Origin of the sequence: Candidatus Methylospira mobilis, from assembly GCF_009498235.1 — a bacterium.
GTDB lineage: Bacteria > Pseudomonadota > Gammaproteobacteria > Methylococcales > Methylococcaceae > Methylospira > Methylospira mobilis.
In genome coordinates, this window is the sequence record NZ_CP044205.1 from 3,393,075 (window position 1) to 3,450,745 (window position 57,671).

Consider the following 57,671-nt stretch of genomic DNA (forward strand, 5'->3'; position numbering starts at 1 on the left):
CCGTCCTGACGCACGGTTCTGCAGACATTTCTGAAAAAGTACTCATCCGTTTCCTTTTTTGCTTTCAGCCACGGAATATCCATGCAGCCTCCTTCGAGCGCCAGCTCGGCAAAGGCGTCACGAGTACCGGAAGTTGGCGGCGGACCCAATACTTCGATCCTGGTAGCGGGCAAACGCGGATTGATTTCGCTCCAGGTCTTGTACGGATTCTCAATCAGGCTTTCGGTTTCAGGATGAACCGGATCAGGTATGCGCTTGGCCAGAGCCAAATAAAGCTCCTTCAAACTCAAATCCAGTTTCTGCGTATTTTTCCTGGAATAAGCCAGCACGATGCCGTCGTAACCGATTTTAACGGCGACAATGTCGGTTACGCCGGCCTTGGCGCAGTCCTCCAATTCTCTTTTCTTGATCGAGCGCGAAGCGTTGGCGATATCGATATACTGCGGTCCCACTCCACTGCAAAATAGCTTGAAGCCACCGCCAGTGCCGGTTGACTCCACTTTAGGCGTTTTGAATTTGCCTGATTTACCCAGATTTTCCGCCACGGCGGTGGAAAACGGAAAAACGGTGGAAGAACCCGCGATGCTGATGCTGTCGCGAGCAACTTCGCCATTCACCGTGCCGGAAACCGCCAACAGCAGCGAGACTGCAAGCGCCATATTGGCTTTGTACTTCATATAAAACCTCTTTTTCTCAGATGACCCGGTTCACAGGTGTATAAACAAAAGCTCCCAGTTATTTAAACCGGGGGCCGCGCTATTTCAGCACCAGAGGTATATCAGGTAATACCCTGGAAGTCGAAAAGCACTTCCATCAAGCTGGCGTTGTACTACTGGTTATTGTATCAACAGCTCGTAGTCGAGCCATTAAAGCTAAAGTTGTTGTAACCGGTCGCGAACGCAACAGCGGATATTTGGAATCTGCGCCGGAAATGAGGACCAACCCGCAAAACCCTCGCTACCGGGGATGACGCGCGCTGTGTCCTTTCGGCACTATGAACCAGCAATAAATCGTAACTATTCAGTAAGTACTTTTGAGTCAAGACCCGGGATGGACGCATTAAAACTATTAATCACGAATAAATCAAATATTTCCCTTAAACCAGATTGGCTCTCTATTATGCTATCCATTTGTTTATAAATAACTTTGTAGCTTTAATACGATTACCCTGAGTCATAACCGAAGCAGTCGAGTCGAGGCAAGCCAGTCGAGTCACGCTGCAAATCCGTCCCAGGAAGCGCCATGGGCACATAAGGTCTCGCCTTACTCACCTCACTTCCTTTCCTGCGGGTTTGGTTGAATAGTTACAAGAAATCAAAGCAAAACTGTTCCGTCCATCAATCTGAATAGACGCCGCCCACCATAAACAGTAAGCTATGCGCTCATGGAGGCTCGCGGACATCCCTGCCATAGCCGGTCTCGTCAGACTACCCTGGGAACCCTTTGAATAACTGCTCATTCGGTGATGCTGAATAGCTACCATACTTAGTTACTATAAAGCGGGTAAGCCAGGCATTTATCCGGGAAAGTACAGACAGTACCGGCTTAATGACGCTTTAAATCGTTCAACCAGAATAGTTCAGGATGAAACTTGATTAACTTAGCGCTACCGCCGGCCGGAAAGAAAATCCTGCTGGGCGTAACCGGCGGAATCGCCGCCTACAAGACGGCGGAACTGACGCGTTTACTACGCGTAGAAGGGGCGGAAGTACGCGTGGCGATGACCGAAGCCGCGATGCAATTTGTAGGCGCGCTGACATTTCAAGCCTTATCAGGCAATCCGGTGCATACGCAGCTGCTCGACGCACAGACGGAAGCGGGCATGGGACATATCAGTCTGGCGCGCTGGGCCGATCTGATTCTGATTGCGCCGGCCAGCGCCGACTTTATCGCTCGGCTGCGGGCGGGGTTTGCCTCAGATCTATTATCGGCGCTGTGTCTTGCGCGAACGTGTCCGCTGGCCATTGCGCCAGCTATGAATCAAGCCATGTGGAAACATCCGGCGACGCAGGAAAACGTTGCTCGCTTAACGGATTGGGGCGTACAGATACTGGGGCCGGCGCAGGGCAGCCTGGCTTGCGGCGAGGAAGGTCCGGGGCGCATGCTGGAACCATCTGTATTATTACAACACCTTGCCGGATTATCGGGCAGCGGCGTGCTGACCGGATTATCGGTATTGATCAGCGCGGGCCCGACACGGGAACCGCTCGATCCCGTCCGATACCTCAGCAACCGCAGTTCCGGCAAAATGGGACTGGCTATCGCGCTGGCCGCCCTGCGCGCCGGCGCCAAAGTTGGACTGGTGCATGGTCCCATAGCGCTGAAACCGCCGCGCTGCCATGAACAAATACAGGTCGAAAGCGCGCAGGAGATGCATCGGGCCGTGCTGGAACGCGCCGCCGCTTACGATATTTATATAGGGGCTGCCGCAGTGGCCGATTACACGCCCATGCAGTACTCATCGCAAAAAATCAAGAAAACCGATGACAAGCTCAGCATCCCGCTCTCAAAAACCGCCGATATCCTGGCGGCGGTGGCCCAGATCGCCCCCCCTCCGTTCACAGTGGGATTCGCCGCAGAAAGCGAAGACCTGGAAAATTATGCGCGAGGCAAACTGCAAAACAAAAAACTCGACATGATTGCCGCCAACGCCATCGGCAACGATAATACCGGGTTCAACAGCGATACCAATGCGCTGAGCGTTTTCTGGCAAGACGGCTCAATTGTACTGCCGCTTGCCTCCAAAACGAGAATTGCCGAACAACTCATCAACCTGATCGCACAACGCTTCCATGCAAAAAATTCAACTCAAACTTCTTGACAAGCGCCTCGGCAACAGCATTCCGCTCCCCGCATACGCCACGCCCGGCTCCGCAGGCCTGGATTTGCGCGCATGTATTGACGAACCCTTGCGGCTGGAACAGGGAGCGACCTTTTTAATTCCGACCGGTCTCGCCATTCATATCGGGGATACCGGACTGGCAGCCGTATTGCTGCCGCGCTCCGGCCTTGGCCACAAGCATGGCATCGTGCTGGGCAACCTGACCGGTTTAATCGATTCGGACTACCAGGGCCAGGTGTTTGTGTCATGCTGGAACCGCAGCCAGGAGTCGTTTGAAATTCAGCCGGGAGACCGCATCGCGCAAATGGTGTTCGTACCGGTCGTTCAGGTAGAATTCGAACAGGTCGACGACTTCAGCGCCAGCCGGCGCGGCGAAGGCGGCTTCGGTCATAGCGGACATCAGTAAACGTAAGCAAGAATGAAACAACAGACAAGCATTATCCCTCACTCAGCCACCCAGATCGCAACCGTATTAACGGAAGCGCTGCCTTATATCCAGCGATTCAAGGGTAAAACCCTGGTCATCAAATACGGCGGCAACGCCATGACCGACGAGCAGTTGAAAAGCAGCTTCGCCAGCGACATCGTATTGCTCAAACTGGTCGGCATCAACCCCGTCATCGTGCATGGAGGAGGTCCGCAAATCGGCAGCGTGCTGCAACGCCTCGGCAAAACCAGCGAATTCATCCAGGGCATGCGCGTTACCGACAGCGAAACCATGGATGTGGTCGAAATGGTGCTGGGCGGGCTGGTCAACAAGGAAATCGTCAACCTGATCAACCGTCACGGCGGTTCCGCAGTCGGATTGACCGGCAAGGACGGCCAGCTGGTCAGAGCGCGGCGTCTGGTCGCCACACAGTTGTTCAAGGATGCTGATCAACCGGAAATCATAGACCTGGGTTATGTTGGAGAAGTGGAAAGCATCGACCCATCGCTACTGCATATGCTGATACAGAGCAATTTCATCCCGGTTATCGCGCCGATAGGCGTGGGCGCGGACGGACGTTCGTACAACATCAATGCCGATCTGGTCGCGGGCAAAATGGCCGAGGTTCTGAAGGCGGAAAAGCTGATTCTGCTTACCAACACGCCGGGGGTGCTGAACAAAAACGGGGAGCTGCTGACCGGTCTGACCCTGCCGGAAGTCGATGCGCTGATAGAAGACGGCACCATCAGCGGCGGCATGATCCCTAAAACACGTTGCGCAACCGATGCGCTTAAAGCGGGCGTCAACAGCGCTCAGGTTATTGACGGACGCACCGATCATGCCGTATTGCTGGAGCTGTTCACCGATCAGGGCATCGGCACGCTGATGCTGAGGCGTTGAGACTTGCATTGTAACGCTTCGGCCAGCGGAGCCTGTGCGGGGCGGTTGCCCTCAAACTGACCGGCGGCGTGCGAGCCTTCGGCTGAAACGGTTAGTAGGAGCGGGCTTTAGCCAGCGAATAACAGACCGCTCGCGGGCTAAAGGCCGCTCCTACAGGATATGCAGTGGCAGCTGGATAGTAAGCCTTTTAATTTAATAACCGCTACCCGGCGACGCCGGCCACAACCAATGACCGAATTTCAATGCTCCGATCAGGCTTTCACGGGCTCAAAGCTGATGCAAAAATTGCTACCCCAACACCACCAAAAGCTGTTGCAACGGCGGAGTAATCAGCATTTTCAGCACTTGCAGCGCTACAAAAGCAGCCATCGGCGACAAATCCACGCCGCCTATAGCAGGGATCAGCCCCCGGAAAAAATCCAGCACCGGATCCATCAAGCCATGCAGCAGCTTGATAGCCGGATTGTAGGTTGCCGTCGCAAACCAGCTCAACAGCGCCACAACCAGAATACCGTAGATATACAGATTGAACAGCATGTCCAAAATCTGCAGCAACGCCCAGACCGAAAGCGCCACCGGATTCAACGCCAATCCCTGCAATGTAAAAATCAGGTAGCCCGCCAGTATCTGCACGATAAAAACCAGAGCGATGGACGCGCTGTCGACCCGTCCGACGGATGGCAACACGCGTCGTAGCGGGCGTAACAGCGGGTGGGTGATTTTTACCAGAAACTGCGAAACCGGATTGTAAAAATCGGCCTCCACCAGTTGCAATAAAAAGCGCAGCAGTAAAGCGAATACGTACAGGCTGAATAGCGTGTCTATTAAGAAAAGCAGCGGTTGCCCCAGATATTCGATACCCATTATTCGACTCCTGCGCCTTGCGACAATTCAACGGCCTTTTGTTGGGCTGCGCGTATGGCCGCCTCGACGGTGGCGCGCAACCCGGATTCTTCGAAAACGCGTATCGCCTGTTCGGTTGTGCCGCCGGGCGAAGTCACTTTTTCTCTCAACTGCGCTGGCGCTTCATCGGACTCAATGGCGAGACGCGACGCGCCCAGTGCCGTTTGCTGGGTCAGTATCCGCGCAGTTTGCGGAGCCAATCCCAGCTGCACTGCCGCAGTTTCCATTGCCTCCATGAACAGGAAAAAATAAGCCGGTCCGCTTCCCGACAAAGCGGTAACGACATCCAGTAAACTTTCATTCTCCACCCATACGGTAAGACCGACCGCCCTGAGCACCGATTCGGCCTGATTGCGCTGTTCGAAGCCGACCGAAGCATGCGCATACAAACCGGTTGCGCCGCTTTTGACCAGCGCGGGCGTGTTCGGCATGCTGCGCACTATGCTGCTATAACCATCCAGCCAGCGCGTTATGTCGGCTATCGCTACCCCAGCCGCCAATGAAACAGCCAGGGGCTGGCTTTGCCGGATCGCGGCGGCAATCTCCTGCGCGGTATAACGTAAAACCTGAGGCTTCACAGCCAGCACGACAAGCCGCGCCTGATTAACCACTTCATTGTTGTCCGGAGTGGTGTGAATACCAAAACTCGCGGAAAACTGTTCGCGCTTGTCTTGATTCGGGTCGGAAACCCAAATATTCGCAGGCGCGTAACCATCGGCAATCAATCCGGCAATTAAACTGCCGGCCATGTTCCCGGCCCCAATAAAGCCCAGTTTTTGTTGTTTCATGTCGTTTCTCGAACAAATCCGGTAATTGTTTAAATTTGAATTTCCCCTTCCATGGCATAGGTATCTAAACCCAGCGCTCACCCTGCGTGCGACGTAGGCGGTTTTTCACAAGGCATGCCCGTGCCCCCCCGTAGCTGAACAGTGATGCAACACACTTCGCGGGACGCGGAGCCGGGTTGGAGTGAAGGTCTGAAGCGGTTGATTTTCTCCAACGCTATCGTAAGCTTTCCGCCTGTTTTATCCTCACCCTGCCCTTCTCCAGAGCATAGGTATCTACACAAGTTCCCTCTCCTGTGGGAGAGGGTTAGGCTGAGGGTAAAAGCGTTTGAGTTATCAAAAGCTTTGACGCAAGCGACAAGCGCTTTACACCCTCCCCCCTCCACAACAAGGAAGTTCAATTAAAAACAATGACTTGTTTACTTGTGCCGATATCCATGCCCATGGAGAGAGTGGGAGCAAATATTATTTTAACATCCCCGCTTACATTCTGACCGGACGCGCGCCAAAAATGGCGGAACCGATACGCACCAGGGTAGCGCCCTCCATGACAGCGGCTTCCAGATCGTCTGACATGCCCATGGACAATGTGTCCATGCCCGGCGCATGCAGCGCTTCCAGCGCGAGGCGCAAACGCCTGAACGGAATGCGCTGCCTGTCCATGCCTCCGCCCGGCTCAGGAATGGCCATCAAGCCGCGCAGTTTTAAACCCGGCAGCCTTACCACTTGCTCTGCCAGAGCGGGCAACTCTGCGAGGCTGACCCCCGACTTGCTGGCTTCATCGCTGATATTGACCTGCAAACATACGTTAAGCGGCGGCAGATTTTCGGGACGCTGCTCGTTCAAACGCTCGGCTATTTTAAGCCTGTCGACGCCATGCACCCACTCGAAATGCCCGGCAATCAAGCGCGTTTTATTGGATTGTATCGGCCCGATGAAATGCCAGATCAAATCCAGACCGGCAAGCTCGGCTTGTTTAGCCAGGGCCTCCTGCAGATAACTCTCTCCGAAATGGCGCTGGCCCGCGTCCCAGGCCTCCCTGATACAGGAAGTCGGCTGCGTTTTGCTCACTGCCACCAATGTCACCGACCCCGGCGTCCGCCCAGCCGACGCCTCGGCGCACAATAAGCGCTGTTTTACAAGTTGAAGGCGTTCGGCAATCGATGTCATCGGTAAATCTGAGTAGAATATCCTGCCGCCCATTCTATCTCACCACGCTGCGCATAGGCCACCGGCATAGCTATTTACGGATAGTCGAGTTTCCGAGGAAGGCTGTGCCAGTGTGGTCATGATGCGCCGGTTGATTGCCGGGAAGACCGGGTGTCCATTGGCAATTCAAACCAGAAGGTGCTGCCGCAGCCCTCGCCCGCCGATTCCACGCCTATCCTGCCGCCATGATGCTCCACTATCTTGCGGCACAAAGCCAGACCCACACCCGTGCCTTCGAAGCGCGTCCGGGCTTGCAGACGGGAGAAAACCTTGAATAAGCGTTCGGTCTGATTCGGGTCTATGCCGATGCCGCGATCGCGGACCGTCACCCGGAACAGCGCGGGGGTGGCGGCAGCATGGACTTCCACGCACGGCGGCTGGTCCGGCTCATGGTATTTGAGCGCATTGCCGATCAGATTCTGCAGCAATCGCATCAGTTCGTCGCGGCTGGCAACCAGCTCCGGCCAGTCGCCCGTCACCTCTACCGCCCCATCGCCGGCGATGATGTCCGGTTTGAGCATGGCCAGCGTATCATCCAGCACCTCACGGCTGGAGATAGGCGTTATCGGGTCGGTCTTGCGGCCCACGCGGGAGAAATCGAGCATCGCGAGTATCATCTGATCCATGCGCTTCGCACCTTCGATCGCGTAGCTGAGATATTCCCTGGTATCCTCGTCGAGCCGCCCCGCCAGCGCTTTTTCGAGCAGCGTTAAATAACTGGCGACCATCCGTAACGGCTGGCGCATGTCGTGGGAAACGGCGTAGGCGAATTGATCCAGTTCGGCATTGGAACGCTTGAGCTCCTCTTCCATCTTTTTGCGCTCTGTGATGTCGCGAGAGGAATTGAACAGTACCGGCTTACTTTCCAGTTCGAGTGGAAAGCCGCTGACCTCGACATCGAAAACGGTTCCGTCTTTACGCCGGTGGCGAGTTTCGAACTGGGAGCGGCCCTGTTGTGCGAATTGTTGATCGAGAATGCGGCCGATGTCGGCACCGACGAATTGCGCGTCCCATTGAGAGACGTGCATGCCGATTATTTCGGCGCGCCGGTAGCCCAGCATGGCGCAGAATGATTCGCTCGCCTCAATGATGTTGCCGTTGATGTTCAGGATATGAATGCCGTCGCTGGCATTGCGCAACAGTGCAAGGTTTTTTTCGCTCTCCCGTTTCAGCGCTATTTCGGTCTGTTTGCGCGCCGTAATATCATGGGCGATGCCCAGTACGCCGGTCAGGTGCTCTGACGCATCCTCTATTGGCGTGATGACGATTTCAAGTAAGGCTTTATACCGGTCATCGGCAAAGGTTACCCATTTTTCCCGGGTAATGGAATTCCCCGACGCCATGGCGCGGCGGTCATGCGACAGAAAAAAATCAGCAAGGCCGGTACCGGCGAAATCGTGGTCGGTTTTCCCAATGATTTCTGCCTCTTTTGCACCCAAAAAACGTTCGAACATCGGATTACAGGCAAGATATACGCCCTTCATATCTTTAAGCCAGATCAGATCATGCGCCGTATTGAATATCATGCGCAGACGGGCGCTGCTTTCGAAGCTTGCTTTTTTTTCCGCGGCAATTGCATCCAGCATCCGGTATAGCTGGCGCGCTAGGACGCCGATTTCATCCGCGCGCTCAATTTCAGCGCGTTGGAATGCCTGTCCATGTTCCATGTTGATGGCAACTTTCGCCAGACGGTCCAATCCACTGGTCAGGCTGCGTGCGATCCAGGCGGCAATAATGGCGATCATCAGCAACAGAAAAACGGCTATGCCAATACCGGCGAAGGCAATCTTGCGCAAATTGGCGTTCACGGTGTCCCGCGTCAGCTCAACCCGTACCCAGCCAATAGGGCGATTGCCGGCCTTGATCGGCACCGCAACGTCGATCAGGTTGGATGCATTGAGCAGGATATGCGGCTCTGGCTGCAGTGTTAACAAGCGCAGACTGATTGCGTCGCCGAGCGACTGACCAATATATTCGGATCGGGTCGAGGCGAGTACTTCGCCCTGAGGCGACAGCACGACGGCAAACTTGATGTCCTTGGTTTGCGTCGCGCCTTTTAATACTTCCTGCAAACCGGCAACATCGTCCGCCAATACCCAGGATACGCTGCTGAAGGATAACGCTTGCGCCAGGCCGATTGCGCCCTCGGTGCTCTGCGCGTATTGAAAATTGCGCTGATAACGGAAAAGAAGATAGCCGCTTCCCAGGATGAGGGTCAGCGAAACCAGTGAAAATGACCACGCGAGCTGGCGGCGAATGGATTGATGCCACACCTGACGGAGTCGTTCAAGCGAGCGTCGGATCGGATGCATGGCCATGTACGCTTCAGTACTCGACCCGGCGGATTGTTTTGGAAAAAATTGCCAGAAAATCACGTACCGGGCGATAAGTTTCATCCGTTGCCGGTTCGAAACGGGAAAGAGGCAGACGCTCGAGCAGCGCCTTGCCCTGCCCGCTTTGATTCAGATCGAACAGCAGTTGAGCAAACCGGTCGGCAACCGCCGCCGGAATATTCTTGCGCGCCACCCAGCCGTTATTGAGCAAGGGTTTGGTTTTCCATTTTACAATGAGCTGGCTCGCCAAATCGGGGTACTCCGCGGAAAAAGCCTCCCAGGGTACCGGCCAGGTAGCGCCGGCGGCTACATGACCCAGCAATACATCCATGATTACCGATTCCTGAGAGCCCACGTAACGGTTTTCGATGTCGCGATTGACGTCGATGCCGTGGGCGTGCAGATAGTACTGCGGCATCATGGTTGCCGCCACCGCAGTCTCGGCCGGGTAGGCAACTGCTTTGCCCTTGAGATCGGCCACTTCGCGGATGCCGCTATCCTTGCGTATCAGGATGATGCCGTAAAAAACCTCGTCATCGTCCATTTTGCCAAATATGCGATAGCCATGTTTGAGGGAAAGTATCGTTTGATAGGGGTTGGGCATGGCGAAGTCGAAATGCCCGGCGTAGAGTTTTTTTTCGAATTCCCCGTAGTTGCGGGACGCCTCCAATTTGAAGCGCGCTTCCGGGATATGGCTGTTCATGTAGTCCACGATCGGTCCGTATACGTCCATCAGACGCTGGGGATTATGCAGGGGATGAATACCGACCACGTACTCCGTCGCCTGCGACTGGCTCCTGGGGCTCAGGCTGGGCTGGTAAGCGCTTTCTTCCTGTTTGCCGCAAGCCGTCGCCAACAACAGCGCCGTGGCGAGCATGACCCACCCGCTTATATTCCTGTGAATGGAGTTAAACATTGCAGTCTCCGGATGAAAACGCCGTAACGGGCGACAATCCCGCATATCAATTTCCGACGGCAAGGGAGCTGAACAGTTACGATTTTTCAGCCGCAGATTTCAGCGGCAATTCAAACCAGAAAGTGCTGCCACAACCTTCGCCTGCCGATTCCACGCCTATTCTACCGCCATGATGCTCCACAATCTTGCGGCACAAAGCCAAACCGATTCCGGCGCCTTCGAAGCGCGTGCGGGCTTGCAGGCGTGAGAAAACCTTGAATAAGCGTTCGCTCTGATTCGGGTCTATGCCGATGCCGTGATCGCGGATCGTCACCCGGAACAGCGTGGGCGTGGCAGCTGCATGGACTTCCACGCGCGGCGGCTGATCCGGTTCATGATATTTGAGCGCATTGCCGATCAGGTTTTGCAGCAATCGCATCAATTCGTCGCGGCTGGCGACCAGTTCCGGCCAATCGCCCGTCACCTCTACCGTTGCAGCGCCGGAAGTGATACCCGGCTTAAGCATGGTCAGCGCCTCATCCAGTACCTCACGACTGGAAACAGGCGTTATCGGATCGGTTTTGCGGCCAATGCGGGAGTAGTCCAGCATCGCGAGGATCATCCGGTCCATGCGCGTCGCGCCGTCGATAGCGAATATCATGTACTGGCGGGTATCTTCGTCGAGCTGTTCATCCAGCGCTTTTTCTATAAGCGACATGTAACTGGTGACCATGCGTAGCGGCTGGCGCATGTCGTGGGAAACGGCATAGGCGAACTGATCCAGCTCGGCATTGGAACGCTTGAGCTCCTCTTCCACCTTTTTGCGTGTGGTGATATCGCGTGCAGCGGCGAATATACCGGCCACGTTCCCTTGTATATCGCGGTAAAGCGTCGTGTTGTAAAGCACATCGGTCAGCTTGCCTGAAGCATGGCGGATTGCAAGCGGGTAATCGGTCACGGAGCCCTGTTCGAACACCTGCCGATAACCGGCGCGCGCTTTTTCCGGCTCGGTAAAATAATCGGAAAAATCGCTGCCTATGAGCCTGCCGCGTGTTACGCCGGTGGCATTTTCGGTGGATGCATTGACATCCATGATTCTGCCGTCGGCACCTATCGTAACCAGAGGATCAAGGCTGGCTTCAATCAGGCTGCGCGCGTAAAGCGCGCTTTCGCGCAACGCCTCTTCCGTCTGCTTGCGCTCGGTGATTTCCATCGTCAACTCGGCTGTGCGCTCTTCGACACGCTGCTCCAGTTCCGCCTGGGATGCGCGCAGAGCGCGCTCCGTGTCGCATAGCCTGTCGTAGGTGCGCGCATTGGCAATAGCCACGCGCAATACGGGCATGAGCAGGAGCGCCAAATTCAGATAGGCGCGTTGCCGTTCGGCATTCAGAATTTCTTCCACCGCCACCAGGCCCATCGTTTGTTCGCCGTAGATGATGTGAAAATAGAAGCCCTGGATTGTATCCAGCACGCCATGGGGCTCGGGTCGTTGCAGGAGTCGTAACAGCATATCCGAATTCCCGCTACCCGCCGGGTGCGAGAAATATTGCCATGCGTCATTATCGCCGGAGAGCAAAAGGTGCACCGCCCGCGGCGCGCAAAGCACAGTGAACAGTTCGAGGATGTCGCCGATGATGCATTGCTCCCCCTGATAAGGCATCAGACGGCCGATGAAATCGTAGGCCATGGTAAAATCGGCCAAACGATGCTGGTTTTCCGCGATTTGCCAGGTATAGCGGGTATTGGTTTCCTGAAGCTCCCAGCGCAACAGCGTATTGGAGAGCGTCGCGCGCAGCAGATCGAGTCCGGCTGGAAGCGTCTCCAGCGGTACCCCCGTGGCGGATGCGAAGATCGCTCCCTCCGCCTCGGTCAGCGAAGCCGCCCCGAGATCGATCACCACCCAGGCTCGTACGGACTCGGTGTAATACGCGCGCAACTGCTCCGGCGTCATGTCACGGCACAGCGTAGTCTCCGGCCAGACCCGCACCATGGACGGCGTCAACAGGTGTGCGCCTCGGGCCAGCAGTTCCGTCACCGCGCCGACGCCCAGCACGAGTTCGAAACACGAAGCCAGCGTTGCCGGGCAAGCCGGTAGACCGGAACAAGCACCCATCAGGCGGAGCGTCGGCAGGGTTGGTTGCGGCGGGATTTCCTCGGTGAAGGCCGAGCAGGGGCGGTCGTCGCAAGCGCCGCGGATCGGCACGATCTCGACATCGCTCCTGCCCTCCGCCGCCAACGCCGCTTTGATTTCGTCGGCAAAGAAGGCGCAGACGGCGAGTCTCAGCCCGGGCTTCAGCGGGATGCTCGCCATGCATCCACCCAGGTAAGAGGATATTGCCCCCAGCGTCTGACGCTCTCGGCTACCGCCAACAGCACGGCATCCGGCACATCGAAAGGGATTTCGCCATGGTGATCGGTCAGAACGAAGCCGCCGCCCACGCCGGCGGCGGCAATGGCGTTCTTGACTTGACGCTCCGCTTCCGCCTCGTTCCAATGGAGCATGGCAAGGCCGTTGAGATTACCGAAAATAGACGCGCGGCGGCCGACAGCGGCCTTAACTGCGGCGAGATCGTCGTCGGCGGAAATAGCGACGCCCTGGGTTCCTGTCGCGAGCACATCGGGGAGGATGGACAGGGCGCGGCCACTGGCAAAATGGGTAACGGTCGGCCCGGCGATGCGCGCCAGGGTGCGACGGGCGATGGGTTGTCCCAGGCGGCGATAAAGTTCCGGCGTCAGAATCGTGCTGGAACTCACCGGATCGGAGTAAACCAGCGCGGTGGCGCCCGCAGCCAACTGCGCATTGGCCCAGGCAACGCAAAACGTCTCGTTGATCGACCACAGCGGTTCCAATGCCTCGGGAGCGTCCATCAGCATTTGTAAATAGGCCGGAAAACCCATCTGCATGACAGGCAGGGAGAAGGGCGACACTACCACGCCGACCACCGGCACCGCGCCTTTTGCCGCGGCGCTGAGCAGCGACTGCGCTTCCAGCAGGCGGCACAGCGCCGGGCATTCCTCTATGCGCGGGACACCAAGTCCGGCGATATCGTCCGGCGACCGCACGATGGGTTCTCCTGCATTGGGCGGTCCGCGGTCGTAAAAGCGGACTTCGCCGCCGAATGCTTCGAACTCAACGGCCGAGTAAGAGGGGCCACAGAGAAAATCGTTGCCATAGCGCTGCCGAAAGCGCAGTTGCGACTCCGCCATCAAGCGCGGCGAGCGGAAGTATTCCTGCAGCGGAACGCCCATTTCCGCAGCGCCCTGGACGGTCAGCGGTAGAAAGAGCGGCACGCGATCCGGCTCGTGCAAGCCGATTGTGGTCATAACGCGCTCCATGGAGGTCATTTCGCAGTGTGGCGTTTCAGGCGGCATGGCGGTGCTCCAGAAAATGACGGACCAGACGGATGGCATCGGTGGAGCTTGCACCCATGGCGTCGGCGCCCACCTCCCGCCACAGTTGCGGATCGAGACGAAACGCCGCCCCGCCCACATAAAGACGATGGAGGCAAACCAGGCGCCGTATTTATTCCTTACGAAATGCACGCCCAAGCCTTGCCGGTCGAGTAAAGGAACGCAGGAAGGGCTTTGCTATATTCCAATACTTCCGGGATTCAGGCCTGAAACCCCTGGTTGTCGGGCCGAACAGGCTTCGACAGACTCTGCCCGGAACAGAGCTTGTTGGTAAATGCCGCTTTTAGCGTAACGGGTAACTCGAAAACGACAGCTATGCCACCCAGAGGCGAGGTTTCAATCTCTATGTTACCCCCCATACTCTCGACTATGCGACGCGCGATGGCCAAGCCGATACCGATACCGCCTGCGGGCCTGGTCGCCAAACGCTCGAACACTTCGAACACGCGCGTCCGGTATTCTGCTGGAATACCGGGACCATTATCTTCCACCCGCAGATAGGTCACGGTTTCCCGTTGCCCGCCGCTGACACGGATCCGTGTTTGCGCCTCAGGCAGCCTGTGAGTGAGGGCATTGTCGAGCAGAACTTCCAACAGATCGATGAATCGGGGTTTATCCAACAGGACGAGCGGCAAAACTCCGGTTTCCAGCGTCGCATCGGCGGCGGCCAGACGGGGAGCGAATCGCCGCGACAGCTCGGCCAATATTGAAGCGGTATCCTGCATCGCCACCTGTCCACGAGGAACGCCGGCCGAAAGATAATGCTCTATGCCTCGCACCAAATCACGCATCAGAACACCGCTTTGCTCAATGTAAATCAGTGACTGCCGGGCCTCCTCGTCATCAAGGCGGTCGCCCAGGCGGATACGCAGGCGTTGGGCGTAGGAGACCAGCCGCCGAGCCGGCTCTTGCAAATGATGCGCGGAAATCTCGGCAAATCGCTGTAGTTCGGTCTGGCTTAACTCCAGCTCCCTTATCAGGCTGCGCGCATAAAGTTCGCTTTCGCGCAACGCATTTTCCATCTTTTTGCGCTCGGTGATATCGCGGGCGATTTTCGAAGCGCCGACGACCCGGCCTGCCTTGTCGCGGATAGGCGAGACAGTGACGGAAATGTCGATCCGGCGGCCGTCCTTACAGACGCGTTCCGTTTCATAAGGCTTGACCGATTTGCCGGACCCGATGGCGGCGAGCAATATGTCTTCCTCGTCGCGGCGCTCGGCAGGAATGAGGACAAGTGCCGATTGCCCAATGATGTCCTCCGCCGTGTAGCCGAAAACCTTTTCCGCGGCCCGGTTCCAACTGGTGACGATGCCGTCCAGCGTCTTGCCAATGATGGCATCCTCGGACGATTCGACGATGGCTGCCATCAGCGTCCGCTCTTTCTGCAACCCCTCTTCCGCCGACTCCTTCGCCAATCTCAGAGCCTCCTCGGCTCTCTTCCGCTCGGCGACCTCTGCGCGAAGATGTTCGGTGGCTCGCACCTGTTCTCCCGCCTGTCTTTCCACCTCGATTTGCATCTGGGCTCTGGCCGACTGGAGAGCCAGTCTACGAAGACGTTGAACCTGTTTTTCCAGTAGGGTATTGCGTGTTTGCTCAGCCGGCATGTCGTCAATATCCGGCGAATGGGTTAGCTCACTCTCCAGCCAGCGACGATATTCGTTTTCCATCGCCTGGAGTTTGGCCTTGGAACCCCAGCGTTCAAAGCAGATATAGGCCTGCTGCCAGTATATCTGGGCTAATCGGCCGCTGCCGCATTCTTGCCAGAAACGAGCCGCCCGCTCGTTCGCGATGCCTTCCCACTGGACAAAGCCACCTGCCCCGGCTCGGTCGATAGCCTGCTCATAGCACGCCATGGCCTCCGTGGCGCGGCGGTCGAGCCGAGCCAGTTCCGCAGCCGCCAGCTGATACTGGTGCTCGAAATTTTCCGGGCAATAATCCGTCCAGAGGCGAAGCTGGGCAATGATCCACTCCAGTTCGGCGCGCCGTTCGGCCTGTCGCCTTTCGTCCGCATCCGGCGCAAGCGCCGTGAGGATGAGCAGGCGCGCAAAGCGATGCTCCGGCCAGGGCAGCAGTCCCTGCATGCCCACCGTGTAGAGGATAGCTTCCGCCTGACCGGACATTTCCAGGGCGGCATCGTAACGGCCCAGCAGCAGCAGGGAGAAGGTCTTCAGGATCTTGTAGATACAGGTGACCTGGATGTTGCGGTGCGCCTCGACCGCCCCCAGATAGTCGACTTCCGACAAGGATTCGCATCCGGATGTATTTTCTTCAGCGTCCGAAAGAGAAGAAAATATCCGTAGCCCCCCCTCCAGAAGATCAATGGCCCATTGGTTGAAGCGTGTCCGGGTAAAAGCGAGCGAGCGTTGCGATTCTTCAATCAGATCGTCCAAGGCAACGCCCTGGTAGAAGCGGCAATACATGTTGTGCCCGAAGGCATAGGCGGTATATTGCAGGTTACCCGATTGCAGGCCGATTTCACAGGCCTCGGCATAGTCTTCGCTCCCTCTTTTGAGAGGGTGGAACCAGTGCCGTACCGAGCTGCCGAACATCAGCGCGTACACACTCCGGTCGGAAGGAGAGTGGAAAGTATGGGTCATGAGCCGCGTAGCGAGTTCACCGAACTCTCTCGCGAGGGCAAGGTCATTGGCGACCCAGCAGAGCAGCCCTGCAAAAGCGGGATGACTGTAGCCCACCTGCTCGATATTGCCGTAGCGGAGCGTCAGGTTGACCACCTTCGGCACGATCACGCCCCAGAGCCGCTGGTGCGAACGGTAACAAGGCGGCCCCATGGTGATGAGTATCTTCGCTGCCATGCGCATCTCCGGATGATTCATGACCGGCAAATCGGCGAGCGAGGCGACCGAGCGGCCCATAAGACTGCGGCGCACGAGGTCGATCTCGGTCTCGCACGCTGTCTCATAGCCTTTCTCGGGAAGGATGATCCCAAGGGCGGCCAAGGCGAGCTGGCCCGCGGCAATAGCCTCCGGGTAGCGGGCCAGCAGGGTATTCTGGACAATCAGGATATTGAGTACTCCCGCTTTCTCAATCGGTGTGCGGGCGTGGGCTGCCGCCTGCTCGACGCATTGTTCGGCCGCTGTCCGGTCTCCTTCGAGAAATTCGCTTTCCGCCCATTCCTGCAATAACGAAAGCGCCAGTTCGTGGCGGGTGCTCCAGAGATGTTCGGCAAAGGAGGGAATTGCGAGGAAATGACCCGCCGCGCGATGAAACTGGAGAGCCGCCCGGTAGGCGGTGGCGGCCCGGGCCTTGCATGCCGCAGCCACATTCAGTTCGACTGCCTGTACCTGTTCGGCGGTATCCTCTATCAGCAGTTGTCCGATGTTCAGGTGCTCGGCTACCTCAAACAATCGTTCGGCCAGTTGTTCCGGGCCAAGGCGGGCCAGAAGCAGCCGGCCGATCTCCAGACGGACCGAAGGCAGATCTTCGGAAGGGATCAATCCATAGGCGGCTTGTTGCACCCGGTCGTGGACGAACATGAATCCTGGCGGCGCGTCATCCCCAGCCGTCGGCACAACCATTTCCTGAGTGGCGAGCAGGAGGGACCGGCATTCGTCAGGACTCCGCCCGCTGATGACCGCCAGGCTGCCCAGGTCGAAATGACTGCCCAGGCACGCCGCCCGGGCGAGCAGATCCCGGCTGCCTTGATCAAGACGAAGGAGCCGAAGACGAAAGAGTTCCACCACGTCCTCGGGCAGTCCGGCAACGCCTGCTGTTTCCATCGTCCAGCGCCAGCAATCGCTGCGCTGGTCGAAAAGAATCAAGCCGAAATCGTGAAGAAATGCAAGCGAAGCCTGCGTGAAAAAAGGATTGCCTCCGGTCCGGCTGTGGATGAATTTGGCGAGCGCTTCGGGATTTTCGACCGCTGGCTGGAGCAGGTCTTTCACCCAGGCCGTCACCTCCTTCACCCCAAGGTTGCCTATCTCGATAACGCTGACCGGAATGTTCTGGCGGCGGAGCTCTTCCACGGTGACGACCAGCGGATGAGCGCGATCCACCTCGTTGTCCCGATAGGGAGCGATCATCAGCAAATAACGGAGAGTGGTTCCTATCTGCAACTGTTTGAGCAGTTCGAAAGAAGCGGTGTCCGCCCACTGCCAGTCATCGATAAACAGCACCACCGGATGTTCGGGCCGGCAGACCGCAGCAAAGAAGTTTCTAAGAACACCTGCAAAGCGATGTCTGGCCTCCAGCGGACTGATCTCCGTCACCACCGGCTGTGGGCCGAGCAGGGAATCGAATTCCGGGACCAGATCGACCAGCAGACGGCCCAGGAAACCCACCGCCTGCTGCAATGTGGATTTCCATTGCTGTCGCAATGGCTCGTCCTCGGATTGCAATTCGCGGGCGAGTCCGGCCAGGGCCTGCCTGAGCGCGAAGTACGGGATATTCTGCTGGTACTGGTTGAACTTGCCCTGAAGGAAAAAACCATTCCGGTTCCGTACCGGTCTTCGAATCTCCTGCACCAGGGCGCTCTTCCCCACCCCGGAATAACCGGGTACCAGAACTATTTCGCCCTGTCCAACGCTGATCCGGTCAAACGATTCCATGAGGGAGGCGGCAGCCTGTTCGCGGCCATACAGACGATGCGGCCTTGCAAGCCGTCTTGTCCAGTCGCCCGGGTCCATGGGACTAGCCTGGGCGTACGAGTTCATGATCAGGAAATCCGTTCATGCAAAGACTTTTCATGTGAGGGTGTCCTCGGCAATTCAAACCAGGAGGTGCTGCCGCAGCTTTCACCCGCCAATTCCACGCCTATCCTGCCGCCATGATGATGCTCCACAATTGTACGGCACAGAGCCAAGCCAATCCCGGCGTATATCCTTCCGTAAACCGCGGCTCCCATCAGGACGGAACAGAACGTTACCCAGGTAATGCCCGACCCGAGGATATAGAAAGACCCGATACGGACCAACGCGGCGACGGCAAATAGATAGGGGTTCACCTTCATTTTGAAAAGAAACAGCTTCTCCACGCTACACACTGCCGGTTTCATGAAGTGCGTTCAGTATGGCCGGATAATCGAAATTTTCCGCGAGCAGGAACAATATGCGGCTTAACTCGACATCCGTTTTACCGGCCTGCTGTATGGCCGAGCCGATGCGTTCGCTGTCCAGACTCTCCAGGGCTTCCCTGAGTTCTTCGCGCAATGCCTCCGGTAATTCGATCAGCATCGAAGACGTCAGCGTTACAGGCATACTGTATTCCGCAGCCATATCGGAATGGTAGAGGTATTTGACGCCCAGTTGACGCGCCAGGCTGTCATAGATTTCTTCGAAACGGTAAGGTTTGCGCACGAAGTCGTCCATCCCGGCATCAAGCATTTCCTGTTGTTGTTCCATGAACGCCGAAGCGGTTACCGCAACGATCTTTACCGTCTGTCCCTCGGGCAGCCGGCGAATGCATCTGGCGGCTTCCTCGCCGTTCATGACCGGCATGCGCCTGTCCATCCAGATCAGGTCGGGATGCCAATCCTGGAAGAGCTTCACGCACTGCTCGCCGTTCTCCACCACTTTCACATCAAGACCGATGGCGGTCATCAGCCTGCTGAGCAGCAACTGATTTTCATATTGATCCTCGGCGATCAGGATACGGTAGCCGGGCTGTCCCGGAGCAAGCCCCACCACATCGCCGTGTTTATTGTGCTCCGGCTTGACGGTATCGGCTATGCTGGCCGCCTCCACCGGCAATTCCACTCGGAACCGCGACCCCTTGCCCGGCATGCTTTCGACGGCGATGGTTCCTCCCATAAGCTGCACGAACTGGCGGGTGATGCTCAACCCAAGGCCTGTGCCGCGCTGCATCGCTCCCTCCGCCAGTTGCACGAAGGGTTCGAACAGGCGTTGCCGGTCTTCCGGGCTGATGCCGGGGCCGGAATCCTCGACTTCCACCACCAGGGTCGGCAAAGCACAACGTTTCACGCCCAGCCGGATGGTTACTCCGCCCTGTTCGGTAAATTTCACCGCGTTGCTGACCAGATTGACCAAAATCTGGCGCAGGCGCGCTTCGTCGCCCTTGATGTAGCGCGGAAAATCGGAATCCTGGTCGAGCAGGAGTTGCAGTCCTTTTTCCCTGGCGCGTAACTGCATCATCGTTGCGACATCCCTCACCATTCCGCCCAGGTCAAACGGGGCGATCACCAACTGCTGACGCCCTGCCTCGATTTTTGCCATCTCCAGCACATCGTTGATCAGGCTCAGCAGATGCTCCCCGCTACGATTGATGACATCGAGATTGCCGCGCTGACTTTCGGTCGCGCCCGGGTCGCGGCGCATCATGCTGGAGAAACCGAGTATCGCATTCAGCGGAGTGCGCAGCTCGTGGCTCATATTGGCCAGAAAAAGGGTTTTGGCATGATTGGCGGCCTCGGCCGCGTCGCGCGCCAGCAGTAGTTCCCCGGTACGTTGCCGGATCGTTTCCTCCAGTTGATCCTTGTAACGTATGAGCTCTTCCTCTGCCCGCTTGCGTTCGGCCTGCGAACGCAGTGCGGTGATACCGAAAGCCAGATCATTCGCCAACTCATTCAGCACCCCGGCTTCCCGGTCATCGAATGCGTTCCCCTCGCCTGCATAGACGCTTAATGCGCCATACGTCTTGTCCTCGCTGATAAGCGGCAGCGCAATGACTGCCTGATAGCCGCGCTGGAGAGCCTCGTCCTGAAAGGAAGCAAAGGACGGATCGCCTTGAATGTCGCGCACCAGGCAGGGCTTCCCGGTGCGAATCGCAATCACGGCCGGTCTTTGACCGTGCTCGCTGTCGGCCCAGCCAAGTTGGAACAAATCGATATATCCCGCATCGAACCCGGCATGAGCCATAGGTCGCAGGGTTTTGGTCTCATCCTGTTCCGCGAACGCGACCCATGCCATACGGTAGCCTCCCACTTCGATGGCGATCCTGCACACCTCGCTCAATAACGCTGTTTCCTCGGTAATGCGTATCAGGGCTTGATTAAAGTCGCTCAACATCCGCAACGCACGGTTGGCCCTGGCAAGCTCCATTTCCGCCCGCCTGCGTTCGGAAATATCCTGCGTGATGCCGACAAAGTGGCCTATTTCCCCGGTTTCTTCCCGTACCGGTGAGATGATCAGCTCCTGGTGGTAGAGACTGCCGTCCTTGCGTTTGTTTATCAGCTCGCCGCGCCAGACTTGACCGGCGAGAATACGCCGCCACATCGCTTCGTAGAAGGCGTTGTCCTGTTCGCCGGACTTCACCAGCTCTGCGGGCCGATGACCGCGGGCTTCCTCCATCGTATATCCGGTGAGCCGGCTAAAGGCCGGATTGGCCCATTCGATATGGGCGTCCCGGTCAGTAATAATGATACCGCTGGGCGCAGTGCTGATGGCGTTCATCAGCAGACGATTATGGGCTTCCATTTCCATCCGATGCAGCGCGTAGTGTATGCTGCGGGTCAGCCCCTTATGGCCGAAATCGCCCTTGACCATATAATCGGTGGCCCCGGCATCCAGCGCTTTCAGCGCGAAATCGGTATCGTCGCGGCCGGTCAATATGATGATCGGGATCGCCTTCGCCAACTGCCGGGCGGCGCGGACGGTTTCCAGACCTTCCGAATCGGGAAGCGTCAGATCCAGCAACAACACATCGAAGCGGGATACCGCCAGCTGCTGTTGGGCTTCGCTGATCGAACCGACCCAGGTGACGGCGAAACGCGCCAGGGAGGCTTGCCGCAACGCGATTTGCGTCAGCTGAGCATCGCCCGGCTCGTCTTCGACCAGCAAAACACGGATGGGTTCGGCCTGACTCATCTATCGTCGCCAGGCGGCAACTGCACCAGCGCGAACCAGTAATTACCCAATTGATTGATGGCCGATGCGAACTGCGTGAAATCCACCGGCTTGGTAATGTACCCGGCGGCGCCGAGCTGGTAGGAAGCCACCACGTCCCTATGCACATCCGAGGTGGTCAATACCACGACAGGGATGCTCTTGAGCTGTTCATCCGCCTTGACAGCCGCAAGAAACTCACGTCCGTTCATGCGCGGCATATTGAGATCCAGCAGAATCAGATCCGGGCGCGGCGCATCCGCGTAGTTTCCTTGCCGCCGCAGAAATTCCACACCCGCCAGACCATCCGGCACATGATGCAAACAGCAGAATATTTTGTTCTCACGGAGTGCGATGCGCACCAGATTTGCGTCCGCGGGTTCGTCTTCCAGCAACAGAATTTCGAAGGGAGAGGGCTGTTCAAGTGTGCTCATGATGCGTCATTGCCTGGTTGGTTGTCGATTAGGTTGGGCATATCATGCAGCCCCTTGTTGCGGGTAATTCGAAATGGCTGCCCCGCATTATGATCAGGAAACCCGTCCACGCAAAGATTTTTCATGCGCTGACGCTCTTGGCAACTCGAACCAGAAAGTGCTGCCGCAGCCCTCGCCCGCCGATTCCACGCCTATCCTGCCGCCGTGATGCTCCACTATCTTGCGGCACAAAGCCAGACCCACACCCGTGCCTTCGAAGCGCGTCCGGGCTTGCAGACGGGAGAAAACCTTGAATAAGCGTTCGGTCTGATTCGGGTCTATGCCGATGCCGCGATCGCGGACCGTCACCCGGAACAGCGCGGGGGTGGCGGCGGCATGGACTTCCACGCACGGCGGCTGGTCCGGCTCATGGTATTTGAGCGCATTGCCGATCAGATTCTGCAGCAATCGCATCAGTTCGTCGCGGCTGGCAACCAGCTCCGGCCAGTCGCCCGTCACCTCTACCGCCCCGTCGCCGGCGATGATGTCCGATTTGAGCATGGCCAGCGTATCATCCAGCACCTCACGGCTGGAGATAGGCGTTATCGGGTCGGTCTTGCGGCCCACGCGGGAGAAATCGAGCATCGCGAGTATCATCTGATCCATGCGCTTCGCACCTTCGATCGCGTAGCTGAGATATTCCCTGGTATCCTCGTCGAGCCGCCCCGCCAGCGCTTTTTCGAGCAGCGTTAAATAACTGGCGACCATCCGTAACGGCTGGCGCATGTCGTGGGAAACGGCGTAGGCGAATTGATCCAGTTCGGCATTGGAGCGCTGGAGTTCCTCTTCCATCTTTTTACGAGCTGTGATATCGCGCGCGGCGGCGAAAACACCCGCCACTTTCCCTTGCGTATCGCGGTAAAGCGTGGCGTTGTAAAGCACGTCGGTCAGCTTGCCTGAAACATGGCGGATGACGAGCGGATAATCGGTCACCGAGCCCTGTTCGAACACCTGCTGATAACCCGCACGCGCTTGTCCGGACTCGGTAAAATAATCGCAGAAATCGCTGCCTATCAAAGCGTCGCGCGCAATGCCGGTGGCTTTTTCGGTGGCTGCGCTGACATCCATGATCCTGCCGTCGGCGCCGATCGTGACCAGGGGATCGAGACTCGCCTCTATCAGGCTGCGCGTGTAAAGCGCGCTTTCGCGCAACGCCTCTTCCAACTCTTTCTGCTCGGTGATATCAATCAGAAAGCCGTGCCAGAGTATCGAGCCATCCGGCTGCAGTTGCGGCAGCGCGCTGCCAAGCAGCCAAAGCGCCGCTGCATCGTCAAACTGCAACCTGTATTCCTGATGCCACGGAGTCATGTCGCGCGCCGATATCCGAATGGAGGCCAGGTGGTTCTCGATATCGTCCGGATGAACAACGGCAAAGACGCCTGAGGCATCTTCGCGGACCTGCTCCGGACCCACCCGGTAGATAGTGCGAAGGCCTTCGCTGGCATAGGGGATACAGGAACTGCCGTCCGGACACAAGCGAAACTGGAAAACCACCCCCGGCACCAGACCGGCAATTTTGTTCAGGCGATCCAGCACTTCCTGCTGTTCCTGCTGCGCCTTTTTTCTTTCCGCTATTTCAGCTTCCAGTTGCACGCTGGTAGGTAACTGCAAGGCGCGCGGGATGATCCAAACCATCGCCACGGCGGTAACCGCCGAGAACAAGGCGGTAATCGCCTTTGCAAATCCGTCCAGCCAGTATAACGGTACCCAGATAATGATGGTGGCGAGCAGATGCGTGGTGCCACAGGCCACAATGAACAAGCCGAACATCCAAAACAGCCGGCGGTAGGGCAAATCCTTGCGCCGGCGGACAAAATAGGCAAGACAGACCGGGATGGAGTAATAGGAAAGCGCGATGATCACATCCGACAACACATGCAGACTGAGCAGGGCGGGATTCCAGCTCAGGCAGTAGCCATGCGGCATCAAGCCGTTTTCGCCGATAAATTTGATGAACTGCATGCAGTGTTCCGCCGGTTTTTTTTAAAAAAATTCCGAAACATTAAATTTTGTAACCATTCGACTCACCCAAACTTCCATGGAAGATATTCCCTCTTAATAATCGCTGACTCGTCCTTTCGGCAGGGATTGCAGGACACTATGAGCGTATCGACAAGGACTCCGACAGTTATAGCTATCTTTATTCACGCGCTCCACGCTGCCTGTGGTTCAGCCCGCTCGTCAACAACAACTCAAACTCTTCGGATGGAATGGGTTTGGAAAACAGATATCCTTGTCCATAATCGCAGCCGATATCGATCAGCAGCTTCCGTTGATCCTCCGTTTCAACGCCTTCCGCGATCACTTTCAAGCCCAGTTTGTGCGCCATCACGGTAATCGCTTCGCATAACGCCATATCATCGGAGTCGGGCGCCAGGTTGCGCACAAAGGATTGATCGATCTTGAGATAATCGATGTGGAACTTCTTGAGGTAAGCCAGCGAGCAATATCCGGTGCCGAAATCGTCCAGCGATACCTGGATACCCGCATTGCGAAGCTCCAGCAATTTATCGATGACATCTGTGCCGGCATCCATCAGCAATCCCTCGGTGATTTCCACCCCGAGGCTTTGCGTCGGCAGGCCGAGTGCTCGAACCTGATCGAGCCACTCAGTCTGGGCATCCTCCGCGTCGTTGAATTGCATAGGCGATTTGTTGATGCTGATTTGAAATTCGATGGATAAGGCACTGCGCCAGTGTCCAACCTGACGCGCCGCCTCCCGGCACACCCAATCGCCGATTTCGACGATCATGCCGGTTTCCTCGGCAACGCGGATAAATTCGTAAGGATCGATCAGCCCGCGTGTCGGATGCTGCCAGCGGATCAGCGCCTCCGCCTTGCGGATACCCCCCGTCGCCAGTTCTATGATCGGCTGGTAGTACAGGCGGAACTGGTTGTCGGCGAGCGCGCCGCGCAAATCGTTGATCAAGCGCATTCGAACCTGAGCGTTTTCCTGCAGCGAGGGCGTGAAATAGTGGTAACGGTTGCGGCCTTGTTGTTTGGCGACATACATGGCCTGATCGGCGCTTTTGATCAACGCTTCCAGGGTATCGGCATCCTTCGGATACAGGGTGATACCGATGCTGGCCGATGACTGGAACACTTCATCGCCCAACAGGAACGCCTCGGACAGGTTGTGCAGGATAGCCCGCGCAACCCGTTCCACGCCGTTCAGTTCTTCCAGGTTGCTCAGAATGATCGTGAATTCATCCCCGCCGAGACGGGCCACGGTATCGTAGTTTCGTACGCAACAGCTCAACCGTTGAGACACTTGCTTCAGAAGTTCGTCGCCCATATTATGACCGAAGGTATCGTTGACCTCCTTGAAACGATCCAGATCGAGAAATATCAACGCAAACGGCAAACCGGTGCGATCGGCTTTATTGATCTCCTGTTGCAGGCGGTCATGGAACATGCGGCGATTGGGCAACCCGGTCAGCGGATCGAAGTGGGCTTGCTGCCAGATCAGTTCTTCATCCTTTTTCTTTTGTGTGATATCCGAAAACAATGCGACCCGGCGATGGGCAACGCCATCGTCGTTATAGATAGTATTGATGAGCAGCCGTTCGGCGTAAACTTCGCCGTTCTTGCGCTGGTTCCAGATTTCGCCCCCCCAGTGGCCGGTGCTGTTCAGATCCCGCCACATGGCTTGATAAAACGCAATGTCATGCCTGCCGGATTTGAGTATGTTGGGTTTTTTGCCGATGACTTCATCCGGGCTGTAGCCCGTCAATGAAGTGAAAGCCGGGTTGACGCTGATGATGGTTGCATCCGCATCGGTAATCGTCATGCCTTCGCTGCTGCTCTGAAACACCAGCGATGCCAGACGCATTTCTTCTTCGACCCGTTTACGTTCGGTAACATCCACCGCCATGGTGATGGCCAGACGCCGTCCATCCGGCAACGTCGCCAAAGACCCGCTGCGAAAATCCCAGAAGAGATGATTACCGTTGGCGGCGCGCAGTTTTTGTTCGTCCAGCGGGTTCCAGTCGTCCTCGGCAAACTGCCGCTCGATTTCACGCTCCCGCTCTTCGAGCGTCTGCTCGCCAAAGGCTCTGACCAGCCAGTCTTTGATAGTGGCGATGTCGCGCCGGGCATAGCCGGTCAATTCCGTCCACATATGATTGAGCAGCACCACTTCGCCATCGTCGGCGTGCAGCATGATCGGAATCGGCGCGTCGGTCAATGCCAGCCGGAAACGCTTTTCGCTCTCCATGGAAGCCAGACGCATCGCTTCGCTGCGCGCCAGTTCGCGCATGGCGATCTGACGGTTGTTATAGAGATCGAGAAAAATACCTGCCTTGGATAACAGTATGATGTCATCAACCGGTTTATGGATATAGTCGACGGCGCCGGCCTCATAGCCACGCAACTGATGTTCTTGATCTTCGTAAGTCGCGGTGACGAAAATAATCGGTATGTGTCTGGTGGACGGCTCATCTTTCAAAAACCGGGCGACTTCGTAGCCATCCATGCCCGGCATATCGACATCCAGCAGGATAACAGCGAAGTCATGGTCGATGCACAAGGCCAATGCTTCGTTGCCGGAGGCGGCCTCTATCGCATCGCAATTCAAGCGATTGAGCAGCTTGCGCATCGCGACGAGATTGGCGCGAACGTCGTCAACGACCAGTATTTTAGGTTTTTCCAACATAATCAACGGGTTTTTGGGGGAACCGAACAAAGCAGGCCCAATTCCGTCGCCAACGCATCCAGCGGCAATACCTTATCGGCAGCGCCTGTGGCGATGGCGGCTTTGGGCATGGTATCGGCATAAGCGCCGCGCGGATCCTGAACCAGGGTATATCCGCCCGCCTTCTTGACGGCCTCCAGTCCCAGCGCGCCATCGCTGTTGGCTCCGGTAAGAACAATACCGGCAAGCTTCTCGCGGTAGGCGTCGGCAGCGGAGTAGAACAAAACGTCGATGGACGGCCTGACAAAACAGACGCGCTCATCCACCGAGAGCGCGAAACTGCGATCGGCTTCGATCAACAGGTGGTAGTTGGGCGGAGCCACGTAAACGTGACCGGACAAAACAGGTTCCCGTTCATACGCTACGCTCACCGGGAACCGGCAACGCCTGGCGAGCAAGGCGGGCAGAAGATGATTACCGTCGGGAGCGGTATGAGCGACGATAATCACCGCCGACGCGCATTCCGGGGGCAGGGCTTGCAGCACGACGCACAACGCGTCCAGCCCGCCCGCCGAGCAGCCGATCGCTATTGCTTCGGCAGTACGATGCGTATATTGAATCTCGGGAACATCGTTGTTATAGGTAGATAATGCCATCTATGCGTGAATACCGTTTTTTCTATAAATCATGGCCACGCGATCGACAGGAGCGAACAGGCTTTGCGCTTCCACCGTACGCAGGCTTTCGCGCGTACCCAGGCAAAGAAAACCGCTCCGCGCCAGGCTTTCGTGAAACAGCCCCAACACATGCTTTTGCAGTTCGTTGTCGAAATAGATCAGCACGTTACGGCACAATATGAGTTGAACTTCGCAGAATACGCCGTCGGAAACCAGGTTGTGGTGGGCAAAGACAATTCTGCTGCGCAAGCGCTCGTGAATACGGAAAAAACCGGCATTGGCGACGTAGTAATCGGAAAACCTCGCCCTGCCTCCGGCGTGTTGATAGTTTCTTTGGTACTCGGGTAAACTTTGCATGGAAAAAATGCCATCCTCCGCGTTATGCAGGGCTTTTTCGTTAATATCGGTCGCGTAGATTTGCGCGCGCTCCAGCAAGCCCTCTTCGTCCAGCATGATGGCCAGCGAATAGACCTCTTCGCCTGTTGCGCACCCCGCCTGCCAGACATTGAAACGCGGATGGGTTTTCAGCACCGGCAGCACGTTCTCGCGCAATGCCTTGAACACATGCGGATCACGGAACATTTCCGTGACCGGAACCGATAACTGGGCAATCACCTCGGCCAGATAATCTTCATCCCGCAACAGTCGAGGAATGAGTTCCGCCAGAGTGCTGTACGGAGTGGCGGCCAGCGTCGCCAATACGCGCCGTTTTAACGAAGCTTTCGCATAATGGCGGAAGTCATAACCGTAGCGCCGAAACAAGGCATCGAGAAACAAATGAATTTCGATGTCCTGAATTCTGGATTCTTCCATCATGGCTTATCGGCTGGACTTGCGGTCAGGTGTAGTCGCATCATCTCGAGCAAATCATCGATGTTGACCGGTTTCGACAGGTAGTCGCTGGCGCCCGCGTCCAGGCATTTTTCGCGATCCCCCATCATCGCCTTGGCTGTGAGCGCGATAATCGGCAGCGTCCGGAAGCGCGCCTGCTTGCGTATTTCGCGTATCGTCGCATAGCCGTCCATCACCGGCATCATGATATCCATCAGCACGAAGTCTATATCAGGCCTTCCATCCAGTTGACCGAGCGCCTTGGCCCCATCCTGAGCCATCAGCACATTCAGTCCCTTGGCGCGCAGCACCTTGGAAAGGGCAAAGGTGTTGCGCATGTCGTCGTCGACGATCAGCACGGTGCTGCCTGCAATGTCTTTCTCTTTGTCGTTCAGAGTATGCATCTGCTGCTGCGATGGCGGCAGGCTGCTCCGGACGCTGTGCAGGAACAGCGTCACCTCGTCCAGCAAACGATCCGGGGAACGGGCGCCCTTGATAACGATACTGTCGGTGTATTCGCTCAATGTAAGCGTGTCCTCTTCCGATAAGTCATGGCCGGAATAGACGATGACGGGCGGCATAATCAGGCGCTTGCCGGCACACTGCTCCAGCAAGGCCAGGCCGCTGATATCCGGCAGCCCCAAATCCAGGATCATGCAGTCGAACAGTTCGCCTTTTTCCAGACGCGCCAGAGCGCCTTCACCGCTCGTTTCAGACACAATCTCGGCGTCGACGTTGCCCAGCAGGGAGGCCACGGCCTTGAGACTACCCGCGTCGTCGTCGACCAGCAGTATCCGCCGGTGGCTGGAAATCGCGAAGTGGCGTATGCGTTCGAAGGCGATTTCGATCTGTTCCTTGCTGACCGGTTTGGTCAAATAGCCCACCGCGCCCATCTCCATCCCGCGCAGCCTTGAGTCGGCAGCCGACATGAAATGCACCGGGATATGGCGGGTTTCGGACTGCTGTTTCAGCCGCTCCATCACAGTCCAGCCGTCCATCCGCGGCAGACCGACGTCCAGCACGATGCCGGTGGGCCGGTATCGTTTGGCCAGTTCCAGTCCGATGACGCCGTCCTCGGCGACCAGACATTTGAAACCGCGCTTGCGGGAAAGGTCGCGCACGATTTTGGCAAAAGCTTCATCGTCCTCGACCACCAGTATCGTTTCGTCCCTGGGGGTAATGCTGTCGCGGTCATCCGTGACTTTCTGCTGCGTAACCGGAACAGGGTTATCGATCGCGTCCGGCGTTGCGGTCCGGGATGCGAGAGGACGGGTAACCGCTGACCGGCCGGCCGACGCCGGCGGCACCAACGGCAGAACCAGCGTGAAGCTGCTGCCCTGGCCCTCAACACTGGCTACGGTGATATCTCCGCCCAGCAGTTGCGCCAGTCTGCGGGAGATGGTCAAACCCAGACCGGTGCCGCCATAGCGGCGGCTGGAGCTCCCATCCGCCTGCTCGAAGGCCTGGAAGATCGAGTCGATCTTGCCGGCAGGGATACCGATACCGGTGTCGGCGATTTCGATCGCAATGGCTTCATCAACAACTAATCCGTTGCAGGCGGACGCGCCCGGTGCGAGCGCTCGCTTGATGCGTATGGCGACGCCGCCGTTTTCGGTGAATTTGATCGCGTTGCCGAGCAGATTATTGACGATCTGATCGATCTTGCCGGGATCGCTGCACAGCGTTTTCGGAAGATCGCTATCCGCCTTTACGGTCAAAGTCAAACCTTTAACCTCCGCCAGCAGCCGGAAACGTTGCAGCAGCGACGTGGTGAAACCATCCAGATCGATATCGACGGCTGCAACTTCCATCTTGCCGGCTTCCACCTTGGACAGATCGAGGATGTCGTTGATCAGACGCAGCAACGAGGTTCCACTTTCATGAATGATACTCGCCGACTCCACCTGATCGTCGCTCAGATTACCTTCTTCGTTGTCCTTTAACGATCGGGAGAGAATCAGCAGGCTATTCAGCGGAGTGCGCAATTCATGCGACATGTTGGCCAAAAATTCGGATTTATAACGGCTGGCGGTATCGCGTTCGAACGCGCGTTTGTCGGCCTCGGCGCGCGCGTCTTCCAGCAGCCTGGCCTGTTCCTCCAGGCCTCGGCCTTTTTCTTCCAGTTCCTCGTTGGTGGCCTGCAGTTCCTCGCGCTGGGCTCTCAGTTCCTCTTCCGAAGCGCGCAGTTCCTCGGCTTGCTGTTGCAGGCCATCGGTCTTGCGCCGGAGTTCTGCATTGACAAGCTGGAGCTGATCGCTCTGGGCGCGCAATTCTTCTTCCGAAGCGCGCAATTCCTCCGCCTGTTGCTGGGTTTGCTCCAGCAGCTCCCGGGTGCGAAAATTGCGTTGGAGAATATCCAGGTTGAGCGCTATCATCGGCAGCGCTTCGTCGATCAGGGTTTGCTGATCGGGGGTGTAGGGCTGGAACGCGCCGATTTCGAGCACCGCCAGCACCTGCCCCTTGGACAGCACCGGCGCCACCAGTATGGCACGCGGCGGCGCCTCGCCGATACCCGAAGTGATGCAGGCGTAATCGTCCGGCACCTCGGTGAGTATGATACTGGCGCGTTCCAGCGCGCATTGTCCGACCAGACCCTCGCCCAACTTAAACGTGGTCGCAAGATGGCGGCGCTTCTTCAGACCGTAGCTACCCAGGAGCTCCAACTGCTGACGGGCTTCGTTCCAACAATAAAAAACCCCGGCGCCGCCCCCGACGGCGGGAACCAGCAAAGCTGTCGCTTGCCGGGCAAAATCGAGCGGGGTGGTTGCCGATTGCAGATTCGAACTGATTTCAGCAATCGTGCTCTTGATCCAGCGCTGGCCGTTAAGCTTTACTGCCGCCTCCTTGAAGACCTGAACCGCGCACGCCATTGCGGTCAACTCGGAGCGGCCCTCGCGCAAGGGGATATCCACCGATAATTCGCCCGCCGCCAACCGGGTCATGCATAAGCGTAATTGTTCGATCGGCCGGGTAATGCTGCGAATGATGGCCCAGATAGTCAACAGGCCCAGCGCGGCGAGCCCCAGCACTGCGGCGCCGATGCGTGTGTAGGCCTGTTTTTTTTCGGCTTCCGCGGACTCGCGAAACGATTTGGCCTTGGCGCGAGCAAAGGTGAGGATATCCTGAAGCTTTTTTTCGACTTCGTTGGCGTACACGCGCCGCTCGGGTTCGAGCCGGCTGATGGCCTCAAGCTGGTCTCCCGTTCGCTCCATCTCCAGCGTCTTTTCGAGCAGCCGCCGCCAGTTCTGCAATGCGCGCGTTAATTGGATAACATCTTCCGGCGGTCCGAGATACTGAGAACGTATCACTTGCAGATGAACGTCCAGATCCTGATCCCTGTTGCCGATATTGCGCCTGAGCTCCTGGGGGTCCTGCAGCGGGTTGGTCCGGGTCAAATCCCGGATGTCGCGCTGTATGGATACGACATCGATTTTGGCCTGCTGTGTTTCGTCGACTACCCGCAACGGATGATCGCTGAGAAGGTTCATCAGGGTCGTCAGGGCGGTAGCGCTTTGCAGCGCCAATCCGCCCACAATGCCCGCCAGCATCAGCAAGGAGCCGAAGCCTATGATCAGGCGCGAGGAAATCTTTAAACTATTGATCATATAGTTATTTTTATGGATCAGTTTTTTGGGGGAGGGGGCAAAGCGACCGACTGTCTGATTTGGGTATTCTATATCGAAAAATAACGGTATTCACTGTCTTTCGTATGGTCGTAGAGCGGGCGGCGGCTTTTGCCCGTTCGCACCCTGGTTTTTCATGCGCGGGTTATCCCCTTGGCAATTCAAATCAGTGTCGACTGGATACCGGCACGAACCCGCCCGGAGCGGATTTGCATTTACCCGCAGGGCGTCGACAGGACGGCCCGGCATGGACCCCTGCCGGTATAACGGCAAGGAAGCTGAATAGTACCGCTATTCTTATTCAGGAAATCTCGCGCAGACGCTGTTACGTCCGGCATGCTTCGCATTATACAAAGCGTTATCCGCACGATTCAGGATTGCATCAATATGGGGATCATCCGCAGCCAGACTGGTCACGCCTATGGATGTGGTGAAGTGAAGCATAGGCTCGCCCTCAATGGGAGTTTCCGCGGCAGCGACAGCCTGACACAAGCGCCCGGCGATTTCGAAAGCCTTGTCGTCCCCGGTTTCCGGCAGCATGATGGCGAACTCCTCTCCGCCGAGCAGGCCCATTACATCTACCTCGCGCATGAGTCCCCGGCAAACCTGTACCAGTTTTTTTAAGAACCGCATCGCCTACCTGATGACCGTAGGTATCATTGACGCCTTTGAAATAATCCAGGTCCAGCATGAGCATGGACATTTCTCCGCCGTAATGGCGAAGACGTATAAACTCCTGTGCGGCATGCGCCAGAAAATATCTCCGGCTATCGCAACCGGTGAGCACATCGGTATTGGCTTGCTCCTCAAGTTTGCTTTGCAGTTCCTTACGCTCGGTAATATCTTGAATAAAGACCAGTATTTTCGCTGAATCGCGTTCTTGAATATCCTGAATAGTACCAATGATTTTCGTCAGCCTGCTGTCGACAGAAGAAAATACTTCGCCTTTTCCATGAACCACACGCACTTTGCCGCTTTTCAAAATGATTCTATACTCAATATCAAAGCTGTTTCCTGCCTGAACCGAACTGAGGTGATTTGCAACCCGCTCCCTGTCGTCAGGACGTACGGTCTGCAAAAAAGCGGCCTGGTTCGCCATTAGTCCGTGAGGATCTACACCCAGAATGCGGCACATCTCTTCGAAACAAATGAAACGGCCTGATTTTATATCCCACTCCCAATGCCCCAGGTGGGCAAGGGCCTGAGCCATCTTCAGGCTTTCCTCGCTCATCCGGAGAGACTCTGCAATGCTTTTCATTCGCTGTATGGTATGGCTCAGCGCGATATGGGTTTTAACTCGCGCAATGACTTCTTCTTTTTGAAACGGCTTGGTGATGTAGTCGACGCCGCCACCCAGAAAGGCTCTCACTTTTTCGTCCATATCGGAGGCCGCTCTGATAAAGATCACGGGAATATCCTTCAGCCGCTCGTCTTGCTTGATCCGCCGGCAAACCTCGAAGCCGCTCATGCCCTGCATGCGAATATCCAGCAGGATCAGCTCCGGCGCCTCGACCATTATGGAACGCAACGCCAGTTCGCCGTTGTTAAAGGGGCGAACAACATGGTCATCAGCCGTTAGAATATCTTTCAGCAGCTTCAGTGCGGCCGGTTCGTCGTCGACAATGAGAATGTTACCGATCATGGTTTTGTTTTGCGTCCTGATGGTAAGAGGCAGCAGTTTCCAGCGAGTTGAGAATAGGCAGGTAATTAAAAGCCGTCACATGACGTGCGAGGACTTTGGCGAGCGCGACATCCTGCTGCTCTATGCGAAGCAGGAGCTGGGCAAGCTGGTCGGGTATTACCCAAAACCAGGCCAGCTCCCAGCTCGCGGCGTAAAATTTCCGGCAGTTTCGCGAGTGACGAAGAGGGTAGCGCTGAATCGGCCTCGACCTGTACGGCTTGAACGTGAACGAAATGTACGCCGAGCTGCCGCGTCATGCAGTCGAATATCTCGGCAGGACGGTAAGGCTTGCGTACGAAGTCATCCATGCCAGCCGACAGCATTTCCTCGCGTTGCTCGGCAAACGCCGAAGCGGTGACGGCTGCTATCTTCACATCCTTGCCGCCGGGCAGCGAGCGGATGCATTGCGTCGCTTCGAGTCCGTCCATGACAGGCATGCGTCGGTCCATCCAGATAAAATGCGGTCGAAAGCTTTGAAATAACGCCACACCCTCGGCGCCATTTTCAGCCACCTTTACCGTAAACCCCGCATCCTTCAGCAGCCGCTGCAACAACAATTGATTTTCCAACTGGTCTTCGACAATCAGAATGCGATAGTCGGCCTGGCCGGACTCCAGCCCGACCACCTTGCCCTGCGCCGACTCAGAAGATATCAGAGCGGCTTCCTCGGCGCGTTTACCCAGCATGTCGATGATATCGTGCACCAAAGCGCCGCGGTCAAATGCTACGACCTCCAAAGCTACCCGACCGGCCTCTATTTTGGCCATATCGAACACATCGTTAATAAGGCTGAGCAAATGTCCGCCGCTACGATTGATAATATCGAGGTTTTCGCGCTGCCCCCTCGGTAACGGCGGGGTCGTTGCGCATCAGCTCGGAAAAACCGAGTATGGCGTTCAGCGGCGTGCGCAGTTCATGGCTCATGGTAGACACACGCTCTTTGCCCTGTTGGCGGCCTTGGCCTGCTCCTGCGCTTTTATTGCGCGTGCCTGAGCGCGGCGCATCGCTTCCGCAACACCGGAAATCCTGGTGCCGGTACAAACAAACACCGCCACGCCAAGCCAGTCGGCAGGCTGGTCGATAAAGGGATGCACAACGAGCAGCGGCCATAAGAATACCGCAGTGAGGCAGGCGAGCGCCGTTGCCAGCAAACCGGCGGAAAGTCCGCCGTAGATCGCAACAACCATCACCGCAGGGTAGAAAGTCAGCCAGACCAGGGTTGATCCAAGCGCCTGTAGAGGCCATACTCTCAGCGCGGCGGCCAAAGCCTCAAGCACTATTGCGATGGCATAACGCGACCATGCGAAACGAAAAAATCGTTGTTGCAGATTCATGTCTTCGATCTGCGCCTGACCAGGTTTTTATAGCAACCGCTGCTTCGGCATGCAGCAAGCGCTGTTTTAATTTGAGGGAGGAGGACAATCGACGTCATTGATTATTGCTTAAAATACTCGCCCGGTGATTCTATCTCACCACGTTGCGCATTAACCACCGGCTTCGGCCAAAAACCACGATGAAGGCTTGCCACGGCAAAGGATAAACCACACACTATAGTTTAAAGTGGTAGTATTTGGGCAGTTTAGGCTGCCAGGAGTAGCAACTTGGAAACATTTTCCGCCAGCATCTGGCCTATCGCGACTGTAGCCGGCGTATTTTTACTGGTATTGGCGCTTTGGCTGCGCAGCAGCGGCAAAAATAAACTGGCCCGGATGGTATACCAAAAAAAAGTCGAGCTGTTTACCGAGGCAGAACAACGGTTTTTTCGCGCGCTACAGGAAGCCGTCGCCAACGATTACCTCATTTTCAGTAAAATACGCATCGCGGACATCATCAGCCCGAAAAGAGGTTCTGCAGGGCAGGATACGGTAGAAGCATTCACGGTAATCGCTGCGCAGTGTTTCGATTTCATATTGCTGGAACCGAACAGCCTCACAATAGTCTGTGTAGTTATGGCTGCGGAAAAAATCGACTCCGCGAAACAGGAAAAGCTGCAAACCATTTGCGATGCCGCCGGCTTGCCGCTGGCCTTTTTCAATCTCAGGAACGCCTATGCCGTCCGAAAGATCAGGGATCAGATATTGCAGTTATTGCAGGATACGCCATTAACTTTTACCGAATCTTACGGGCGTATCGAACCGCATATCAGTAATCTGGAAGACATACAATTATAAGCATCCGTTTGCCAACACGTCTCTAATAGGAGGAAAACACCATGGGCATAGGTATTTGGGAATTGGTACTACTTTTTTTAATCGTGCTGCTGGTTTTCGGCACCAAGCGTCTGCGCAGCGTGGGCGGCGATCTCGGCAGCGCCATACGCAGCTTTCGCAGCGCCATGCACGAAGAACCGGGCAAGCAGGAAGAAAGTCCTGCGCAGCAGGCTCACACCATAGACGGTGAAGCCCACGTCGAAAAGAAATAAGCATCAATCGAATCAAGCGGAACGCACATGTTCGAAGTTGGATTCTGGGAGCTGGCCCTGGTCGGCGTGGTCGCATTAGTGGTGTTCGGCCCCGAACGCCTGCCGCGCGTTGCGCGCGAAACCGCTCTGTGGGTACGCAAGGCGCGAACGATGATGGCTTCAGTCAAGGAAGAAATCAATCATGAACTGGATTTGCAGGATTTGAAGCAAAGTCTGCTCGAGCAAAAAAAACTGCCGAATACGGCAACGGACAACCTGAATCAAAACATTCTCAGACGCAGACAAGCGACTGAAATTCTGGCCGAACAATTCGAGCCCGGGGAAGCCGCTCCCGAAAAAGAACCGCATGACTGACCATCAAGACAACGACCAGCCCTTTATCGCGCATCTCGTCGAACTGCGCGACCGCCTGCTGCGCTCGATAGGGATTGTACTGCTGCTGTTTTTCGGACTCGCCTACTGGGCCAATCCGATTTACACGTATCTGGCCGGGCCCTTGTTGAAGCATATGCCCGCAGGCTCGCAAATGATCGCGATAGAGGTCGCGTCGCCGTTTCTGACGCCGTTCAAGCTGACGCTGATGGTCGCGCTTTTTGCATCGGTGCCATGGATACTGTATCAGGCCTGGGCCTTTGTCGCGCCAGGTCTCTACCGGCACGAGCGCAAGCTGATTTTGCCGCTGCTGGTATCCAGCACGCTGCTGTTTTACGGCGGCATGGCTTTCGCCTACTATGTGGTCTTTCCGCTGATATTCGGTTTCATGACCGCCGCCGCGCCGCAAGGCGTGGTGGTGATGACGGATATCACCCAATACCTCGACTTTATCCTGACCATTTTTTTTGCGTTCGGCGTCGCTTTCGAAGTGCCGATCTTCACCATACTGCTGGTGTGGAGCGGCGTGGTATCGCGCGAGGATCTGGCCGAAAAACGCCCTTACGTCATCGTCGGCGCGTTTGTAATCGGCATGGTGTTGACGCCGCCCGACGTCGTTTCGCAAACGCTGCTTTCCATTCCGATCTGGCTGCTGTTCGAAGTAGGCCTGATATTTTCACGGTTTTTTGTACGGGAAGCCGAGACGCCGCCCGCTGACACGCCTACGCTCGAAAACAGCGCCCCGGATGAAAAAGACCCCTACGACCCTGGAGCTTCATTGCCATGACTTCCGCTGGAAAATTTTCACTGTATGATCGTTTCCGCTCGCAATCGAGCCTGATACAAATTTTAATCGTCGTATCGTCCGTGCTGTTTATCGGCACAGCCATACTGAGTTATTTGTATTTTTTTATTAATCCGATCGTCGCCTATGCGTCGCTCGCCAGCATACTGGCCGGCCTGGCTACCGGCGTAGGGGCCCTGCCCGCGTTGTTATTCCGCGAGATCAAGCAAAAGCTGCTGCTCACCATGCTGGGCGGCGCTGCCGGGGTGATGCTGGCCGCCACCTCTTTTTCTCTGATCGTGCCTGGCATACATTACGGCAATGAAATCTGGCCCGGCAAGGGCGTGGTTATCATGGCCGCAGGCATCCTGGTTGGCGCGCTGTTCCTGGAGCTCAGCGACCGTTATCTTCCGCTGCACCGCTTTCTGCTGCAGCGCGAAGACCAGGACGGTTCGCTGCGCAAAATCTGGCTGTTTATCGGCGCGATCGCGCTGCACAATTTCCCGGAAGGCGCTGCAGTAGGCATCAGCTTCGGCTCCAACGATTGGCATAACGGCACTGCGCTTGCCATCGCGGTCGCCTTGCAGAACATCCCGGAAGGTCTTGCCGTGGCGCTCCCGCTGGTCGGGCTCGGCTATCCGCGCCGCCAGGCGGTAACGATCGCGGCGCTGACCGGTCTGGTCGAGCCGGTCGGCGGATTCCTTGGCATTTCTGCAGTTTCCGCCTTTTATCCGCTGTTATCCGGCGGCATGGCCTTCGCCGCAGGAGCGATGCTGTTTGTAATCAGCGACGACATCATTCCGCGCACGCAGTCGCAGGGAAAATCGCGTTCGGCTACCTTTGCATTGCTGATCGGTTTCGTCGTGATGATGATGCTCGACAACATGCTGGTTTAACCGGTGAGTTGTCTTTTTCCGCAAAGTCTGCCCGGTTGGACATCGAATACGCTTGCGGCGGCCGGCCATTGGGCCGCGCCGGCCGGCAGCAGCTTCGCACTGGTATTACTGGCTGAAATCGGCGACAAAAGCCAGCTGGTATGCATGACCCTGGCCGCCAGATTTCGCGCGCTGCCGGTTTTATCCGGCGCTGCTTCGGCATTTGCCGTGCTGAATCTTCTCGCGGTGGTTTTCGGCAGTGCCATTTCCGAAACACTTCCGCATGTCTGGGTGGGAATGGCGGTCGCCGCGCTGTTCATTGCTTTCGGATTGCGCTCGCTGTTTAGCCTGGACCAGGAAGACAATACGCCGGACAAACCGGAAACCGGCTATCGCAGTCTGTTTCTGACCGTATTTTTTCTTATCCTGGTCGCCGAATTCGGCGACAAAACCCAGCTTGCCGTGGCCGGGATGAGTACTTATCTATCAGCGGCGCCGGTCTGGACCGGCGCCACATTGGCATTGATGATCAGCACCTGCCTGGGAGTCTGGATAGGGCGTTCGCTGTTGACCCGGCTGCCGCTGAGCTGGCTGCATCGGATCAGCGGCGTGATTTTTCTGGGATTCGGCTTCTACGCGGCCTGGCATGTGCATACCGAACTTCCCATACCCGATTGGAACGTTTGGTTTAGCCGTTAATTCGTCATGCCCTTATCAGCTCCCCGCCCCATAGTTCTCTGCTTTTCCGGCCATGATCCGGTCGGCGGCGCAGGCGTACAGGCGGATATCGAAACCATCTCCCGCTTAGGCTGCCATGCCTGCACCGTAATTACCGCGCTGACGGTACAGGATAGCGCCGATGTGCATTCGATACTTCCACTGGATACTACGCTGTTTCTTCAACAGGCACGCTGCGTCATTGCGGACATGCACCCCGATGCGGTCAAAATCGGCCTGCTGGGCAGCGCGGACATGGCCGCTTCGGTAGCATCTTTACTGAGAGAGCTGCCTGAAATACCCGTAGTGCTCGATCCGGTACTGGCGGCCGGCGGCGGCTACGAACTGGCCGGAGAAACGCTACAGAACACACTGGTTGAACAACTGTTGCCGCTTACAACGGTACTCACGCCCAACACGTACGAAGCCGCCCGCCTGTCAGGGCTAACTGGCAAGGCGCCGGATAGCAACGCCTGCGCTGCCCGGCTATTGGCGCACGGTTGCCGCCATGTGCTTATCACCGGCACCCATGCTCCCACGAATGCGGTGATCAATCGCCTGTACAGCAGCGCCCGGACGGACAACGAACACACTGCATGGCGCTGGGACAGACTGCCCCATTCCTACCACGGCTCCGGTTGCACGCTGGCAGCGGCAATTGCTGCGGGGCTGGCAACGGGTCTTGATGCCGAAGCGGCTTGCGAACAGGCGCAAGACTACACATGGCGTGCGCTTTCCTGCGGATATCGCCCCGGTCAAGGACAGCATCTGCCCAACCGGATCGGGAAAATTAAGAGGTAATGTTTTATGGTCGAGTAAGGAAGCGCTGATTTAATCCATCGACAAGCCATCAAAAAACAAATCGAAACCCATTGGTTAAACCAGCGTAACGGTCAAAACCCTGAAACCTGCTCTGGCAGCGCACGCAAAAGGATCGGGGGCCGCTCCGCCGAATCCGCTTTTATTTCGTCGAAACGGCTGCGATTGCTCTGCATAGGCGAATACGCTATGCTTTTCGAACCTTCCGAAACGGCTTGTTCGCAACGCGCAGGGCTGAATCAACGTAGCGTATCAACCCATTGCCGCTTTTGGCAGGACAGCAACGAATATGAATAATCGCTTTAGTTTTTTTTGGGTTGCAGGCGTTTTACTGATGCTCGGACAGCATGAAGCCAGCGCTGCCGGCTTTAAGCCTTGCGGACTGGCGGAAGTGCTGGCCTATGTCGGAACGACCACGCCGGCGCTGGCGGGGAAAACACCCGCCAAAATTGCTGATGGAAAGACAATCCCCGGCGAACAGACGGCGAAGTTTCCGCCCGTAGCCGATACCGCTACGGCAATAACGAATGCGTCGAAACTTTCGACGATTGCCCTACCGTCAGGAAAAACCTCGCTGCAGGAGTTGACGCCGGACGAGATCGACGCAATAGCATCCAAAACATTCTATAACTTGTTTATTCGCCCGCCAATTTATACGCCGACCAATCAAGCGCCCACAGAGGCGCAAGTGACGAGATTGCCGGGTACTTTGGCCGGTGACCGCTGTACCGCGCCGAGCAAAGGGAGTCCGGGTTACGATGCGACGCAGAAAAAAACTCAAATTATCGGAACGACGGAAACCAGTTATTTTCCGAGCTGTGAGTCGTATTTTAGCTTCGAAAACATCAAAAAAGCCCTGGATTTCGGCAAAACGCATCAAAATGCGGAACTCAAAAAAGCCTTTAGCGAATTTGCCTGCAAGCCGGGAACCACCACAACCGAGCGCTTGAGCGAAGTGGCGGCGTTTTTTGCCAATATCGCTCAGGAAACGACCGGGGGCGGCAGCAGCAACTCTCCGGCCTATACGGGAGTCGCCTATGCCTTTTCTTTTTTTCCTACTCCGAAGCCTCGTGTTTCGGGGTTTGCAAGCAGGGCGCCGTTTATAGGCGTCCGACTCAGCAGGAAATAACGGCTTCGAACGGTGAGGTAAAAAGCACTTGGTGGGCGTGCGACGCCGAGCCTCCCGGAAAAACCGCGTGGTTTGTGACGACAAATGATGCAACGAAAGATCAATATGCGAGTTCCTGTCCCGGCATGGGCATAGAAAACGGCGGTTATTTCGGCAGAGGCCCGAAGCAATTAACCTACGCCGGCAATTACGGTTGGGCGGGTAAGACGCTTTATCCCGCTACCCCGGATATCTTCCTTAATGACCCGAATAAAATTATAGCCGATCCGGTTATCGGTTGGGAGGCAGGTCTGGCCTACCAGCTTGTTTCATATACCGAACAGGGAACCACATATACCAAGCCGACTATGACGCAAGCGGTGAACCAGCAAGCCTTTACCGGTTTGAACTATAACAATGACGTCGGGGATTGGGGGTTCGGACAAACCATCAACGTCATCAACGGCGGAGTCGAGTGCGTGACGAATGTGGAATCGGACGATACGCGCGTAAAACAATTGGGCCGGTTCAATAACTATATTGAACTGATGGTGAGGTTCGGCGTCGACATCAAAGGTGTCACTGTCACAAATCAAATTCCCGCTGACGCCAAGCTTGCAACGAATGCCGCCGATCCGAAAAACTACAGTGTAGACGACTTAAAATACAATATCTATTTAAGAAGAACCAAGACCAGCGGCGATTGGGGAGAGGTTCTATGGATGACCGCGCCGCTGGCGGATCTTTTCAACGATAAAAAGTCCGTTCCCTGGGGGCCTTATTACCTGTATTACAACGATCCCGAAGAAACGCGGGAAGTTCCAGCCGCTTCCAAACTGACGCCGCCAGAATCAAAGTTTACATCTGCTGCTAATATTGCCGAACGCGTCGATTGCTGGGGGTATACACCGTACAATAAAGCGACTAAAAAAGCGGCCACCCAATAAGTTGTTGCTGATCCGTTCGTTATAATCGCCGGCGGGAAGCAGTTTCGCCGCAGATGAATGGACTCCGTGATGGTACGCAAGAGTGTCCCGATTGATTTTTTTACCTTGATTGCTACTGAATACTACGGGCAAACATTTACACGTTCTTCGATCAGTTGTTTGATCCGCCAACTGTACGCTATGGACCGGAAGTGTTGTAATTCACTGGATTTTTCGCAAGAAAAACTTCATACAAAGCGGCATCGTAGCTTGGGCCGCTCGGGGTTGCCTCGGTGGGAATACATGCAGAGACAGTGGAGCTTCTCGACCGGGCGCACCGTCAATACCTACCTCACCCGCCGGCATCAGCACCCGTTCGCGCATACCGGTCCAGCAGAAGGATTTTTTATTTGGAATGTCAGAGTCGAATCCCAAGCCATTATCGCTCACTTCCAGCAGGTAATCGCGCCCACACCGTCGCATCATGACTCCCACACTGCTCGCGTAAGCAGAGCGAATGATAATGGTGAGCGATTCATGGACGATACGAAATACAGCAATTGACCGGTCTTCGTCCAACCTGATGCTTTTCTCGTCAACATGCAACCGGCAAGAGACGACGCCGTTAAGCTTGTTAAAGTCACCCAGCGGCCATTCGAGAGCCGATTGTATACCCAGGGCAATCGCGCTATGTTGATCAAAAAATCAATAACTTACGATAATGAAATTTTTAATTTGCTTGCTACGGAATGACTTTGCATTCTAATTGAGCTTAAAACGTCGTAATTTTTGAGATTAAATCTAAAAATTCGGTTTACTCATCATAAATAGCGAAACATTACAAGCGCAATGATTGCTACCAGTTTCTAAAAATCAATACGTTAGCGCTGCAACATAGCACGATTGCCCTGATTGTATACCCATGTCAAGCACCGCAGGCCATAGTTCGGACGATAATTACGCATCTCATGGATGGTTTAGTCCACCAGCCCTATCGAACCCTGTCAGTGTTCCAATAGCGCAAGAGACAGCTGTACCTCACCGCGTTTTCGACTAGAATACCGCGTGGCTAGAAGTGAAAACTGCTGCAAGCGCAACAATACGCCTACCCATTTGCCAACTTGACCGCAACATAATCGTGACTGACTCTGACTCCGTTTTTTTTCCGCCCGAATGGGCGCATCAATACGCCGTACTGCTGGCCTGGCCTTACGCGGAGGGCGATTTCAGCCCATGGCTCATGGACGTGGAGCAGACTTATTTACTGATTGCCGCAGCCGTCAGTCAACGCCAGAGACTGATCATAGCCTGCCATGACGAAAAACTGCAGCAGCGCGTTGAGCGGCTACTGGACGAACACGGCATACAGGCGGACAGAATCGCGTTAGTGGTGCTGCCCTACAACGATGTTTGGGTTAGAGACACCGCGCCGATAACGGTAGACACCACCGATGCGGTCCGCTTTCTGAATTTCCGTTTCAACGCCTGGGGCGGTAAATACGAACATGCCGACGATGCGTCATTGGCGGGGCGCCTGCATGCTTCGGGAGTCCTGGGCAGCCACCCGATTCAGCACATCGATTTCGTTCTCGAAGGCGGCAGTCTGGAAACCGACGGGACCGGCACGCTGCTGACCACAACGCGCTGCCTGTTGAACCCGAATCGCAATCCGGGACTCAATCAGGCGCAAATCGAACAAAAACTGAAACACTATCTTGGGCTGAACCGCATCCTTTGGCTGCAGCACGGCTATACCGAAGGCGACGATACCGATGCGCATATCGATACCCTGGCCAGATTCGCCCCGAACGGCGCTATTCTCTATACCGCATGCGACCGGCATGACGACCCTTTGTATATCGAACTCAAGTACATGGAAGCGGAATTACAGGCGCTACGCACCGAGGATAATTGCCCCTACCATCTGGTGGAGCTGCCGATACCCGGCGTGATTGCCAGCGAAAACGGCGAGCGGCTGCCGGCAACCTATGCGAACTTCCTGATTATCAACGAAGCGGTGCTGGTTCCGGTCTACGATGACGACCCGGCGGACAAGCTGGCGCTGGAGCGTATAGCCGGCTGTTTCCCTGATCGTGAAATCATTGCAATACCGGCAACGCCGTTGATCCGTCAATACGGCAGCATACACTGCATGACCATGCAGTTCCCAGATTTTCAACTGGACGGCTAAAAAAAATGAGCAAGCTACTGAAAGCAGGTATTATTCAGCAGGCCTGTAATAGCGTCAGAGAAACCAACCTGGCCGTTTCGATACGCGGCATTGAGGAAGCAGCCGCCAACGGCGCAGATCTGATAATGTTGCCCGAATTGCACTGCGGCCCCTATTTCTGTCAAACCGAAGACACCGATAACTTCGATCTGGCCGAAACGATACCGGGACCCACTACGGAAATTCTTGCCGCAACGGCGAAACGACTGGGCGTAGTGATCGTCGGTTCGCTGTTCGAGCGCCGGGCGGCCGGCCTCTATCACAATACCGCCGTGGTGCTGGAAAAAGACGGCAGTCTGGCGGGTAAATACCGCAAAATGCATATCCCGGACGATCCCGGCTACTATGAAAAATTTTACTTTACCCCCGGCGATCTGGGCTTCACCCCTATCGATACCTCCGTCGGCCGCCTCGGGGTGTTGGTATGCTGGGATCAATGGTACCCGGAAGCGGCGCGTTTGATGGCGCTGGCCGGCGCGGATTTACTGCTTTACCCTACCGCCATAGGCTGGAATCCCGACGACGGCGAAGACGAACGGCAACGTCAACGCGAAGCGTGGATCACGGTGCAGCGCGGCCATGCGGTAGCCAACGGTTTGCCGGTGCTGGCCTGCAATCGCATCGGTCATGAACCGGACCCCGGCCCCAACAGTCGCGGTATACTGTTCTGGGGCGGCAGTTTTGCCGTCGGACCGCAAGGCGAATTCCTGGCGCAGGCCAATACCAGCGATACGCAAGTGCTGATGGTCAATATCGACCGCGAACGCTCGGAACAGATGCGCAGAATTTGGCCGTTTCTGCGCGACCGCAGAATTGACGCCTACCAGGGAACAATACGACGGTTTATCGATTAACGGTTTCTGCAATTTGATATGGAGAACTAAAATGACCCAGCTTACACCCTACGAAGCCACCCAGGTCGCGCACATTGCCGCCTGGAAAGCGGAACTGCCCAGCTATGCCGGCAAGGTATTCGAGGTAATACGTTTTCCATTCCGCAAAATCGCCAGCACGACAGTGCATGCTGCAAAAATACCGGCGCTGCTGATTCGGCTCGCGAAGCACATGAATACCGAACACGACGCGCGCGAGATTGCACGCCGCGCAGGTGTCGCCAATATTTCCGATCTGTACGATAAACCGCTGGAGTTCTGCGATAGCCTGGCAAAAAACGTCAGCGTCAAAGCCGAGCGTGAAGCCATGATACAAGGCGTCGCCACCGGTATCGGCGGATTGCCAACCGAACTCGCCGCGCTGCCGCTGACGCTGCGCGCATCATTGCATTCCGTGGTGCGCATCGGGCACTGCTATGGCTTCAGCTTGAATGCGACGGAGGACTATCTTTATATTCTGGGCATCATGGAGCTGGCGACCATCGACGACCCGGACCAACGCCAGAGACAGAGACAACGGCTTTATGAACTGTCCGAAGCAAAGCGCAAACGCCTGCAAAAAAACCAGCCGGATGTCGGCGTCGACGATTTGCGCGGCAATCTGATCGAGGGCATAGCGGAAGACATAGCGTGGGAGTCAGTTCCTGTTTACGGCGATTTCGCTTCCTTCGCGATCAGCAGCCTGGAAACGCATCGTCTCGATTTCACCGCGCGCCGCGTATTTCAGGAACGCCGCCTGCGCGCCCAGGGTAAAGTAAAACGGATTATGCCCGCCGCAACACCGCATCGTCATCCGATAACGCGCGATGCCCTTTACCTGGGCAAGGAAATGATCTATGTAAGCAGTTATGGCTCCGCTTTCATAGTGGCGCTCCCTGTCGTGGCGATCGGCGCCGTCGGCGCGCGACTTTTGCCTCGCCCTATCGTGCGCGGACTCAGCGATGGACGTAAAGACGGCTATGCCGCGGCGTCGGCCGCACATGAACGGGGGGCGGATCAAACGGAAATTGCATCCGCTCCGATCAACGAGGCTGCGCCGGCCTGAGAGCCGCAGCGGAAATGCTGGTTTAATTCTTCGACCGGCTCGGCATGAACGGAGAATTGTTGTTTCCGTTCGTAGAGAGCCTTATCGGACCATGATCGGAAACGCTTTATTCAGCGTTTCCCCAAGGAAGGAATGTCTCCCAACTTGACGGCAGCCCTTTTAACCAAGGAAATCAACGATGCGCTTACTATTGTTATCTTTGATATTGACAGCATTGACATGCTCCGCCTGCAGCCGGGGAGGCGTTAGAGGCGGCGCCCACACAGAGACTCCGCAAGCGCAAGCCGTTGTCCCGGTTCATCCGGCCGGCGTCGTCTGGGTCAAGGATTTTGCGCTGGATTTGAGTAATTTCAAGTCAGAGCAGGGCATCATTAATTCCATTGCCATAACTTCCCGTCTGCAGGATATCAGACGCGGCGACGCACAGGAACGGGCACGCGGCCTCGTCGATCAAATGTCCGAGTCGCTGGTCAGCGATCTGCGCAAAGCAGGATTTACCGCGCAAAGGCTACCGGCCAACACCCCTCCACCCGCCAGCGGCTGGCTGATTGCGGGCGAATTCAGTCTGGTGGATGAGGGCAATCGTACCCAGCGCGCGGTTATCGGCATGGGGCAAGGCAGTTCTCTGGTCGATGTCGATGTCGCAGCCAGCGACCTGCAGAAGCCCGACGCGCCGTTTGCTGTGTTTACCACCGTCAGCGACCCCGCGCATAAGCCTCCAACCCCCAATCCCTACGCCATGGCGGCGCGTTTTATACTGGAAAAAAATTCGACGGGGCATGATGTAGAGCATGTCAGCGAGCAGATCGTCAACGAACTGGCGGCGATACAGAAAAAGGCGCTCACCAGTCCGCATTGCGGACTCTGTCCGCAATAGCCGGACGGACAGATACGGCGTTCCTGGGCACGCCCGCGCCGAGCGGCAATGCCGTTAAGTAAAGATACAACTCAACGTTCCGGCAGGGAATGCCGGACAAACTCGTCCGGAACGACAAGGACGCACGAAGTGCGGGGCGAAGCCCGAAGAACCGCAAGGATGAGGTGAGCAGCCCCCGACGTTCCGTTCAAGGCAGCTTGTGAAGTAACGTCCTTGTCCACCTGACTCCGGCAACCCCTGCCGGTATAACCGCTTAACTTAACGGCATTGCGCGAAGCCGGCCGGTATTGCCGAACCAGTCTGAAATTATGCGCCAACCATGCCCGCCAACTGGACAACAACGGCATAACGCGCCGCCTTACCGGCCAGAATCAGCAAGGCGGACAATAGAAGCGGCAGCCTTAGCCATCCGGCGGCAAAGCAGAAGGCATCGCCCGCTACGGGCAGCCATGACAACAACAGCACCGGCGCGCCCCACCGCCTGACCCAGGCTATACCCTGGCGTTGCCGATCGTTCATTACACGATCGGCCGGATATTTGCGCGCGACCCATAACCCCAGATACCAGGTAGATACCGCGCCCAGCGTATTACCCAGCGTTGCGACTACAATCAACCACGGCGCCGAATAATCCTGAATGGCCATATAGGCAAGCACAGCTTCGGAACCGCCCGGTGCGACGGTCGAGGAAACGAAAGCGCTCATAAAAAGGCCGATATAAGCCATGCCAGCATCGGTAGTTAATGCTTCAATCATTGCAGCTATTTTATTCGGTCAGCCTGTAGCCTGAAAAGACCGTCATACCGGCAGGGACTCACGTCGGGCTGACCTGCCCGACGCTCGCGGTAAATGCAAATCCGCTTCAGGCGGAATTGCGTCGTTCTCCGGTCGTTAAGGACGTTGCTCCGATACCAACCCGGAATCCGGGGTTTTCCGGAAAGACGCGGTTTTAATTCAGCAGAATAGCTACCCACTTTAACATCGCTATCAAATGCGCTGGCGCGGCATGCCGATATGGTAACCCTGCACATAATTGATGCCCATTTCGCGCAGCATGAGCAATATATCTTCATCTTCTACAAACTCGGCCACGGTGCGTATGCCAATATCCTGACACAAGCGGGACAGATTGTGGACCAAGGCGCGATCTATTTTTGAATTTAAAATATTACGCACGAAGACGCCGTCTATTTTGACATAATCAAAACGCAACTCTCGCAGATAATGAAACGAATTGTAGCCGCTGCCAAAATCGTCCAGCGCAAACGCAAAGCCTTTATTCCCCAGATCGTTCAGAAATTTGCGCATATTGGTCATATCGCCTATGGCATCCCGTTCAAGGATTTCGAATACGACCCGATCCGGCGGTATCTCCAGTCTTTCACACAAACCCTCTGCAAAAGCGAGCACATTACGCCCCTGGATTTCCTGCGAAGAAAGGTTGATGAACAACTTGCTGTCCGCGTCTTCATTGAGACACGCTTTTCTCGCTTCCAGCGCCTGCCTGATGATGGTACGGTCCAGCTCGCGCCCCAATCCATACTTTTCTATGGTTTCGATAAATACACCGGCAGATACGGTATCGCCATCTTCCTGACACAGACGCGCCAGCGTTTCATAAGCAAATACCTCACCACTTTGACAATCCACTATAGGCTGAAAATAAGGAACCATGCGGTTCTGCTGCAGGGCTACACGCAATTGCTCGACATAATCGCGCGTGGCGCGCGTTATCTTTACCGCCTCATCCATGGCGTCCAGAGTACAGATGCCGTCCTTCCCCATTTGCTTTGCCCGGTACATCGCCACGTCGACGCCGGCCAGCAAGTCGGATTCGTTGTTCGCGTCAATTGGAAAAGTGACGATACCGATGGAAACCGTCAGATGATAACGCTTGCCGTCAGTCGATTGAAGCGAGGTTTCACGCAATGATTTTCCCAGGATTTCGGCTACGGTCGCAGCGCCATAGCGCCCGGTTTCCATCAGGATGACGGCAAACTCATCGCCGCCGAGCCGGGCTGCCAGATCGCCTTTACGCGTATGCTGCAGCAGGATACGCGCAACCGCGCGTAACGCTTCGTCGCCAACCGGATGACCGTACGAATCGTTTACGTCCTTGAAATCATCCAGATCCAGCAGCAGAATGGAAAACTCGTGATGGTGCCGGTCCGAACGTCCGACTTCATACTGCACCAGGCTATTGAAATAACGGCGGTTGTAGAGTCCGGTCAATGGATCGTGCGCGGCGTAATATTCCAGTTCGCCAAGCGTGCGCGACAACACTTTGCTGGAACCCACCACCATGACCATCACCGATAAAATCGAACGGATGACACTTTGCTCCTGTGGCGTCAAATTGCGTTCAGAAGCGTAGGCGACACCCAGCAGACCGGCCAGATTAAGCGCATGGTTGGGTATGGAGACGGTAAGCATTTCAATCGCGTCCATGGAACCCAGCATATCTTTCCGGTCAATCAGAAACTCTTCGATATCCAGCGGCGCATCGACGGGAAGCTGCAGGCTGACCAGCATCTGGCGCGCCAGCTTATGCTGCGCGGCCTTACGCGTCGCAGGAGAATAATTGCCGAAATAGTAGAGATGGAGCGCGAGACCGTGTTCTTCTGCAAAGGCTATAAAAAAAAAGTTAAATGGAAATATGCCGTGAAAATCGGCGAGAATATGCTGTACGAACTCTTTCCATTGCGAAATGTTTTCGTGCGACAGGATAATACTCTCGAGTACCTGGCTCTGACGCTCAAGCAAATCCTTTTCAATCAACGTTAGGGACAAACGGCTGATGGTCTCGTTGAACTCACTCATCAAGCCGCGGACATACTCGCCATTTTTGTTCCATTGACGGTTACGCTCGTTAAACAGCCATTGCAGGCTGTTATCGAGCCTGGAACACAAGTCTTCCGCCTTGAGCATGGACTCGGTGCGTGTCACCTCGTCTCCATGTACTACCGCGGCACGCAAATCCTGGCTGATTTCCTGATGTATGTTACGCACCAGCTCAAAAACGCCGTGACTGAAAAACCTGGAACGTGTTTGACTTTCCAGTAATGCGGCGAGACGGTCCAGTACGCGCAAACGCAATACTTCTATTTCATCGGGTAATGCGGCACTCATGTACGCGGTTCCGCAAACACACCGCCCGCCTGCAGGATATCGATGCCGCACTCGAGTACTGCAAGCCATTCCAGAAAATCGCTGACGGCTGCGCCGCGATAAACCGGCCCATGCTGGGAAGCGATCATGGAGATGTCCAACCCGGAAATATTTTCCAGCCAAAGGCGGATAGCCTTGTTCGAGCACATGTAGCGGCGATGGAAGCCGCTGACAAAGGGCAGGTGGGCTTTAAAATCGTCCACAAACGCTTCGTCCTTGTCCAACGGCAGCATGGCCGCGCCTATATCACCGCTAAACAGAATTCCGGATAAGGGATCGTAGGCATTGATCTGTCCTTCCGAATGCAGAAAATGAGCGGGAATGATCTGCAAATCAAAGCCTCGCGTAACTTCCAGCTTCATACCCGTATCGGGCACGCCGATGAAACGCCCCATATCCTTGAGACCGTAGTGAGGTAGAAACCGCATCCAGATATTGGAAACATAAATCGGACACTGCGTGACCTCCATCCAGGTGGAAAGTCCGCCGACGATATCCGGGTCCTGATGCGAGAGGACAATGCCGCGTATCTGCTCCGGGCGCAGGTAACGCAACAATTCCGCCAGCACCCGCGGCATCACGCCAAATCCGCCCGGATCGAACAATACACCGGCTCCGTCGTGCATTACCAGATACTGATTGGAACGCACACCCTCTTCTTCACCCGGCTCGCTTTCGTTGAGCAAAACGAAACGATGACCATTTTCATTGAATAACTGAATATTGCGCATCTCAACTCTCTATAATTATTATTCGTTGCCGCGACGTTTTCATTGGTCCACCAATCCGGACGTCGAACAGAGTTTTTGACGGTAGCCGCCTAAAAGTGGATACTACCCACCATGTATTATTAATGCAATTGTCATGATATTTCTATATATCAATGTACCCGCGCCTCCTCGTTCGTATTTTCGGCATGCCATCACCGAATAAGGGAATCAGTATGCTAGTAAAGTTCCGCACCTCGCTGGCGCTCTGCACTTTTCTCGGGTTACCCGGAATGGCCTCGGCAGAGGCGCCCCCCCCGGAAACTGTCAAGGATGAGGACGTATTCTCGGATTTGACGCCCTATCAGCGCGACAGAATTCAGGTGATGCAGGGAAACACCATCTGGAGTATTGCCCGCGTGAACCGCCCCCAATCGGCCACAATCGAGCAAATGGTGCTGGGGCTTTATTTTTCCAACCCCGAAGCATTCGCCGAACATAACATCAGCCGGCTCAAGGCAGGATCGCAACTGATCGTCCCACCGGCTATCCTGTTTGCGCAAATATCACCCGCAGACGCCAAGGAATTGCTGCGCAAGCTTCGTTCGGGCGCGTCTTACGATGCAGGCAGGATATTACATTTCAAACAATCCGGGCAGACATCGCCACGTCATCCCAGCAAAAATGAAGCCAGGATACCTGCAACAAACAGAGAAGGGAGTGCCGCGGCGTCTACGGACGACTCCAAATCCACCCCGGTCATCGAAATACACACAATGCAGCCTTCCACGCCGCAAGAAGCTGCTCCGCAGATACAGCCCGATAAAGCGGCTTCACCGCCTGCTCCTTCGCTAACACATGAAACAGCCGTCATTCAGATAGAACAGCGCACGACTGAACCGACGACAGTACCGGCGCCGCAAAGTGCGGAGAATATCAGCGCTGCTCCGCCCTCCGTATCCACAGTAGCAACGCCTGCCCAGGCAACGCCGGAGGTTAAGGAGACCACACCGCCGTGCACCACGGAAGATTGCCGACTGGCGCTAAGCAGGGATGCGGAAAGCCGTTTGATCGCGATACAAAACGAAATACAGCAACTGAATGCGAAACTGACGCCGCAGCAACAGTCCCAGGCCGCTTTAAGCACAGCGCATGAAGCGGCTAACGAAAAAACCCCTGGAAACGATGAGGCTGCGCCCGTAACCGGCTTTAACCATTTGTTAAAAATATGGAAATCCATAAAAGCGCTGGACCCGGTTACGCTGGCAAGCATCGCTGCAGTCGGTGTTTTATTGGAAATGGCAGTGCGTGCTTTGATTAAACTGGCGCTTACACTACGCAAACGCGCCGTAACAACTGCAACCTCTCCGGACACTGCGCCAAAATCCGGGCAAAATTCGGCGTCACCCGAGCAACGCGCAGTCGCGGCGGCGCCAGAAACAAAACCGCTTCCTGTCGGGCCGTCTCCGGGACGATTTGAAACGGTAGTGCTATCTTCAGATGATGAGCTATCGCCCTATGCCGACATCCCGGAATTGGGCTACGCGAATGCTGCGTCCATCGGCGAAAAAAACCGGGAGTATTCGCCATATCACGACGACAAGTCAGCGATAAAAGCGAATCAGAAACCGGCGTTTTATGACGCGGCTGAAAATATCGATCCACCGCCTCTCAGAACCTCCGTTGTCGCAGAACGGCCAGATCAAAAAAAGCCTGTCTCTGCTGTTGACCATAACAACTATGTGGATGACGATTTAGGCTTGGATTTTGGTTTGCAGGACGGCAAGCAGAATAGCAAGCATTGAACACCCGGTCCGTAATCGGACAAAAGTATTTGTTCTCGCAGCTATTCTGCTGCCGGGTTGATTACAGCATTATCAGGAGGAAATGTGTTGGCGCTTCGTTTTTTTTTATTACTGATAATGGGATTGGCAACTTGTATTGCGCCAGGCGCGGACTACCCTCCCCAGCTTCCGGGTGTAACCGCCAATAACACGATCGCTACTGCGCCCGCTCCCCCGGCATCGCAGGGCGATGAGGTTCATATTGTCATTGACACCTCGGGCAGCATGAAAAAAACCGACCCGAAAAACCTGCGGGTGCCTTCGCTCAAGCTGCTGGTCAATCTATTGCCCAATGGCGGCCGCGCCGGAGTCTGGCTGTTCGATACCACACAGGTTGCACTGATGCCGGTCAGCGTAATCGACGAGCTGTGGAAACAGCAGGCAACGCGCAACGCGCACAGCATAAATTCGCGAGGACTGTTTACCGATATCGAAACGGCTATCTCTTCTTCGAGCAAGACATGGATACAGACGCCCGAAGCGCCCGGTCATCGGCACTTGATACTGTTGACCGATGGCATGGTCGACGTATCAAAAAACAGCCAGGAAAGCGTCGCATCGCAGGAGCGCATCGCCAACAAGCTGATACCGGAATTGCAGCATGCGGGCGTCAAAGTCTATACCATTGCGCTATCAAAACTTGCCGATCAGGCATTAATGCGCGACCTCGCCGTCAAAACCGGCGGCTGGTTTGAGATAGCGGACAATGCCGAGTATTTACAGCGCGCATTCGTGGAGTTATTCAACAAAACCAGCAGGCGGGATACCGTGCCGCTCCAGGGCAATCATTTCAACATCGACGCCAGCATAGAAGAGTTTACGGTACTGGCGATGTTGCGGCGCAACGCGCCTGCAAGCGCGTTGATTTCGCCCAGCGGCAAAAAAATAAGTTTGCGCCAGCATCTGGAAAATGTGCGCTGGCTGCATGAACCGAGCTTCGACCTGATAACCATCGCACATCCGGAAGTCGGCGTCTGGACCCTTAAAGCCGACATGGACCCGGCCAATCAGGTCATGGTGGTTACCCACCTCAAAATGGAACAAGCGCCGGCGCTGGACAACTTCACGCCCGCAGGCAACGTACCCGACATTGCGGTGCGCTTCACCGATAAAAACCAGCCCATACGCGAAGACCGCTTCCTTTCGCTGATAAGTGTGCATGCGGAACTAAAAAAGGGCGATTTTACCGCCCAATCGCTGGATTTGCTCAAAACAGACATTAATGCCGGACGCTTCAGTGCGAGTTTCAACGGCGAGATTGCACCCGGCGAATATACCCTGATGATTTCGGCTGACGGCAAGACTTTTCAACGCGCCGTCGAACAGAAGTTCAGTGTCCTGGAAAACTTTCTGAAAATAGAAACCCGCGACATCATCGACAACGGCGCTCCCAAGCTATTGGTCGAATTGACGCCCGAACCCGGCCTTAATCCGGACAGCCTGCACATATCCGCCAATTTGACGGTGCAAACCCAGCAAAGCCTGAATCCTGTGATCGAACGCAGCGGGAACGTCTGGCAAATCAAATTGCATGCGCCGGCACCCAACGACCATTGGCTGATTAATTTCAACGTCAGGCAGAAATCCGCGGACGGCAAGGAAAACACGCTTGCCGTAAAGCCTTTGAAAATCGACGGCAAACCGCCGGTCGAACCACCACCGCAGCCACTGGCAGCGGCGCTTCCCGCAGAACCGTCTCCGCCGCCCCAGCAGCCGCCCCAGAATTTAAAGCAGAGCTGGCAAATTTCCGGCTTGCTGGCCGTTGTCATCAATTTATGCGCAGCCGGTTTCATCTGGTGGGGATACAAACGTTCTCAACGCAGACGCATGGCTGCATTGGAAGCACTGAACGGCCGCCTCAAATAAAGGCGCCCTTGGAGAAAACCTATGGCAGACCTACCAGCAAGCACGATAGCCGTTGTTCAGAATAACAGTGGTACGCTAAGCGAAACCGTGCTTTCGTACTTTACGCACCTGACTTCCGGCACCAGTCTGACGCCGCTGATGTGGATACTTCTGACTGAACTTCTGCTCTTGGGTATAGGAGGCAGCCTATACGCGATACGTCTGGTCCGGCTTCGCAGAAAACAAATAATCTCCGCCGTTTCGCAAATGATCGAACTTTATACGCGCGGGAAAGACACTCGCCGGGAATTGCGGCAACAACAGATCGAGGATCTGTTTCATTTCAGCCCGGAAAAAGCGGCGCAGGCAAGCCTCCAACTGCTGGAAAACGAGCAGGCGTTTTTAAGCTCGCTTACCCATACGCTGAGCCATTGGGATATGCGGCGGCTGTCCCGCATCCATATCGAGTTCGGGCAATTCAACGAGGAACAGCTCATTGCGCTGGCCTCCATGCTGAAACCTTCTACGTCCGTAGATGCGCCGCAGGACAATAAGACTGAAAACGATGGCGTAACATCATTGGAGAACCCCGGGCTCGGCAACGAGGATATCGATCTGGTCATCCCGGACTCAAACGAAATGGAACTGCTGTTCGGCGAGGAAGAACATGACGATCAACCGGAGGATATGATGCTGATGCTGGATGATGATATAGAGAACGTTATGGACAAGTCCCCGCAAAAAATCACGGGGGATAGCGGCGCGCTGGTACTGGACTTACCCGAAGACGAACAAGGCGGGTTCAACAGGCGTGACCGGCTTAGTCAATCCGTTACCGAACCGCCGGCAAGCAAAAGTTGATACGTCTTATCCAAAACCGTCACTGCGCGCGCTATAACGGCTTGCCCGTGGCCGTCAGTATCTTGCGCCGCCTCAACCAGCAAACGCGCGCTCAAACATAAACGCAACACGCTCACCGGGATTGCGTTTATAAAACCGCAGGGTACCGGCTGCCCCAATTCGCAACGCGCCGTTGCCGCCGGACGACCGCCCGCTTGCGGTAAGCGCAGTTGACGATAAACCTGGGCGGTTTCCTCCCGCGAAAGCGGTGCTTTTTTTTGGACGTCTCCGGGATGAAATAGTAAAAAAGGGAAAATGGTTTGCCGGCTATCCCAGGAATCGACGTTCAGCAAAGGCGTGCGCTGCAGCGGCGGCGGCGGCAACCATTGCCATTCGCCCCAACGCTCGGTGTGGGTGCTGATCGCCGCCGAAAAACGATCGATAAATGCGGCGACCAGCGTTTCAGGAATGGCGCAAAAGCGCCTGAACTCTTCCAGGGCCGCCTCCAGCCTGAGCAGCAAACCGAAATTGTGCAGCCTGTTCAGGTAACGCGCGGCAACCCAGCCTTCCGGCCAGTCTACCCGGCTTGAATATGCCGCCAGCTCCGGCGGAGCCGGATGCTGCGCCAGACGCGCGGCTGCGGCGCGCGGCAGCAACAGCATGGCCGAAAACGTAGGCCCGCTTAAAAACTTGGAGCCGGTCAGCGCCACCATGTATCCCTGTTCGAGATAAAAGCGCAACGTGGCGTTCGATAGCCGAAACTGACAAGCATCGACCATCACATCCAGCCGGTCGCGATGGTGCTGATACAGCGCCATCACGCCTGACGGCGATGGCGCCATGATGCCGGTTTTCGAAACATCTATCGGAATCAGCAGCACACGGCAACCGGCCCGGATGGCCTGCTCCGTTGCCTCGGTCATTTCCGCATCGATTTCATCCAGCGAACGCAGATTACCGGATACGTCGCGCAGGGCGATATGGACTATTGCAGGCGTAATTGCGGTTGCGACCAACGCAGTATCCGGCTGCACCGGCGCGCCGAAAATCGCGCAACTACCGAAATGACGGCCTCGCAATGCAGTCGAGACTCCGCTTCCGGTCTCGGTCGGATCCACCATGATGATAACCGAAGGCGTTTGCTGCGCGCTGCATAGCCATAGGGATGCCAGCAAATGCAGGTCCGTACCCGAAGCCGAAAAGATACACTCCAGACCGGGTAAATCGTCCAGACGACTCATACGCAAAAACTCCTTGCGTATGCGCTCCAGCTCCGCACCATAAAGCAACTCCGGATCGGTTCCGGCATACAGTGCCTGAACCAGCCGCTCGCGTAATGCGTCGGCGGCGGCGAACGCGGTGTCTGAAATAATCGACGCCGTTGATGATCCGAAGGCCAGCAATTCCGCATCAGGGCGATAAGTACAACCGTAGCGCGTAAAACCTGTTGCCGGATCGACGACCACGCGCGCATCGCCTCCCTGCTGCAATAATTGCTCAGTTGCCGGGAGCAAGGATGCCACCGGATGCTTGAACGGCGCAGTCCGAGCACGCACCATGCTGCCGGATCTTGCAGGCATGCAACGAATAATCGCTTGCTTATCGCCCGGCATGCCTGTCGATAAGCATCTGGCGAAATGCATCGAACAACTTTCTCATGACCGGCTGTTTATACGGAAACAGGTCGACGGGGTCCAACGCATGCACCACCATGGCGGTATCCACCTCAAACAGCAGCAACTTCCCGCCGGCAGTCTCCGCGCAATCCATCGCCAGATAATCCAGCCCCATGCGAGCATTTATGGCCTGAAACGCTTGCGCATGCCTCTGGGCGAAAGTTTCACCGAAAGTCTCCATAGCGGCGGCCTCCTCATTGCGTTTCGCCTCGCTATCCTTCATACCGGCGTTGTTGTAATGAACCATCCAATTTTCGGAAATTGCCAGATGTGCAATAAAAGGATGTCCATTAATCAGCGCAATGCGGTATTTTCGGTACAAACCGTCGCTACCTGCATAGTCGACAAAATGGGAAATATAAAACTCATTGCCAGGCGCTTCATCCAGGTAAGCTTGCAGTGCGGCGGCGGTGTCAATACGCTGCAAATATTGGCCGGCATGTGAATCCAGCGGCCTGATAATAATCGGCCATGTCATGTCACCGGCAAAACCGGCAAGAGCGGCCTGCCCATTCGACACCTCAAGCAATTGCTGCCGGCTACAGCGGACCGATGAGGGTATTTCCACGCCCGGCGCGTTAGCCAGCAAACGGCACACTTTATCTCGCGACAAGCGTGTAATGCGTTCGGGAGGGTTGATCACCGGTTTTATCCAGCCAGCCAACAGCGGCCCTATCGCCTCCAGCAACGGAACATTGGCTCCGGACTCGCCTATCGCGACAAAAACCAGATCATGGGAGGGAATATCGTCACCGGTCAGGTGTTTTCCCGGATTTAAATACAACAGGTCAACCGAAATATCGCTGTCTTCCAATAATAACTCAACCGGCGTATTGGCCATCAAATCCCCCGGCCCCAACAACACCAGCAAACGCAGGCGCGCCGGCTGCCGCGCGCTGGGTATCCGGTAAAGCGACTGGGTAGCCAGCGCCGATTGCTGCAGGGTCAGCCCCAAGTCCCTGTTGGCGATCATGAACATCAGCGTCGCTACATCCATTACCGCATTGGCATCGTTGGCGTTCTGTACGGCGCGCTCGATCAGCTGCACCGTCAGAGCCTGCAAATCGTCTCCCGCAAACAAACGGCGCATCAACCCTCCCAACC

47 protein-coding genes (2 of these 47 cut by a window edge) are annotated in these 57,671 nt (G+C 56.0%); 20 read left to right on the forward strand and 27 right to left on the reverse strand.

From position 1 onward, the window contains the following. Positions 1-677, reverse strand: partial view of a PstS family phosphate ABC transporter substrate-binding protein gene (locus tag F6R98_RS15480; protein WP_228124905.1) — the 5' portion only. The gene continues 385 nt to the left of window position 1, outside the view; 677 of the gene's 1,062 nt are visible here — the first part of the coding sequence; the start codon lies at positions 675-677; its stop codon lies off the left edge, out of view. A gap of 914 nt (positions 678-1,591) precedes the next feature. Here F6R98_RS15480 and coaBC point away from each other — a divergent pair. Genes coaBC through argB form a run of 3 tightly spaced genes read left to right on the forward strand, consistent with a single transcriptional unit; the run spans position 1,592 to position 4,169 of the window. Continuing rightward, complete coding sequence (gene coaBC / locus F6R98_RS15485) at positions 1,592-2,821, forward strand: bifunctional phosphopantothenoylcysteine decarboxylase/phosphopantothenate--cysteine ligase CoaBC (protein ID WP_228124906.1); 1,230 nt, start codon at positions 1,592-1,594, stop codon at positions 2,819-2,821. After that, on the forward strand, positions 2,793-3,248 hold the full coding sequence (gene dut, locus F6R98_RS15490) for a dUTP diphosphatase (RefSeq protein WP_153249823.1): 456 nt from the start codon (positions 2,793-2,795) through the stop codon (positions 3,246-3,248). Before coaBC ends, dut begins: the two co-directional genes overlap by 29 nt. 12 nt (positions 3,249-3,260) lie before the next feature. Then, positions 3,261-4,169, forward strand: coding sequence for an acetylglutamate kinase (gene argB, locus F6R98_RS15495; RefSeq protein ID WP_153249824.1), 909 nt, complete (start codon positions 3,261-3,263; stop codon positions 4,167-4,169). Between the two features lie 288 nt (positions 4,170-4,457). On the opposite strand, the gene F6R98_RS15500 is transcribed toward argB, so the two are convergent. The 21 genes from F6R98_RS15500 to F6R98_RS15595 form a co-directional block, all read right to left on the reverse strand. Then, positions 4,458-5,033 carry a YggT family protein gene (locus tag F6R98_RS15500; protein ID WP_153249825.1) on the reverse strand — a complete coding sequence of 192 codons (576 nt, stop codon included), beginning with the start codon at positions 5,031-5,033 and terminating at the stop codon, positions 4,458-4,460. Continuing rightward, positions 5,033-5,860 (reverse strand): pyrroline-5-carboxylate reductase, encoded by an 828-nt coding sequence (proC, locus tag F6R98_RS15505; RefSeq protein ID WP_153249826.1) that lies wholly within the window; start codon positions 5,858-5,860, stop codon positions 5,033-5,035. The genes F6R98_RS15500 and proC overlap by 1 nt, the downstream gene beginning before the upstream one ends. A 480-nt stretch (positions 5,861-6,340) precedes the next feature. After that, on the reverse strand, positions 6,341-7,027 hold the full coding sequence (locus F6R98_RS15510) for a YggS family pyridoxal phosphate-dependent enzyme (protein WP_153249827.1): 687 nt from the start codon (positions 7,025-7,027) through the stop codon (positions 6,341-6,343). Positions 7,028-7,143: 116 nt separating this feature from the next. After that, positions 7,144-9,378, reverse strand: a complete 2,235-nt coding sequence (locus F6R98_RS15515; RefSeq protein ID WP_194269972.1) for a PAS domain S-box protein — start codon at positions 9,376-9,378, stop codon at positions 7,144-7,146. 13 nt (positions 9,379-9,391) lie between these two features. Beyond that, positions 9,392-10,315 (reverse strand): phosphate/phosphite/phosphonate ABC transporter substrate-binding protein, encoded by a 924-nt coding sequence (locus tag F6R98_RS15520; protein ID WP_228124907.1) that lies wholly within the window; start codon positions 10,313-10,315, stop codon positions 9,392-9,394. Between the two features lie 76 nt (positions 10,316-10,391). Continuing rightward, positions 10,392-12,605 (reverse strand): sensor histidine kinase, encoded by a 2,214-nt coding sequence (locus tag F6R98_RS15525; RefSeq protein ID WP_153249829.1) that lies wholly within the window; start codon positions 12,603-12,605, stop codon positions 10,392-10,394. Next, positions 12,587-13,666 (reverse strand): uroporphyrinogen decarboxylase family protein, encoded by a 1,080-nt coding sequence (locus F6R98_RS15530; RefSeq protein WP_153249830.1) that lies wholly within the window; start codon positions 13,664-13,666, stop codon positions 12,587-12,589. Before F6R98_RS15530 ends, F6R98_RS15525 begins: the two co-directional genes overlap by 19 nt. A 239-nt stretch (positions 13,667-13,905) precedes the next feature. Further along, positions 13,906-18,375, reverse strand: coding sequence for an AAA family ATPase (locus tag F6R98_RS15535; protein ID WP_153249831.1), 4,470 nt, complete (start codon positions 18,373-18,375; stop codon positions 13,906-13,908). Between the two features lie 2 nt (positions 18,376-18,377). Further along, a complete protein-coding gene (locus F6R98_RS15540; RefSeq protein WP_153249832.1) occupies positions 18,378-18,695 on the reverse strand; it encodes a hypothetical protein in 318 nt (105 codons plus the stop codon). Between the two features lies 1 nt (position 18,696). Beyond that, complete coding sequence (locus F6R98_RS15545) at positions 18,697-21,483, reverse strand: response regulator (RefSeq protein WP_153249833.1); 2,787 nt, start codon at positions 21,481-21,483, stop codon at positions 18,697-18,699. Beyond that, positions 21,480-21,935 carry a response regulator gene (locus tag F6R98_RS15550; RefSeq protein WP_153249834.1) on the reverse strand — a complete coding sequence of 152 codons (456 nt, stop codon included), beginning with the start codon at positions 21,933-21,935 and terminating at the stop codon, positions 21,480-21,482. The genes F6R98_RS15545 and F6R98_RS15550 overlap by 4 nt, the downstream gene beginning before the upstream one ends. Positions 21,936-22,028: 93 nt before the next feature. Next, complete coding sequence (locus F6R98_RS15555) at positions 22,029-23,936, reverse strand: sensor histidine kinase (RefSeq protein ID WP_153249835.1); 1,908 nt, start codon at positions 23,934-23,936, stop codon at positions 22,029-22,031. Positions 23,937-24,114: 178 nt separating this feature from the next. Then, positions 24,115-26,628 (reverse strand): two-component system response regulator, encoded by a 2,514-nt coding sequence (locus tag F6R98_RS15560; RefSeq protein WP_153249836.1) that lies wholly within the window; start codon positions 26,626-26,628, stop codon positions 24,115-24,117. Positions 26,629-26,630: 2 nt separating this feature from the next. Beyond that, positions 26,631-27,263: a chemotaxis protein CheB gene (locus F6R98_RS15565; protein WP_153249837.1), complete on the reverse strand. Its 633-nt coding sequence runs from the start codon at positions 27,261-27,263 to the stop codon at positions 26,631-26,633. Beyond that, positions 27,264-28,100: a CheR family methyltransferase gene (locus tag F6R98_RS15570; protein ID WP_228124908.1), complete on the reverse strand. Its 837-nt coding sequence runs from the start codon at positions 28,098-28,100 to the stop codon at positions 27,264-27,266. Further along, complete coding sequence (locus F6R98_RS15575) at positions 28,097-31,720, reverse strand: response regulator (protein ID WP_153249838.1); 3,624 nt, start codon at positions 31,718-31,720, stop codon at positions 28,097-28,099. Before F6R98_RS15575 ends, F6R98_RS15570 begins: the two co-directional genes overlap by 4 nt. A 315-nt stretch (positions 31,721-32,035) precedes the next feature. Then, entirely contained in the window at positions 32,036-32,311 is a 276-nt protein-coding gene (locus tag F6R98_RS22535) for a GGDEF domain-containing protein (protein WP_265588105.1), read from the reverse strand. Beyond that, the gene (locus F6R98_RS22540) at positions 32,193-33,380 is read right to left on the reverse strand and encodes a response regulator (RefSeq protein ID WP_153249840.1); all 1,188 of its coding nucleotides are present in this window, start codon (positions 33,378-33,380) and stop codon (positions 32,193-32,195) included. The genes F6R98_RS22535 and F6R98_RS22540 overlap by 119 nt, the downstream gene beginning before the upstream one ends. 65 nt (positions 33,381-33,445) lie before the next feature. Beyond that, complete coding sequence (locus tag F6R98_RS22145; RefSeq protein WP_228124909.1) at positions 33,446-34,216, reverse strand: response regulator; 771 nt, start codon at positions 34,214-34,216, stop codon at positions 33,446-33,448. Positions 34,217-34,226: 10 nt separating this feature from the next. Next, entirely contained in the window at positions 34,227-34,343 is a 117-nt protein-coding gene (locus F6R98_RS22150) for a histidine kinase dimerization/phospho-acceptor domain-containing protein (RefSeq protein WP_228124910.1), read from the reverse strand. Then, positions 34,340-34,753: a DUF4118 domain-containing protein gene (locus tag F6R98_RS15595; protein ID WP_153249841.1), complete on the reverse strand. Its 414-nt coding sequence runs from the start codon at positions 34,751-34,753 to the stop codon at positions 34,340-34,342. The genes F6R98_RS22150 and F6R98_RS15595 overlap by 4 nt, the downstream gene beginning before the upstream one ends. A 267-nt stretch (positions 34,754-35,020) precedes the next feature. On the opposite strand from F6R98_RS15595, the gene F6R98_RS15600 reads away from it, so the two are divergent. From F6R98_RS15600 to F6R98_RS15655, 14 genes are all read left to right on the forward strand, one after another. Further along, the gene (locus F6R98_RS15600) at positions 35,021-35,590 is read left to right on the forward strand and encodes a DUF2726 domain-containing protein (protein WP_153249842.1); all 570 of its coding nucleotides are present in this window, start codon (positions 35,021-35,023) and stop codon (positions 35,588-35,590) included. Between the two features lie 41 nt (positions 35,591-35,631). Then, positions 35,632-35,841: a twin-arginine translocase TatA/TatE family subunit gene (gene tatA, locus F6R98_RS22650; RefSeq protein WP_153249843.1), complete on the forward strand. Its 210-nt coding sequence runs from the start codon at positions 35,632-35,634 to the stop codon at positions 35,839-35,841. A 27-nt stretch (positions 35,842-35,868) separates the two neighbouring features. Beyond that, positions 35,869-36,195, forward strand: a complete 327-nt coding sequence (tatB, locus tag F6R98_RS15610; RefSeq protein ID WP_153249844.1) for a Sec-independent protein translocase protein TatB — start codon at positions 35,869-35,871, stop codon at positions 36,193-36,195. Beyond that, positions 36,188-37,000, forward strand: a complete 813-nt coding sequence (gene tatC / locus F6R98_RS15615) for a twin-arginine translocase subunit TatC (protein WP_153249845.1) — start codon at positions 36,188-36,190, stop codon at positions 36,998-37,000. Before tatB ends, tatC begins: the two co-directional genes overlap by 8 nt. Continuing rightward, the gene (locus F6R98_RS15620) at positions 36,997-37,893 is read left to right on the forward strand and encodes a ZIP family metal transporter (protein WP_153249846.1); all 897 of its coding nucleotides are present in this window, start codon (positions 36,997-36,999) and stop codon (positions 37,891-37,893) included. The genes tatC and F6R98_RS15620 overlap by 4 nt, the downstream gene beginning before the upstream one ends. Before the next feature lie 3 nt (positions 37,894-37,896). After that, positions 37,897-38,571 (forward strand): TMEM165/GDT1 family protein, encoded by a 675-nt coding sequence (locus tag F6R98_RS15625; protein ID WP_228124911.1) that lies wholly within the window; start codon positions 37,897-37,899, stop codon positions 38,569-38,571. Positions 38,572-38,577: 6 nt separating this feature from the next. After that, positions 38,578-39,390, forward strand: a complete 813-nt coding sequence (gene thiD, locus F6R98_RS15630; RefSeq protein WP_153249847.1) for a bifunctional hydroxymethylpyrimidine kinase/phosphomethylpyrimidine kinase — start codon at positions 38,578-38,580, stop codon at positions 39,388-39,390. A gap of 307 nt (positions 39,391-39,697) precedes the next feature. Continuing rightward, positions 39,698-40,537 (forward strand): hypothetical protein, encoded by an 840-nt coding sequence (locus F6R98_RS22160; protein ID WP_228124912.1) that lies wholly within the window; start codon positions 39,698-39,700, stop codon positions 40,535-40,537. After that, positions 40,534-41,463, forward strand: a complete 930-nt coding sequence (locus tag F6R98_RS15635) for a chitinase (protein WP_228125255.1) — start codon at positions 40,534-40,536, stop codon at positions 41,461-41,463. The genes F6R98_RS22160 and F6R98_RS15635 overlap by 4 nt, the downstream gene beginning before the upstream one ends. A gap of 69 nt (positions 41,464-41,532) precedes the next feature. Further along, positions 41,533-42,006: a hypothetical protein gene (locus tag F6R98_RS21685; protein ID WP_194269973.1), complete on the forward strand. Its 474-nt coding sequence runs from the start codon at positions 41,533-41,535 to the stop codon at positions 42,004-42,006. A gap of 574 nt (positions 42,007-42,580) precedes the next feature. Further along, the gene (locus F6R98_RS15640; RefSeq protein WP_194269974.1) at positions 42,581-43,633 is read left to right on the forward strand and encodes an agmatine deiminase family protein; all 1,053 of its coding nucleotides are present in this window, start codon (positions 42,581-42,583) and stop codon (positions 43,631-43,633) included. Between the two features lie 5 nt (positions 43,634-43,638). Continuing rightward, positions 43,639-44,526, forward strand: coding sequence for a carbon-nitrogen hydrolase (locus F6R98_RS15645; protein WP_153249849.1), 888 nt, complete (start codon positions 43,639-43,641; stop codon positions 44,524-44,526). A 31-nt stretch (positions 44,527-44,557) separates the two neighbouring features. Continuing rightward, on the forward strand, positions 44,558-45,610 hold the full coding sequence (locus F6R98_RS15650) for an EcsC family protein (RefSeq protein ID WP_153249850.1): 1,053 nt from the start codon (positions 44,558-44,560) through the stop codon (positions 45,608-45,610). Between the two features lie 178 nt (positions 45,611-45,788). After that, on the forward strand, positions 45,789-46,487 hold the full coding sequence (locus F6R98_RS15655; RefSeq protein ID WP_153249851.1) for a DUF4410 domain-containing protein: 699 nt from the start codon (positions 45,789-45,791) through the stop codon (positions 46,485-46,487). Between the two features lie 306 nt (positions 46,488-46,793). Here the strand turns inward: F6R98_RS15655 and F6R98_RS15660 are convergent, their stop codons facing one another. The 3 genes from F6R98_RS15660 to F6R98_RS15670 form a co-directional block, all read right to left on the reverse strand. Then, positions 46,794-47,243 (reverse strand): YqaA family protein, encoded by a 450-nt coding sequence (locus tag F6R98_RS15660; RefSeq protein WP_228124913.1) that lies wholly within the window; start codon positions 47,241-47,243, stop codon positions 46,794-46,796. A 231-nt stretch (positions 47,244-47,474) separates the two neighbouring features. Continuing rightward, positions 47,475-49,616: a putative bifunctional diguanylate cyclase/phosphodiesterase gene (locus F6R98_RS15665; protein ID WP_153249852.1), complete on the reverse strand. Its 2,142-nt coding sequence runs from the start codon at positions 49,614-49,616 to the stop codon at positions 47,475-47,477. After that, the gene (locus F6R98_RS15670; RefSeq protein ID WP_153249853.1) at positions 49,613-50,386 is read right to left on the reverse strand and encodes an oxygen-binding di-iron domain-containing protein; all 774 of its coding nucleotides are present in this window, start codon (positions 50,384-50,386) and stop codon (positions 49,613-49,615) included. Before F6R98_RS15670 ends, F6R98_RS15665 begins: the two co-directional genes overlap by 4 nt. A gap of 212 nt (positions 50,387-50,598) precedes the next feature. On the opposite strand from F6R98_RS15670, the gene F6R98_RS15675 reads away from it, so the two are divergent. The 3 genes from F6R98_RS15675 to F6R98_RS15685 all read left to right on the forward strand — a co-directional run bounded on the left by F6R98_RS15675 (position 50,599) and on the right by F6R98_RS15685 (position 54,912). Further along, positions 50,599-52,167 (forward strand): FimV/HubP family polar landmark protein, encoded by a 1,569-nt coding sequence (locus F6R98_RS15675; RefSeq protein ID WP_194269975.1) that lies wholly within the window; start codon positions 50,599-50,601, stop codon positions 52,165-52,167. A 117-nt stretch (positions 52,168-52,284) separates the two neighbouring features. Further along, positions 52,285-54,072, forward strand: coding sequence for a VWA domain-containing protein (locus tag F6R98_RS15680; protein WP_228124914.1), 1,788 nt, complete (start codon positions 52,285-52,287; stop codon positions 54,070-54,072). Positions 54,073-54,093: 21 nt separating this feature from the next. After that, positions 54,094-54,912 (forward strand): hypothetical protein, encoded by an 819-nt coding sequence (locus tag F6R98_RS15685; RefSeq protein WP_153249856.1) that lies wholly within the window; start codon positions 54,094-54,096, stop codon positions 54,910-54,912. On the opposite strand, the gene F6R98_RS15690 is transcribed toward F6R98_RS15685, so the two are convergent. Further along, entirely contained in the window at positions 54,876-56,471 is a 1,596-nt protein-coding gene (locus tag F6R98_RS15690; protein WP_153249857.1) for a hypothetical protein, read from the reverse strand. The two genes, F6R98_RS15685 and F6R98_RS15690, sit on opposite strands and share 37 nt — an antisense overlap. Positions 56,472-56,490: 19 nt before the next feature. After that, positions 56,491-57,671, reverse strand: partial view of an ATP-grasp domain-containing protein gene (locus F6R98_RS15695; protein WP_153251098.1) — the 3' portion only. It continues 46 nt past the right edge of the window; the window shows 1,181 of its 1,227 coding nt (coding positions 47-1,227); its start codon lies off the right edge, out of view; it ends in the stop codon at positions 56,491-56,493.

Excerpts from the sequence above, each read along its gene's own strand:
- F6R98_RS22150 (WP_228124910.1), bottom strand. The coding sequence starts at position 34,343 with ATGAGCCATGAACTGCGCACGCCGCTGAACGCCATACTCGGTTTTTCC.
- F6R98_RS15680 (WP_228124914.1), top strand. The coding sequence starts at position 52,285 with ATGGGATTGGCAACTTGTATTGCGCCAGGCGCGGACTACCCTCCCCAG.
- F6R98_RS15515 (WP_194269972.1), bottom strand. The coding sequence starts at position 9,378 with ATGCATCCGATCCGACGCTCGCTTGAACGACTCCGTCAGGTGTGGCAT.
- thiD (WP_153249847.1), top strand. The coding sequence starts at position 38,578 with ATGCCCTTATCAGCTCCCCGCCCCATAGTTCTCTGCTTTTCCGGCCAT.
- F6R98_RS15685 (WP_153249856.1), top strand. The coding sequence starts at position 54,094 with ATGGCAGACCTACCAGCAAGCACGATAGCCGTTGTTCAGAATAACAGT.
- F6R98_RS15670 (WP_153249853.1), bottom strand. The coding sequence starts at position 50,386 with ATGCGCAATATTCAGTTATTCAATGAAAATGGTCATCGTTTCGTTTTG.
- F6R98_RS15555 (WP_153249835.1), bottom strand. The coding sequence starts at position 23,936 with ATGCAGTTCATCAAATTTATCGGCGAAAACGGCTTGATGCCGCATGGC.
- tatB (WP_153249844.1), top strand. The coding sequence starts at position 35,869 with ATGTTCGAAGTTGGATTCTGGGAGCTGGCCCTGGTCGGCGTGGTCGCA.
- F6R98_RS15660 (WP_228124913.1), bottom strand. The coding sequence starts at position 47,243 with ATGATTGAAGCATTAACTACCGATGCTGGCATGGCTTATATCGGCCTT.
- F6R98_RS15645 (WP_153249849.1), top strand. The coding sequence starts at position 43,639 with ATGAGCAAGCTACTGAAAGCAGGTATTATTCAGCAGGCCTGTAATAGC.
- F6R98_RS15690 (WP_153249857.1), bottom strand. The coding sequence starts at position 56,471 with ATGCCTGCAAGATCCGGCAGCATGGTGCGTGCTCGGACTGCGCCGTTC.
- F6R98_RS22535 (WP_265588105.1), bottom strand. The coding sequence starts at position 32,311 with ATGGGCCTGCTCGGCGGAGAGGAGTTCGCCATCATGCTGCCGGAAACC.
- F6R98_RS15595 (WP_153249841.1), bottom strand. The coding sequence starts at position 34,753 with ATGAATCTGCAACAACGATTTTTTCGTTTCGCATGGTCGCGTTATGCC.
- F6R98_RS15620 (WP_153249846.1), top strand. The coding sequence starts at position 36,997 with ATGACTTCCGCTGGAAAATTTTCACTGTATGATCGTTTCCGCTCGCAA.
- F6R98_RS15535 (WP_153249831.1), bottom strand. The coding sequence starts at position 18,375 with ATGAACTCGTACGCCCAGGCTAGTCCCATGGACCCGGGCGACTGGACA.
- F6R98_RS15575 (WP_153249838.1), bottom strand. The coding sequence starts at position 31,720 with ATGATCAATAGTTTAAAGATTTCCTCGCGCCTGATCATAGGCTTCGGC.
- tatC (WP_153249845.1), top strand. The coding sequence starts at position 36,188 with ATGACTGACCATCAAGACAACGACCAGCCCTTTATCGCGCATCTCGTC.
- F6R98_RS15545 (WP_153249833.1), bottom strand. The coding sequence starts at position 21,483 with ATGAGTCAGGCCGAACCCATCCGTGTTTTGCTGGTCGAAGACGAGCCG.
- tatA (WP_153249843.1), top strand. The coding sequence starts at position 35,632 with ATGGGCATAGGTATTTGGGAATTGGTACTACTTTTTTTAATCGTGCTG.
- F6R98_RS15560 (WP_153249836.1), bottom strand. The coding sequence starts at position 26,628 with ATGTTGGAAAAACCTAAAATACTGGTCGTTGACGACGTTCGCGCCAAT.
- proC (WP_153249826.1), bottom strand. The coding sequence starts at position 5,860 with ATGAAACAACAAAAACTGGGCTTTATTGGGGCCGGGAACATGGCCGGC.
- F6R98_RS22160 (WP_228124912.1), top strand. The coding sequence starts at position 39,698 with ATGAATAATCGCTTTAGTTTTTTTTGGGTTGCAGGCGTTTTACTGATG.
- F6R98_RS15650 (WP_153249850.1), top strand. The coding sequence starts at position 44,558 with ATGACCCAGCTTACACCCTACGAAGCCACCCAGGTCGCGCACATTGCC.
- F6R98_RS22540 (WP_153249840.1), bottom strand. The coding sequence starts at position 33,380 with ATGATCGGTAACATTCTCATTGTCGACGACGAACCGGCCGCACTGAAG.
- F6R98_RS15675 (WP_194269975.1), top strand. The coding sequence starts at position 50,599 with ATGCTAGTAAAGTTCCGCACCTCGCTGGCGCTCTGCACTTTTCTCGGG.
- F6R98_RS15500 (WP_153249825.1), bottom strand. The coding sequence starts at position 5,033 with ATGGGTATCGAATATCTGGGGCAACCGCTGCTTTTCTTAATAGACACG.
- F6R98_RS15565 (WP_153249837.1), bottom strand. The coding sequence starts at position 27,263 with ATGGCATTATCTACCTATAACAACGATGTTCCCGAGATTCAATATACG.
- dut (WP_153249823.1), top strand. The coding sequence starts at position 2,793 with ATGCAAAAAATTCAACTCAAACTTCTTGACAAGCGCCTCGGCAACAGC.
- F6R98_RS15520 (WP_228124907.1), bottom strand. The coding sequence starts at position 10,315 with ATGTTTAACTCCATTCACAGGAATATAAGCGGGTGGGTCATGCTCGCC.
- F6R98_RS15510 (WP_153249827.1), bottom strand. The coding sequence starts at position 7,027 with ATGACATCGATTGCCGAACGCCTTCAACTTGTAAAACAGCGCTTATTG.
- F6R98_RS15530 (WP_153249830.1), bottom strand. The coding sequence starts at position 13,666 with ATGCCGCCTGAAACGCCACACTGCGAAATGACCTCCATGGAGCGCGTT.
- argB (WP_153249824.1), top strand. The coding sequence starts at position 3,261 with ATGAAACAACAGACAAGCATTATCCCTCACTCAGCCACCCAGATCGCA.
- F6R98_RS15655 (WP_153249851.1), top strand. The coding sequence starts at position 45,789 with ATGCGCTTACTATTGTTATCTTTGATATTGACAGCATTGACATGCTCC.
- F6R98_RS15570 (WP_228124908.1), bottom strand. The coding sequence starts at position 28,100 with ATGATGGAAGAATCCAGAATTCAGGACATCGAAATTCATTTGTTTCTC.
- F6R98_RS15550 (WP_153249834.1), bottom strand. The coding sequence starts at position 21,935 with ATGAGCACACTTGAACAGCCCTCTCCCTTCGAAATTCTGTTGCTGGAA.
- F6R98_RS15665 (WP_153249852.1), bottom strand. The coding sequence starts at position 49,616 with ATGAGTGCCGCATTACCCGATGAAATAGAAGTATTGCGTTTGCGCGTA.
- F6R98_RS15525 (WP_153249829.1), bottom strand. The coding sequence starts at position 12,605 with ATGGCGAGCATCCCGCTGAAGCCCGGGCTGAGACTCGCCGTCTGCGCC.
- F6R98_RS21685 (WP_194269973.1), top strand. The coding sequence starts at position 41,533 with ATGGTACGCAAGAGTGTCCCGATTGATTTTTTTACCTTGATTGCTACT.